The sequence below is a fragment of the Flintibacter muris genome (assembly GCF_943192995.1).
In the GTDB taxonomy this organism is placed as follows: Bacteria; Bacillota; Clostridia; order Oscillospirales; family Oscillospiraceae; genus Lawsonibacter; species Lawsonibacter muris.
Genome location: NZ_CALPCP010000019.1, coordinates 1 through 56,029 on the forward strand (window position 1 = coordinate 1; position 56,029 = coordinate 56,029).

Genomic DNA, 56,029 nt, shown 5'->3' on the forward strand with positions numbered 1-56,029 from the left:
TGACAAACTTGATGTTGTCTTTTTGGCCTTTGTCCATTTTGCGCTTATCGTTGATGCCCTTATGTGAACAGAGCCTAGGCTTTTTTTAACGAGTTTGATAATGCTTGTATAATGGCAAGTAACATAATAAAACCTCCGTCTAAAAAGAAAAAGCCGATAGCCGCTATATTTCAAGCGTGCTATCGGCTCTGCGTCTGTGCGTCTGGCTCTTTAATAACTGATATATTTAGGTGTTTTACATTGATTAGTGTTTCATGCTTGCATTTCGGGCAAAATTAGTGAATATTTCACGTTCTGAGAGCCATTGGTACGCTTTTGAGATCCATTTACATTTTGCCAAGCATGAGGATACTCAAATGGTGCTTCTGTATCAATGACAAGGGCTAACGCCTGCGCTAAAGCGCATCATTGACACAAAATCCCCATTTGAGTAAGGGCAGATAAGCAAAAGTAAGGGTGGATCTGTTCTGTGAACCATTGGAGCTATTCGAAAATATCGCTGGCTCCATTCGGGCATATGTATGGAGCTCTTGGCGTGAAATAATCAATTAGTGGAAATCGTTCAAGTACCGTATCTTCTCGTACTTTTAACCGTGTTTTATTACCACAGATGGGGCATAGTATCCAATTATCTAAATTCAATAACACCACCTCAATCCTCAACTGTAAATATTTCTTCGATTGAAACTCCAAAGACTTTCGCTATATTCCATGCGAGTACCAATGAGGGATTGTATTTTCCTTTTTCGAGATTGCCTATTGTTTCGCGACGAACTCCGACTTTAGAAGCAAGTTCTTCTTGTTTCATGTCAAAACGCACACGATATTCTTTTATCCTATTTTTAATCATTATCTGCCCCTTTTCGTTCTTTCCATTCCAAAATAATAAGTGCAAGAGTAAATGCAAAGATTGTAACTGCAAAACTCAATCCAAAGGACATAGGGACAGCTTTAGTTCCGTCGTAAACATAGGAACATACAAACATAAAAGGAACAAGAGAAATCATTTCTGACATAAATGCAAACGTAGCTGCTTTCTGGACATTAAGTCGAAAAAACTCATCGGGGATTACCCAAAAATATCGAATGTAATATGCAAATCCCAAAAATCCATATAACCCAGTATTCTCGGTACACCAACCTAAAATAGCTATTAGTGCCAAGAGAGATAAAAATCCTAAATAGTTGATTTTTTTCATAGTAGTTTTCCTCCTTTTTTTTGTGGTGTATTTCGCACTTTATGTTATAAATATACCACGTAAGAAGTTTCGTGTCAAGCGTTAATAAAGGTACTGGAAATAGAGGAAACATGAACAGGGGGGCGAATAGCTTATCCGTAACTAAACAACAAGTTAGAAAGCGTTATAATCTTTGCAGTTTGCAATTTTTTTCTTTCGCTTTTGTTTGGCATTTTAGAAACTTTTCCGTAGTAGGAGATAAGAAAAAATTTTTGAAAAAATTCTCTCAAAACTTCGGCAAAATTGCTCTGTGTGGTGTTGTAGGTATTGAGAGGAAAAGCAGTGGGTTTGGGAAACTTCCCAACAAGCAAAAATCGCCCGCTGTCGGCAGACAGAAAACGGACGATTTTACGGAAAGGGTACCTCTTTCCTATGCTTGCTCCGAAACTTATCACTTTAATAAACATAGAAAGGACGGGAAAGGAATGGAAAGGAAACGGAAAATCAAGGACGGGCATATCGTGGTGAAAAATCCGCTATATCAAGAAATGCCAAAACAGGAAGTAGCGATAAAATCCGGCAGGACGCTCTACCGCTTTACGGGAAGCTATGACGGGGAAAGGAGCCTGCCCCACAAGGTTCTGCGCCTTATGGGACAGGAAAAAGCAGAAAAAGATGTTGAAGAATAAACGGAAAGCCGCTATAATAGCTTCAAGCAATCCTGTATTGGCAGACTGCCCGCCGATGAAAGGAGCAGAAATTATGTTAAGGCAGTCTGACAAAATTACCGCCCTCTATTGCCGCTTATCACGCGATGACGAATTACAGGGCGACAGCAACAGCATTGTAAACCAAGAAAGCATTTGTCAAGGGGACTTTCACCCAAAAGATGAAAGTCCCCGATAAACTGGAAGTTAGTGTGCTTTTTTATAATAGGCGCGGAGAATAGGCTCCAGCTCCCGCCACTTGATCTCATACTCCTGGCGGTAGGTCTCTACGGTGCGGGAGGGGGTAATGAGCTGCTCCTTGCCCCGATACTTCATGGTGTAGGGCTTGAAGGCGCTGGAGTCCGGGTTCATGCCGTGCAGGCCGTCCAGAAGCTCTTTGCCCTCCTCCAGGTTGCGCAGGAGCGCGGATACGGTAGACAGGCCCTCCTCATTGGGCGGTATGAAGTCGTGGATGTCCGCCCCGTGCTTCAGCAGCTCGTCCAGCACCGCCTTGAGCATCTCTCGCAGTCGGCGCTGTTCCTCCCTGGCCGTTTCCACACGGTAGTCGGGATAGGAATCGTGAGCGAACTGGTCGTACTCCTCCAGGGCGTGCTGCCAGGCGGTGAGGCCGTAGGAGGTTTTCTGATTTGGGTCCATCCCCATGTCCAGCAGGCGGCGCAGTAGCAGAAAATACTGCTTGCTCCGCTCCGGACCGGGGCCCACGGTGTGCCTCGCCCGCATGAAGCACTGGCCCACGGCGTCATACCAGATGGGGGCGGAGAAATTGTTGCCGTAAGGGTTGACGGCATCCGCAAAGTTCACGTCCGCCCCCCGGTCCAGCAGCAGGTGGGCCACCTCCAGGTTGTCACTCTTGATGGCCACCATCAGAGGGGACTGACCATCGTCCTTTTTGGGCGGCGCTTTGGCAAGGCAGGAGATCAGGTCGGGCTTCTTGTCCAGAATGGCGGCGACTTCATCCACTTTCCCCTGCCGAATACAGACAAACAGCTTTTTCACAGCAAATCCTCCCCTCAAGTGTGACTATTCCGATTTGTCGAATTGACCTGCCCAAAGTATAGCACAAAGCCGGCCAGCGTTCAACCCTCATTGCAGGGCTTTCAGCAAAGTTGCAAGCAATGCAATCTTCCGTAAGATTGCGTATTTTGGCAGGAATCCCTTTCCGGTATTCCTGCCAAAATGCTTGTTGGTGACATATCCCCAAACCCCTGAGATCATCACCTGCGGTGATGGCTGCGCGTTCCGTTGGAACGCTGAAAAACAAAATCAGGAAGAAACTTATTGCCGTGACTTCTGCGTGTCCCTCTGCGGTTCCCGCCCGGTAGGAATATCCAGCAAATGCTCCACATTCGCCCGGACATTATGGAGCTCCTTCATATCAGCCCTGGCCTGCTTGTAAGAAGAATAGGCTTTCCGTTTCTGTTCCAGGAGCCCGGCGTATTCTTCCCGCAGAGATTTAACGGAGGGCAGCTTTGTGATCCCCAATCCGTCAAAGTGTTTCTTCGCCGCCTGGTGCAGCAGGATTTCCGTCTCATGCGCCGCACGGAATTTTTTGCTGTACCCGGCTTTCCGGTATTCCACATAGACTGTCCGTGTTTTGGCATAATTGACGATCTGTTTCTGCAGCTCCCCGTTGGCGGCCATCTGCGATTCCAGCTCCTTGATCTGTACCGACAGCGCATTAAAATTAGCAGTAGCAATATCTGATTTTTTCTGCAAATCCTCATAGTTCATATCGCCATGCTCTTTGAGCCAGATCACCGCCTGGGAGAGCTGTTTTAAGTTGAACACCTTCGCCCAGCGTTCATATCCCGGACCTTTGCCGGAACGGATTGCCGCCTCAATATCCACCAGAAGCCCGACTTTGGAAACCGGCCTTTGGGGAGAAATACGGCGCGGCTTTGCCGTCCGTGTGCCGGCAATCCGTTCTTTGATGGCCTGCTCGGTATAGTCGCCTTTCAGTGTGTCACACCGGGTATATCTATCATCAGGTGACAGGCGAAAACGAAGGTGCTTTCGCTCCCGGTTGACTTCAATCCCAGCCGCCTCCAGCTTTTTCAAAAGTTCTTCAAAGTCCTTCGGCTTTTCTTCCAGGGCTGCGTCGATTGCCTGTCGCAGCTGTTCCTGGTGGGAAGGCTGTTTCTGACTTCCCATCCATGTGCCGTAATGCTCCCGGCTGGGTTTCGGATTCTCCACAATGGAAAGCCCATGCTCCAGGCACAGCTTGTCATTCATGCGCCGGATCGCCCATGTAGAGCCCCAGAAGTTGCGGAATTTTTTCTGGCAGTCCAGCGTGGTAGAATTTATGATGATGTGGTTATGGACATGGTGTTTATCCACATGGGTACAGACAACAAAAGCATGGTTTCCCTTCGTCAGTTTCAATGCCAGCTCCCGGCCGATCTGGTTCGCTTCTTCCGGCGTGACCTCGCCGGGTTTGAACGCCTGCCGGAGATGGTAGGCAATCACATCATCCGCGCCCCGGTTTCTTCCGGTCAGGTTCGCATACTGGCGCTTGGATAAAAGGAACTCCGCATCAGCGGTCTGGGTGTCGCACTCATGGCCATAAATGAATTTCCCAAAATCGGTTTTCTGCGGATTCTTTACATAGTCAATGATGTCCGCTATGGCCGTGGAAATATCCCGGCCTTTCCCAACATGCAGCGGCATGAGCCGAGTGGTTGCCATATCTGTCACCCCCTTAATCCAATATTGGCCCTGTTACCGCTCCGGCTCCTTTTTTGCTTTCGTCCTGTCACTGTGCGCCTGCTGCCCGGCATTTTTATTCAGGCTGTCACGCACGGACGGTTTCTGCTCCTGGGCCGGCACACACTCCCGTCTGGCCTGGGAGAGAAACAGGTCGGTAAGTCCGGGATTGCAGCGGTCCACAACAAAGTAAACACTCCGGTCATATCCGAAACCGTCCTTATCCTCACAGACCGGAACCATCTGCGCCCATGCTTTGTTGTCCCGTGAAATGCGCCCGTCGTAATCTTTCTGCCGGACCGTGTTGGCAAGGACATAAAAAATCCGGCCATAATCAAACTGCTGTAATACCTGCTGCACACATGCCGGGCCTAAACGGTTATCCCGGTAGTTGTCCGCAATGGCCTGTTCGATTGCCTCCCTGCACGCAATGTTTGCTTTGTGGGAAGCGTGGTACTGATCCAGTTCCCCATGCTCATGCGCATAGGTGGCAGAATGAAAATAAATTGGCGTTGTATCTTTCAATGAAATCCCTCCAATCAAAAAGCTGCCGTAACAGACAGCCATAATTATAGAAAAAGGGCGGGGCTGCCAATGCGCCCCGCCGAAACTGTTTAACCAAATATAAAATCTTTCAGGGCGCCATTTACGCCGCCGATCATGCCGACCAGCCAGGCCGCCGCCATCGGCAGGCCGTATGGGCTGATAAGGAACGCGATCACCAGCCAGGACATTCCCGGCCAGAACCCGGCAGCGAAGAACAGCGCCAGCGCTGCCAGAAGAACAATCCCTGACAGAATCCCCAGCACAGCGCCGGAAATCACAACAAGAAATTTGCAGAACAAATAAAGAATCCCTGTAACTATTACAAAGGGAAGTGCCAGCAGTTTGCCAATCAGACGCATACGTGCGCCTCCTTTCCTAATCCCATGTCCGATTTTTCAGGACATCCAGGTATGCCCGAAGGGTATTTCAAAGAGAAGCATATTTACCCCTCCAGTAAAATTTTACCGTGCCGGCCTGCGGAAAGCAACGGCGGTTCTTCCTGTTTACGAAATGTTCGCAAATCCCCGCAGCAGCTTATCCATGCCGTCCCACAGGCTGTCCAGGCGGGTGCGCAGATCGTCCACGTCGGCAGAATAAACACTTCCGGTCTCATTGGCGCGTCTGGCATACTGGTTCAGGTTATTGGAGCAGATACGAAGGAGCCGTATCATTTCCTGGATGTCGCTCATATCCAGATGGATAATATAACCGTCAACCGCCATCTTGCGCAGATATGCGGACAGGTTGGTAATGCCGAGCTCCGCCATGCGTTCCCTTACCAGCTCCGCATCCTGCTCGGACATGACGAACTCTGTGCGGACGGATTTTTTATTATGCCCGCCCTTCATCGTTCCGGCTCCTTTTTCGGGGCAGGCGGTTTATGGGTGGGGGCGGTTGTCCGGGACTCTTTGAGCCTTCCGCGCAAGGTATTCTTTTTCAGGCCGTCAATATATTCTTTTATATTGCCATTTGTGGCATGGCAGGAGCGTTTGAGCCGTTCCCGTTTCAGGATTACGGCAAGCTCCCGCTCGTCCTTTGGCAGATCGGTCATCGACTTTGGGCTCCCATGTACCGGCATCAGCTCATTCATAAGCTGTCTCCGATCCTGATAAGGAAGCGTGATACTGGCTCCGTCCTCAAACACAACGGCCACTTTACCAATGGGGCAGGTCAGCAACTTTACCCGTTCCACATGAGCCCCATATTCAAGCGGGTATATATCGCCGACCACTTTTCCGTCTTGCACGTCTTTGATCGAGAGGGCATAGGCAAGAACCGGGTCTTTTGTCTGTTCATGGTAAAACTTCCACACATTATTTGCATGGCTGCCCTCCAGATAGACCTCCCATTCCCGCAGGGTATAGGTGCCGCACGGCCTCGACATCCAGAGAAGCCGCCGGTCCTCCGGTTCTCCCGATAGAGCCAGCTTTGGGATCAGCTCTTTATCCATATCAAAATCATCCTTGTAGTGTTGCGTGTGCAGCTCCATGATCTGCCCCAGGCTGTCCAGTATATCCACGCCCTCAAATCTTACCGCGCCCATCAGCGTTCCCTCTCTGCCATCAACGGCGCTGCCTGTTTTGCTTCATGCTCCGAACGTTCCGCCTTCAGCCGTTCCATCAGGGAAGGTTTCTCCGGCGTTTCCTCCAGCAGCGTCTCCGGGGCAAGCTCCCGGATTTCCTCGTAAGTCTGCCCGTCCGTCAGGTCGGGGCGCTCCGGCGGTTCGTTGTTGAGGCGTCCGTCCAGCATATTGTAATTGCCGGTCTGTCCTTCCTCGTAAAGCTCCGCATTACGCAGATAGCTCTCCGGCGCCTGGAAGGGCTGTCCGGCAAACATGATCTCCCTATGGGGCGTAAACTGTGAGAGCACGCCGTCCCGGAGCCTTGCAAATTCTTCATACTGGCCCAGGGTAAGGCCGCGCTCCAGCATTTCCGCCTGGGTATGCGCCCAGCCCTCCCCATAGAGAAAATAGTACATATCCGGCTGGTCGCAGACAAAGCACAGGGAGCCGTCCTGATTGTCATAATAAGACGCCTGCATATCCTGATAGTGGCAGCGTTCCTCACGTCCCAGGTACACCCGGTTATCTGCGCCCAGCATGGCGACCATGCCCGCATAGTTGCTGTGGACCGCAGAGCGGATTCCCACCAATGGGTCCGCCTCCGGCATGATCTGCCTGCCGGGAATCTCATTGCGCTTTTCCGCTGCGTCATTTCTCGGCGCCACTTCCTCATGGGCGCGGGCATCCAAATCCGGCTGTGCCGCACGTTTTTTAATTGCGCCCGGTTCCGGCTCTTTTTCCTCCACATAGTAGCGGACATTCGCCGTGGCATGGCGGCCGGCTTCGTCCGCATAATCCTGGGCGGCTTTTTCAGAATCAAATTCCAGAGGCTTTCCGTCCTCTTTGCACCAGCCCTCCGCACGTCCAAAAATGGAAGAGCCGCTGCGGACCGCCCACACGCCGTATACTTTTTCTTTTCCCATCCTGACCCTCCTTACCGTTCCTGCTGTTTCGGCGTTTTCTGCTTTTTGTCCGGTTCCGCCGTCTTTGTTTCTTTTATCTGCTGCCGGACCGAGGCCCTGTGCTCCGGCTCCCTTTCGGAATCCGTGATATTGACATACTCGCCGATGATGTTCAGCGCCTCATGGTAGCTGCCGGAAGCAAACACCCGGTCCGACATTTCTTTTGCCTGGTCCGCCATATCATTCCTGCGGAGGGTGCGGGCCGCAATCCCTACCAGGTTGAAAACATTCCCGTCCTGGCCGATCAACGCGCAGTCCGGTTTCTCCGGCTCCGGCGAAGGCTCACTGATAAAGCCGCCCAGACGGTTCGGTACAAAATCGGATAGCCAGGTACCCCCGAAATCCGCATGGGTCTGTAACCGCCAGATGGCAAGTTTCCCGATGTCCAGCTTTACATCCTCGAAAGGGTAGAGCAGGCAGGTAAGCTCCCCATACTGGAAAGCTGAAACGTCCTCAAATTTACTGCCGTCCTTCAAAATGCCCGCCTCGGTGAACATATCATTGATCCCGTCCACCCATTCCTTCAAATCCCCGCCGCAGCCCTGCAGGATCAGGCCGTCTTTGCCCTCCATGCCCCGCAGGTCATCAGTTGTGATCGTGTTGATATTCATAAAACCGCCTCCTATCGTTCCTGTTGATGGTTGGTTTTCTGCCGGGTGGCTTTGGCCTCCGGCTGTTTTTTTAGCTGCTTACGGACGGAAGGCTTTACTGCCGGCTGCCACATATCCGTTAAAATGGCAGAGGCCGGCTGTTCCCATTCCTTCCCGAATCCACGGATCACAGTCCCGTACATGATCCCGTTATCCGCAAACATTTTCAAAGTGTCAAAGGCCCGGTCAAATAATTCTATATTCCTTGCATCCACGCTGGGCGCAAAATGGATCACTCCTACAGGGTAATCCCCTCCGGTACCGACCCAGCCCCGGACAAATGCGTCATAACCCTTTGTAATGCCGGCAGCCGCAAGCTCACCGGCATGGCTGGAATCCAACAGACTTGTCACTGCATACTGCCGGCCTAAGACCAGCAGCCCTGTGTCCGGGTTATACATGAAGCGCCGGTTGTCAATCTGCTGTATGTCAATGGCCTGCGTCCATGTGTCGATCCGCATAATTTCCGGTATGACCGATATTTTTACTTTCTCGATAAACATCCCTCCCGATTTTTCTGTCTGTCCGCAACTTAGGGCTGTTTCAGGGCGCCGGAGTATTCTTATTCAGCCGCCCCTCAAACCGGGTTCTGTAATCCTTGAAAATCAAGCCTCTTTTTGGTTAAGTTGCGGACATATTACACCTGGTTCTGCCTGATCCGGCGCTTGCGTTCCCGCTCGGATTTCCGTCTGGCAAAGGCGCGGCAGGAATCCGAACAATATGCCTGGCTGGTGGTGGGAAGATACGCCCTGCCGCAGACCGGGCAGGTTTTCTGTTTCAGGGAAGTGTCCTCGCCCGTAAGGGCAGATTCCAGAGCCGGGTCCGTCGGCAGCACCGCCTCCCGAAAGTAGCGGCAGAAAGAGCCGGTCCACCATTTATGCAGCATATAACAGGGGCAGTCCAAAGGGCGGCAGAGCTTATCCTGGCTGTCATAATTGGCGCACAGCTCCGTCACCTGCCTTCGGACCGCCGCCCGTTCCTGCCTGGTTAATTCCCGTGAGGGCGGCCCGCTCATTTCCCCCTGCCTTTCTTCGCCGGGAATTCCAGCCTGAAATTTACATATTTTCCACCCGTGTCATCCAGCAGCACCACCGCGTCATATGTCTTTCCGGTCTTTCCGCTGTAAAGCCCGGACATGGAAACGCGGCCCTCTTTCAGAAGGGCCGCCGCAACAGGCTTTGTTATGGTTTTTTTCTTGCCGGAAAAGAACTTATTGTCTTTCCACAGCGCAAAGGAGCAGTCCCGGTTATCGCAGAAGAACCCTTTTTTGCCCTCATACACGGAAGTACCGCAGCGGGGGCAGGTACCGACAGCTTCACGCCCATTTCTTTTTGCGTCCGGGAACAGGCCCGAAAAACGTTCCTCCGGGGCATGGTGTTCCTTTACCAGCGCACGGCTCATATCCGCGATCTGCCCCATAAAAGTATCTGCGGCCAGCTCGCCGCGTTCCACCTGCTTTAACATGGATTCCCATTCCGCCGTCAGGACAGGAGATTTGATGTTATCCGGCAGCACCAGGATCAGGTTTCTGCCTTTCTCCGTGGGGATAAGCTGTTTCTTCCTGCGCTCCACAAAACCGGCAGATACCAGTTTCTCCAGTATGGCGGCACGGGTGGCCGGGGTGCCTAACCCCTTGCGCTCGGCGTCCTCCGGCATGTCCCCGGTACCGGCGGTCTCCATTGCCGCCAGAAGGGAATCCTCCGTATAGTGCTTCGGCGGGGATGTCTTGCCTTCCCGGACGCCAGCAGACACCTTTTCAAAGGTCTGGCCCTCCTGCAGCGGCGGCAGGGCAGCATCTTCACTTTCTTTTTCTTCCGTCTTAGACTGTTTCAGGCCCATGCGGTGAAGGCGTTCCACTTCCTTCCATCCTGTCTGCAGCACGGCTTTTCCCTTTGCCGTGAAGGAATGGCCCCGGCAGTCCAGAACCGCCGTTACCGCCTCAAACCGGTGGACCTGGGCCGTGGCAGAAAGGAGCCTTGCGGCGATCAGCGTCAGTACATCCCGCTCCCCGGAAGGAAGCTCCGATAAATCCGTCCGGGCAATCTCCACCGTAGGGATAATCGCGTGATGGTCGGTGACTTTGCTGCCATCCGTCACGCGGCCAATATCCGGTTCCCCGGCGCATCCCTTCCCAAAGGGCGTATTGCCCCGCAGCCAGAGGACCAGGGAAGCGGCGGTTGCCTGCATATCCTCCGTCAGATACTGGCTGTCCGTCCGGGGATAGGTCGCCAGTTTTTTCTCATAAAGCGACTGCACATAGTCAAGGGTCTGCTGAGCCGTATAACCATAAATGCGGTTACATTCCCGCTGTAAGGTTGTCAGATCGTACAGGCGGGGCGGCTGTACCGTCTTGGCCTGCTTTTCCACGGACAGCACCGAAGCGGCCTGCCCGTCACTTTCCATACGGATTTTTTCAGCCCCCGCCTTATCCGGCAGCTTTTCGCCGGAGGCAGTAAAGCCGCCGCAGGTGATTTCCGGCACATAAAAGGGTCTGCTTGTAAATGCCTGAATATCCGCCTCCCGCCGTACCAAAAGCGCCAGCGTTGGCGACATTACCCGCCCCACATTCAGCGTCGTGCCATACAGGACGGAGAAAAGCCGGGTGGCGTTAATGCCGATCAGCCAGTCAGCCCCGGCCCGGCAGACCGCCGCGTCATAGAGCTTATCGTAGTCGCTGCCAGGACGCAGGTGTTCAAAGCCGTCCCGGATTGCCGCATCCTCCATACTGGAAATCCAGAGGCGTTCCATTGGTTTGCTGCATCCGGCATATTGATAGACAAGGCGGAAGATCAGCTCGCCCTCACGTCCGGCGTCGGTACCACACACCACAGAATCCACCCGTTTGTCTTTCATCAGCCGGCACAGAAGGTCAAGCTGCTTTTTCTTATCCTTCGGCACTCCGTATTTCCATTCTTCCGGCAGGATCGGCAGATCGCCATAACGCCATCTGGCATACTGTTCCCCGTAAGCCTCCGGCTGCGCAAGCTCCAGAAGGTGCCCCACGCACCAGCTTACCAGATAGCCGCCGCCCTCCATGTAGCCGTCTTTTTTCTCATTTGCGCCCAGGACCGCCGCCAGCGATATGGCGACGGAGGGCTTTTCCGCAATTACTAACTTCAATTCCTGTAAACCTCCATTTCTTTGAAATAGAAAAGCCAGCATGGCAGCCGCCCTTTATAAGCCCGGTTCCTGCCGGGTTTTCTGACTTTCTCTGGGTTCCTTTGCCTCCTTTTCCCGGATCTTTGCTTTATTTGCGGAAAGCCGCTCCAAAAGCCCTTTTTCCTGTTTCCGCCCCAGGGTTTTCGCTGTCCGGTCATAATACTGCACCTTATCGGAGAGCAAATCCTCCGGCGCCACTTGGGAAGCATTCACTTCTTTTACCATATCCTCCAGTTCCTTTGCCTGCATATTCCCGTTATCCGGCACAATCAGGACTTCATGGATGGATGATGGAAGGACGTAAAAATCGGAACCGACCAGATCCCCGATTTTATCCAGTACGCCATCCCGCGCCAGGACCCCGGCGCCATCCAATCTGCTCTGGTTCGTCAGGACATACATAGGCACAGCGCCAGTTTCTATCGGTTCCGGTTGGTTAAACAGATTCGTAGGTTTAGCAGAAAACATAATCTCTGACATCACATCATCCATCGTATATAAGCAGACAGGGCTCCTGGCACTTTCTGCTGTAACTGCGTCATGGTGAAGCTGCTCCGGCGTAATCCCCCAAAGTCCCAGCATGTCATTTGTAATTATAGCCGAAGCTGTCCCTTCGCTGCCCTCCATGACCTGAATCCGGTAAGATGCCGCCAGTTCCCCACATGCAGTACAGGGTTTATCTTTCAGATATTCCTGATTCTTTTCCGGGTCGCACAGACGGATAGCAAGCAGCGGCCTGGCTGTTTCATAATCCTCCAATCCCTTCACGTCAATAGGAAGCTCCAAACTGCTCTCCATTTTTATCTGTGCGAGTTCTTTCATTATATCCTCCATCGGACGGCCTTTTCCAAACTGTTCCCCATAGTGCTCCAGATAAATGGTTGGCGTAACCGTTTCATCATCCCTTCGGATGATGAGCCCGGTAAGGGTCCGGTCATTCCCTTTTGTGACTTCTTTTAAGGAAATATCTGCATCCTGGTAGTCCGCCGGCAGATATTCCCGTATATGGTTTTTGATATATTCTGCAAATTCCTGGTTCATTCATTTCCCTCCCGTTTCCTGTTTTCTGGCCATTCATCTTCCTGCTTTCCGGCCTGTAAAAGACACATCAGCACGATGCCGGCAGACATTCCTCCGGTGAATGTAAGAAAGTGTGTAATCATGCTCCACATAAAAATCCTCCTAAAATTGGGTAAAGAAAAACGCCCACCGGAAAGTGAGCGTATCATCAAGTATCAGTTTTTTGTTATTTCATTTTCTTCTCGCTCCGGGTTGCCCTGGCAGGATAATCTCCCCAACCGGGATTTCCCGCAGCTCTTTCTTCATCTGGTGCGCAAACCGGATCGTCCTGACCGTGCCGCCTTTTTCCCTCCCGTCATACACGGCGATCACCCGGTCCGAATGTTCGGCCATGTAGCGGTTCCGGTGGGAATAGACGCTGGGGTGGTATTTTTCCTGCATGACAACAACATCCGCACAGGCCTCCAGCATTTCATAAGTCCGGCTCTTTTCCATCAGGCTGTCCAGGCGCTTTTGATAAGGGATAACCGCAACCAGCTCCAGCGCCGGATTTGTCTTTTTCTTTTCCAGTACGATCTCCGCGAAATACTGGTCCACACCATCCGCAAAGCCGCTCATAAAGCGGGTAAACCCGTCCGCAACGGCAGAATCGATTTCACGCCGCAGGGCCGTTTTTACACGGCCTATCTCTTTCTGCGGTAAATTCCTGTGCCCGGTGACAGAGCATGTCTTTCCTTCCATCTTCTTTTCCTCCATCCGATAGTTATTATTCTTTATTTCTCAAATTATAATAGATTTGTTTTAGCGTTTCAACGCAAATACCCTCTTTTATTTTGCGAATAAGGACAGGGCGTAAGGTACAATCTATTACGGAATAGGAGGTAATGGCAATGTATGAAAATTTCGTCCCGGAACGGCTGGCAAAGCTGCGGACTCAAAAAGGCGTGTCTGCACGCGATATGTCATTGTCATTGGGACAGGCAAATAACTACATTAACAACATTGAAAACAAAAAGTCCCTTCCCTCCATGCAGTCCTTCCTTTACATCTGTGAATATCTGGGCGTGACGCCCCAGGAATTTTTTGACGAGGGGAACCCGGCCCCGCAAGCCTTGCAGGAATTTATTGCAGAGGCAAAAAAACTGGATTCCAGGTCACTTTCTTATATCCTGGGGATTATGAAAGAACTCAATAACAGAAAATAAGCGGCCACGGTGCTGGCCGCTTTTTGCTGCCTTTCTTTTATTTTATCCTGCAATCCCCCCGATATGCCCAATCCCACTACCGGCGATAAGCCAAGAATCACTCCCGGAATGTCACTTTTTTATTTTCCTGTACTTCCAAATCCGCCTGCGCCGCGCTGCTCGCCAAGCTCTGTAACAAAATCCGCGATCACAACCGGAGTAATTACAAGCTGGCCCACGCGGGAGCCTTTGGAAAGCTCCTGGGTCTGGCTGCTTACATTGCTGATGATCGCGTGAATCTCCCCGCGGTAGCCGGAATCCACCGGCGGCAGCTCACAGACCAGCCCTTTTACTGCCATGCTGGTGCGTGGAAACACATAGCCCGCATATCCGTCCGGCACTTCAATCCCAAACCCAAGAGGGACCTTTGCGATCTCCCCCGGCTGTAACGTACAGTCATAGGGCATGTAAATATCCGCGCCGGCATCGTTCCCATGCGGACGGAAAGGGCGGCGGTCCTCCGGCACGCCAAAGTCGATCAGTTTGATCTTCATGCGCCGCCTCCTTCCAAAAGCGCCGGATAGTCCGTTTTCAGGATGTCTCCGGGCGTCATATCCGCTTTCAGCATGTTCCCGCAGGTCATTTTCCCCTCCAGGCATTTGTCCTGTTGGCAGAAGGGGCCTGTAAGATCAGGGGCAAACAGCGCTGGGCTTAAAGTATAAAGCTCCTGCCAGATTTTCAGGAGCACGATCCGGGTCTCGTCCGTATTGCGCCGGCATACCCGCTGGCCGATGATGTGTTTCCACTGATAGGGCGTGGCGCTGATAACCAGCACATTCCGAAGCCCCTGGGGCGTGGCATATCCCGCCGCATCATGGCCGATTCCCTCGGCGCACAGCTTTTCATAACAGTCCATGCCTTCGTGGCAGCTTTTTAAGTACAGTTCCCGGACCGCAGCCGTGGCGGTTATAATCTCATAAGGTATGGCAAAATCCGCCTGGCCTGCATAATTGCTGTACTGCAAAGACGCGCTCATAAACTTTACTTCGTTCTGGTGCCTGGTGATCTGTGAAAGGAACCGCCTGCTTGCCCCTACAACAGCAGCGGTGATCACTGCAAATTTCTGGACCGTCGGGTGGGGAAGGGCGCTGATGGCCGCCACAGTATCATCACTGAACGATTTTTCATAAAGGGCCATCAGATCGTCCATTGTGGCAATCCGGTGGCCCCTCTGGGTGAGCCGGGCAGCAAAGACCATGTTTTTCTCGGCCTCCCTGGCCGCCTGGCAGTTTAATATTTTTACTTCAATCCGTCTGATCGGTATGTCCCTCCTTTACAATGGCTTTCAGTAAGAACAGATAGTTGAGGCTGTCTGTGATCTTTTCCTCCCATGTGCTTATCCCGTAATCCGTATCATTGTCAAAGCACATGTCATACAGGGAAACGATATGCTTCGCCAGCATCCCGGCAAGGGCGCGCTCCGGCGTGGTGTGCTGCAAGGCTGCCGCCGCCTTAAAAGCCCCCAGCCGGTCCGTATCGTCCCCGGTATATTCCTTCGTTTTCTTTTGCAGTGTGTCGGCACAGAGCCGCACCTGCGCGTTAAATACGGCATTGACTTCCTGCTGTGTGATATGGCATCCCTCCTTTGAAAAATGGATTGTCCCGAATACTGTATAGAATCCGGGACAGTTTTACTAAAAGCAGAACAAAATACACATTATAGCTCTTATCCGCTGCATTTCAGGCGCTCGGCAGATAAATCCAGTCGTGCATCAGGCACACGCTGGGCTCGTCCTCCCTGGGGACCAGGTGGTAGGTACATTCCCCGTACACGGTCCGCTTGTCCTCGATCTCCATGCCATACGCCTTGTAGAAGCGGTATTCCAGGTTGGAAATGATACACCGCAGCGTCTGCAGCGCCTCCCGCTGTGAAGTCACGATCAGGTCCCGGTCAATGCTGCGCTTTAAGAACAGCAGGGATTTATAAAGCTGTACCTCCGTCCGGTAAGGGCGGTAATCCTCATGCTCCAGCCATCCGCTAAAGGCCACCGGCCCGCTCTGGACCACATCACGTTCCGGGTGGTAATACTCGTAGCAGTCCAGGTTTGCCGTATTCAGAAGATAGAGCATTTCCCGGACCTCATTCTCCGGCATATCATAGAACCGCAGAAGGGAGCGGTACAGATGGACGTAGCCGGGTATCGAAACAATGGTATTCACCATAGAAAAATCCTCCTAAATAGCAGGTGCGGGAGCAGAGCGCCCCCGCACTGGTTTCCAATATTCTTGTTAATCGTTTACAGCCGCCAGCTTTCCCATGACAATAAAGCGGCTCTTACTTCCGGGCGTACAGGTGGAAAGGGTCAGCACCTTGTCACTGGAAGTCACCGTAACATCGGTCTCAATGACAGACCGGTCCGCCATTTCAGAAAGCCATGTGGTGTAGGCCCCGTCATCCTTCCAGCTAAGCCTCCAGGGGGAGGTGTCGCTGCCGGATTCCGCCGGTTTCGCCTCAAATGCGGAGAAAACCTCCATCACATAACCGCCGTCAGGGGTGACAAGGTACATCTGCGGGTGCCCGTCATAATAGCTCTGTCCGCCATATTCATTCAGCGCGGCGAACATGGAGCCGTCCCGCATGTTGTGGCCGTAGATAATGGTATTGCGGTCTGAAAAATCCGCCTGATTCTCATAGTCTGCAAACAGGCAGCCCACCTTGTTATAGGTGCCGTCATACAGATGGCGCAGGTAATACTCGTTATTGTCTGTCTGCGTTACCGGATAGTTGATGGCCGTATCAGGAAGGTTGAGCCATCCGATGATGTCCGGCCCGTTTTCCCTGAGAGCCTCAAAATCAACAACAGGGAGGACCGTACTTGAATCCTCCCTGCCTGTTTCTTCCTCTGCCCCCGGTTCTTCCGGTTCCCCAGCCTGCTCCGGTACTTCCACATGTTTTGCCAGCCCGTTATAGGTTCCGGCACTCTCGGCATACTGGCTGAGGTCGCGGACGATCAGAAACCCGCTGCCAAGAGCCAGCAACCCGCAGAGGGAAATCACCGCAATGCCGGCAGCCTTTGTCCTGGCGGTATTTCTGCTGTGCTTTCCCTTTTTTAAATAGACCACGGCAAACAGCCCGCCGCCGATCACAGCCAGCGCCAGAAGCCCGCCATACAGGAAGATGAAATTATCATCCCCGGTCTGCGGTACCGCTTTGCCCGGATTGGACGGGACAGTCGGATTTGAAGGATTATCCGGGGTGGACGGTGTTTCCGGATTGTCCGGCGTTTCCGGTTTCTCCGGTTTTTCATTGAAGAACTGGACCGTTGCGGTTTCGTCCGCCTTGATCTCCACCGTGGCAGCGTCAGGAATGATATAGTCCCTGCTTGCCCGGTTGGAGATTTCCGTTACGGTATAAATGCCAACGCGCAGCCCTTTGACCTCGATCACGCCGGATTCCGGGGAGGTAAAGGTCTCACAGTAGGAGCCGTCCGCATTCTTGACCTCAAAAGCAAACCCATCCTTGCGCCCGTCGCTGGAATCCTTCGTGATTTTCAGGTTCCCGCGGTACGCCTCATTGGTAAAGCCGCGCCCGGCCTCGCCGTTTTCCACAACGGCCACCTGGCCGTCCTCGGTGATTTCAAAATAGTAGGCGTTTTCATCAATCTGGTAGCCCTCCGGCGCCTTGCTTTCTTTTACAAAATAGCCCTTTGCCAGAAGGCCCTCCGCCGTGTGGTAGCCCGCATCCGATTCTTTCAGTGTGCCAACCTTCGTATCTTCGGAATCAAATTCCTTATTGCCGTTGGCGTCCTCATACAGATCGAACACCGCGCCGGAGAGGAAACGCAGGAAGGTGTTGTTATCCTTGTCCTTTTTCTCCACAGAAGAAGGCTCGTCTACCGCTTCGGTTTTCATCACCTGCACGCTGCCCCGGATCAGGGTGTTTTCCACCTTAATCTCTATGCTCTGGCCGTCCACACCGATATAGATATGGTGCTGTTCGGGGCTTACCGTATAAAGCGCCGGAGAGGAAATTTCCTTTACGATCCAGTGGCCGTAAGGGATATTCTCAAAGGCAAAGCTGCCATCCTCGCCAGTAGTAACGGTAAGCAGCGCATTTTCCCCTGTAAATTCCTCGATATCGGGCTTAAACAATCCCATGACCGCGCCGGCCAGCTCCACATCCTCGCCGCCATCCGGGTTTTCGCCGGTTTTCACGCCGTCCACACGCCCGCGCAGCAGGTCATTGGGAACCGCCCCGCCCTCATTTACAAGAACCTGCACCAGCGCCGCCTCCTGGCCGGCATATTCAAAAACAACCGGATATTCCGTATCAGGGAGGATATAAGCGCTGTTTGTGGTGCGCTCCTTCACATAGTAGCTGCCAAAAGGCAGGTCGGAGGCAAAGGAAGCGCCATAGCCGCCCGCCTCATTCGGGTCAATGGAAACCACCTCCAGAAGCCCGCCTGCCGGGATCACGCTGCCGTCAAGGGCCGTCAGATCAGCGGAAGCATACAGCCCGAAAGAAATGTCTTTGTATTCCTCGTTCATGCCGAGTCCGAACAGCCCGTCCGTTTCCAGCGCTTTAGACAGGCTTACCGCCACCTTCTGGCGCTCGTCATAGAGGCCGGCCGCGGCCTGCGTCACTTCCACGGTTTCCCCCGCATAAGTAAGCTCCGCGTATTCCGGCTGGGTGTTTAAGACCATCCCCTCCGGCGCCTGGCGTTCCTCCAGACGGTAACGGCCCAGGTACAAAAGCCCGCTCTGTGCCGTTCCATCCTCCCCGGTGGTAAGGGTCTCCACGACGGCATCCTTTGCCGCCCTGAGCGTACCGTCGCCGGTATAAATATCTTCATCCGCGATCACGTCATAGACTGCGCCCGGAAGCCCCATGACCTCATACACCGGCTGGTACAGGCCGCCGTTCTCCTGGACGGAAGCGAATACCTCGCCGGTCTTGGTAATGGTAAGCTGCCCCTTCTGCGGCATATTGTGCTGTGTGACCGTGACAACCGACTCGCTGCCGTCAATGGTAAACGGCACCGGCTCACTGGAAAGCACATAACCGTAGGGCGCCGCCACCTCATACAATTCATAATCTCCGGTGTGCAGAGGCTCCGGCAGCATCAGCCAGCCTTCATCCGAAACATAGAAGGTATCAAGGGTTTCCGGGTTCGGGTAGTAGATTTCCTGGGTGACAAGTTCCCCGGTGGACAAATCCCTGATCTGGAAGCCGGTGCCCGTCATCGGGATAATATTGCCGGTCTCCGCGTCGCATTTCTCCACACGCAGCCTTGCGGTAATGGTACGGTTATTCAGGATATAGCTGTAAGTCTGTCCGTTAGAGGAAACAAAGACCGTAAAATCCGGGATAAATGCCTTCCCTTCCTCGCCGGAAACCTGGTGCACCGTGTAATGTCCGTAGGGGAGCATTTTGGAGGAAGCGAAGCCGTCCCCGTCCGTGGTGAGCAGGTCACGCTCGCTTTCCTTCGCTGCGTCATAGCTGCCAGCCGCTTTCAGATAGACCTCAAAAACTGCGCCGGCCTCCGGGCGCTCAATGACGCCCTCATTGGGCTCGTCCGTATTTTCATCCCCGGACACATCCGGGTCCAGGTCGTCCGTATGCTTCACAAGCTGGATGTTTCCGTAAATGACCGTTTCCGTGACCTGGTTCTCGGTGGTGTTCAGCTCCACTTCATAAAGCGTGGGGGAGGCGCCCACCTCATAGACCGTATCGTTTAAGAGGTAGCCGGTGCTCGGCTCAATCTCCCGCACGGTCCAGTTATCGCCGCAGACATAGTACCGGGTCATAAAGCTGCCGTCCGGCCCGGTAGTGTAGGTGTCTACCAGCTCGCCGTTGTTATAAATCCCGTAAACTGCCCCTGCAAGGGTGGCGTCGCCCTGGGCGGCGCCGGTATCTGCGTCACTCTTTACCACATGGACACGGAATTTTTTCAGGATATTGCTGAAATGCACCGTGGCGGTCTGGCCGCTTTCAATGGTGGCATACTGCGCGGAAGGGGTCACATAGCGGTCCACCGGCAGCTCCTTCACCAGATAGGTGCCGGGCAGCAGCTTTTCCTTGATCTGCCCGTTTTCCCCGGTAGTGACGGTTTCATCCACCTTGTTCCCCAGGATGTCCGTGCCGGAGATTTGGAAAGGAATCCCGGACACAATGCCGTCCTCGCTGGTCTTGACAATCTTTGCGGTGCCGTAGGTCTCGGTCTTGATCTTTACAAAGAAGGAGACCGGGTCGCTGGCGCCGGTCATCATGGTCTGGTAGCCCGGCCTCCCCCAGATCAGCATGTCGTTAGCAACCGGAATATCCTTTCGGAATTCAAAGGCGACAGGGTCCATGATCATGTTCTTGCTGGTGAACGTGTACTTGTTCCCGCTCCTTGTGGCGGAAACGCCGCTGCCTTTCAGGGTCTCCAGATCGATTTTCAGGTTATTGGTGTCCGTGACGGTCAGGGTATAGACTTTTTTCTCCGTGTCCCATTTCAGCTCCAGTTCCGGGGCTTCACTTTTCTTCGTGGAAGTAAAGGAAAGGACCGTGGAATGGGAGGCGACCTGTGAAAGAATCCAGTTGTAGGCCTTTTCCGCAGGACGTCCGGCAATCACGCTGAAATACTGGTCTGCATTTGCCTGGCCGTTCCCATGCCGGCTGTAAGGGTCGCTGCGGAGCTGCTGCTGGTATTCCCAGAGGATGATCTGCGTCGCCATTTTATAATCGTCCTCGTTAATGCCGGACACAGGGAGGGAAGCGCCGGGTTTCCAGCCGTAGATTGTCGTGAGGGTAATCCCCCGCCTTGCCTCGGAAGGGAGCAGGTTCAGGTAATTGCTGTTGGTGCCGCTTTCCGACGTATAGGTATTGTCGGAAGTGTTATAGGCAATACCGCTTTCCACGCAATAGACATGGTGGCTCACCCCGCCCGAATCTGTCAGCATGTAATGCCGGTAGGCGCTGCCGCCAGAGCTGGTGCGCACATCCATCGTCCCGTCAGAATTGTAAACAAGGTAGGTGTAAGGCGCCGGCGCATAATAATGCCGCCCGTCAGAACCGACGTACTGGTCTCCGAGCCAGGAGCTTGCCTTCTGGCCCACGGAGGCGGCGGACGCCTGGGAAGGGAACACCCCGCAGAGGCATACTGCGCAGAGCAGGAGCGCCAGGAGCCTTTTCAGGCCGTGCTTTTTCATATTTACCATAGAAATCCTCGCTTTCTTGTATTGGATTGGAATATAAAAGGACAGCTTTACTCGCTGTCCTCCTGTTCATCGTTGATCCTGTCCTCAAAATCGTCCTCGGAGAGATATTCCGTCCCGCCGTAAGCCTCGTCCGGGTCAAAGCCTTCGCCGTATCCGTCATCCTCGAAATCCTCGTCATCCTCCGCCTGCTGTTTCGGACGGACGATCTTCACATAATAGCCAACGCCTCCTGCTGCAAGCAGGGCAATGATAATAAAAATGATCGTGCCGGCGCTGCCCTTGTCTTTTTTTGGCTGCTCGGCCTGCGCGGGTTCCTCCGTTTCCGCAGGTTTTTCCTTCCCGGCACAGCCTTTCAGGTCATTCTTGCAGACCGGGCAGGCGGTATCAACTTCCCCGGCTGCGCATTTCTCCGTACAGGTGCAGACATCCTCTGCCGGGATCGCACTCATGGTGTCCTCGCTCTTTTCCGCCAGCGCCATCAGGTCAGCCTCGGTAACGCCGTTCAGGAAGTAGACGTTGTTGCCGTCCCGCTTTCCGTCAATAATCAGATAGAACACATTCCCGTCCTCGGAGGTGATGGTGTAAAACTGTTTATCCCCATCTTCCCCGGTGGCCGTATCTAACACCGTGCCGGTGCCCTCCGGGGTAAATGCGCCGTCCGGGATAGCGGAAGCGGATTCCGTTTCCTCCTGGGAATCGGGGCTGCCGCCGTTTGTGCCGGAGGCTGTATTACCGCCGCCATTGGCGCCCGTATTCGTACCTGTATTAGAACCGTTCCCGGAATTGCTGTTCCCGGCATTGCTGTTTGTGCTGCCAGGGGAAGCAGCCTGGGCCTGCACAGGTTTTGCCGCCGTGCCGCCCTGGTTCTGCTGTGTTGCAGCCGCAGGTTTTTCCGTGGGCGCCGGTTCCTCATAATAGGGATTCTCAAACTTCACGGTCTTTGAGCGGTTCCCGGCATAGTCCTGGGCGTACACGCTTACCTGCTTTTCCGTGCCGGCATAATCCTTTAAGGCAACGGAAGCCGCCCCATTGGTTAGGGAATTGATACGGTTCCCGTCCACAAAGACCGCCTCCACGCCGGAATTATCGTCGCTGCTTTCTATTTTCAGCGTGTTGCCGTCCAGGGAAGCCGTAAGTTCGGGCGGCGTGGTATCTTTGTCCCCGGCTGCATAAGCCGTCAGGGGCAAAGATATGGCGCTTATGACAAGCATAAGCGCCAGTAGCAGAGAGATTTTTTTAGTCCTCATTCTTATCCTCCTGTTTCTGCAGCGGGCCATCCCCGGACGGGGCGGACTGCTGCGATTTCAGAAATTCGGCCAGCTGCTGGGGTGTCAGATGGAAGCTGCGGGCAATCGCCACATAATCGGTATTCTCCAGCTCCGTTTTCTGCTTTTCCAGGTCGCGGAGCTTGGCCTGCATCTCCGCAATCTTTGTTTTTGTCTTGTCGATCTCTTTCTCCAGTTTCTCAATCTTAGGGTTCAATTTATTACCTCCAATCTGTCTTTTTGCAAAACAGTTTGATAATAATAAGCTCCATAATTACAATTAAGTTTGATAATTTACTCCAAAACTTAATATCACGAAGCCATGTTGCAGAAAAACAAAGAAGCAAAATAAGAACCATGCTCCTTTAAGTGCCACGAAATCTCCGTTTTTATCAACTTTAATTGTCATTTTCTTTGAGTTTTATCAATCATAATTGTTAATTCCTTTGTGAAGCCGTTTTTATCAAACAAAGTTGTAAATTATCAATCTTTATTGCAAAATTATCAAACTTAATTGTCACTGGACACCAATCTGTCAGGGCAGACGCCCGAATGTATAAAAATGCTGCTGCCAGTAGCTTGTGTTGATATTTGCGTAGGAGATCGGGTCCCCGCAGTGGATCATCATCCCGTTGCCCACATAGATTCCCACATGGCTTGCGCCGCTGGTATTGTAGGTGCCCTGGAAGAATATCAGGTCGCCGGGCCTTGCATCCGCGCTTGATACAGGCGTGCACACGCCTAAAAGCCCGTCTGCGGTAAGCCGTCCGAAGTTCCAGCCCACGCCGCAATGGTTGACTACCCAGGAAACATAGCCGGAACAGTCAAAGGAAGTGGAAGGGCTTGCGCCTCCCCATACATACGGATAGCCTAAATACTTTTCGGCCTCCGCGAGCATGGCGGCAAATTTTTCATCTGCAAGGGCCTCCGGCGGGACGTCATAGTCAAAATAGTTCCCTCCGCCGCCTGCGCCTGCCTCCGGTAAATGCCGCTCGCTGGTATCGCCGGTATCGGCAAAATACAACGGGTTCATATACTGGCCGTCAACCAGCACCTCCAGGTGCAGGTGCGGCCCGGTGGAATTTCCGGTGCTGCCGACCTTCGCGATCACATCCCCGGCCTTTACCTCCTGTCCGGCAGATACAAAAATCTGTGAACAGTGGCCGTATTTGGTGGTAAGGGAGCGCCCCTCATAAGCCTCGCCCTCAATGGCAACGCACAGGCCGTATCCGCCGGCTTCACCGGCCAGCGTGACCGTGCCGTCATGCCCGGCTAAAATCTCCGTGCCCTGGGGCATCCCGATGTCAACGCCGGTATGGTAGTTCTTTCCCCCGCTGATCGGGTGTACCCGGTAGCCGTAGTAGCTGGTGACATAGGGCAGCCAGTTCGTGCCAAATACATTTTTCACATACTGCCGGTTGCCTTTGGTCTGCAACAGAATCTCGCAGATTTCCTTCTGGTCTGGGTTCATGCGTGAGACAACCAGGTTTTCAAGCGGCGTAGAAGTAAGCGTTACATTCAGGATGTGCCACTCATAAGGCACTTCTTCCTCTGTTTCCTCGCCGGTCTCCGGGTCAACGCTGGTTTCTGTCCGGTAGCGGGTTTCCGTTTCTTCTGAAAAAGACAGGGAATACTGCCCGTTAAACAGCTCCCGGAGGACACCCTCGATCTGCGCATAGGTAAAATTCTGATAGGCAGAAGTGAGGTACCCCATTAAGACATAGGGATCATGCTCAATGGGGCCGATATTATAGCGGTACTCGTCATAGCCGGGCCGGTCCGATTCCACACGGTTAATCTGCATCTGCAGGTCCGTTTCCCACTCGGTATAAGCAAGCTCCGCATTGTTGATGTCCGCATCGTCCGCCAGATAGGTAGAGGCTGCAAGGCTGCCCAGCCCTCCGGCCCCCAGGTTGGAAAAGGAAGAAATCAGGGACGCGATCAGGAAAAATACCAAAAGGAGCAGGAGCACGATCCCGCATATGACCGGGTGGCGCCTGACGGCATGGACCACGCCGGCAGCGATCTTTTCCGTGGTAACGGCGGTGTCCTTTGCACGCTTTCCCGCTTTTTTCGCTTCTCTGGCTGCTTTGGCATACTGGCGTTTTATCTTTTGTTTCTGCCACATCCGGGCAAGAAGGTTTTTCTTCAGTTCCGGGCTGTCATGCAGGGTCTGCCGGTAGGCAAGCCGGGCATTGGCCCTGGCTGATCTCTGCTGTAATTTTGCCACCCTGCGGTACGGCGCCGTCTTATGCCTGTGATATGCCATACGCAGCCCCGATTCGCTTACAAGCTCGGTGCGGTGGGCCGCTTTAATGCCGACATTTTCATTCTCTGCCTGGTAAATCTTTTTATGGGCGTAACCCACCGCCATATTTGCGCCGGCCTTTACCGGGCGCATCGGAACGGGACCCTTGACATGGGCCCGCTGGGATTTCACCTCCTTTTCAAATTTCAGGCGCTTTTTGGCCTTGCCCGTATCGGGATCAGAAGATGTTTCCATCCGCAACTTACGGCGGGCAGGAAGGCGGTTTTCCGCCTGTTCCAGTTTTTCCGCTGTCCGTTCTGCCTTCCGTCGGGCTTTCGTGAGCTTCTTATCCGCTGTTTCCGGTGGGAGTTCGTCAGCGGTAAATTCCAGCTTGGAAGGCCGTTTTGGTTCTCCTTCGGCTGCCTCCGGCGGTTTCTCCTGAGGTTCCCCGGCTTTTGCCGCCTCCTGAAAGCGCTGTTGGTATTTATTACCATGCTGCCGTGTCCGGTTCCAGTGTCCTGCCTGGCCGGATTTTTCTTCCCCTTTCTGTGCCCCGGCTCCTTCCTGAAATAGTTTCCCATACCGGGAATCCGTACCTTTCGGACCGTGTTCTGCAAAAGCTGTCTGTCCGGGATTTTCCTGGCCGGAATCCGCCTGCCTGGGTTCTTCCTGCCTGAAATTCTGGTAAGCGGCATTGCGCCTCCCTGGGCTCTCCTGGCTGGAATCCGCCCGCCTGGGTTCTTCCTGCCTGAAATTCTGGTAAGCGACATTGCGCCTCCCTGGGCTCTCCTGGCTGAAATCTGCTTGTCTGGGTTCTTCCTGCTTGAAATTCTGGTAAGCGGCATTGCGCCTCCCTGGGCTCCCCTGGCTGAAATCCTCCTGCCTGGAATCCCTGTAAGCAGCATTGCCCTGTCCTTGGCTGCCCCGCCTGGTTTCTGGCACATATGGTTCTGATCCAGTTGGTTCCTGTCCGGGAAAAACCTGGGTAGGGGAATCCTGTGCTGCCGTATCACTGTTTTCGCAACCGGCAAATATATCTGATCCATAAGTTTCCGTCTGCACCGGCGCCGCCTGCCTGCGGTTCCTTGAAGTGCCGGAAGAAGGGGCGTCCCTTGCCCGGCGCAGGTCATAATCCGGCTCTCCCTGCCGGGCCGCCATGCGGTCCTCCCCGTGGGAATCCCGCGCCGGCATCCGGGCATCTTTCTGTTTCCTCTGAAAATTCCTGTCACGCGCCATTGCCCTCACCTCCAATCGCTTTCAGGGTATTTTTGTTTCCTCATGCCTTCGTCCCCGCCACTTCATCAGGCCGTGTTGTAAGTACGCTGTACAGCAGGGTATCCTTCGGAAAATGATCGACAAAGGGGATAATCACATTCCCGAAGAACAGAAGCCCCTCGCCGGGGCCGGAATGGGTCACATAGGAAAGCTGGTGCGGGGAAATCCCCAGCTGCTTCGCCAGAATCTGCCGGTCCCCCTGGGCCTGGTTCAGCATGTAGATAAAATCCGAGTTCTCAAAGATATTCTCGATCTCACGGGAGGCCAGCAGGTCCTTCACGTTCTGCGTCAGGCCGCTCGGTATGCCGCCCCATTTCCTGAACCGTTTCCAGATTTCCACGCTGAAACTTCCGGTCTGGCCTTTCAGAAGGAGATGGAATTCGTCAACATAGAACCAGGTCGTCTTATGCTTGGAGCGGTTGGCCGTGACACGGTTCCACACGGCGTCCTGCATAATCAAAAGGCCGATCTCTTTCAGGGCCTTGCCCAGAGACTTTAACTGGAAGCAGAGTACCCGGTGGTTGTTCATATCAATGTTGGACCTGTGATTGAATACATTCAGGGAGCCGTTCACGTAGATTTCCAGCGCCGTGGCGATATTCTGCGCCTCCGGCTCGGACTGTTTCAAAAGCAGCCCGTACAGGTCTCCCAGGACCGGCATATTCTCCGGGCGCGGGTCCTGCAGGTAATCCCGGTACACCAGCCTTGTGCAGCGGTCAATGATGGTCCTCTCAATCGGGGAAAGCCCCTCCTTGCCGCCGATCACCAGGTCGCACAGGGACAGGATAAAATCGCTTTTCAGCGTGATGGGGTTTTCATCATCCGAATAGTCCAGGTTAATGTCCATCGGATTGATATAGTTGGTGGAAGTCGGGGAAATGTCAATGACCTGCCCCTGGGAGCCGAACTGCTGTACTAAAGGCCCGTACTCATTTTCCGGGTCTGCAATGATGATGTCATCCTCCGTTAAAAGGAACACATTGACGATCTCACGCTTTGCCGAGAAAGACTTGCCGCTGCCCGGCGTGCCTAAGAACAGGCCGTTGGGGTTCTTTAAGTTCTTGCGGTTCGCCATGATCAGGTTGTTGCTTAAAGCGTTCAGGCCATAATAAAGCGCCTCGCCCTCCTGGAACAGCTCGCAGGTCGTGAACGGCACGAAAATGGCGGTGCTGCTGGTCGTAAGCCCACGCTCAATCTCAATCTGGTTCAACCCTAAGGCAAGAGAGGACATAAGGCCTTGTTCCTGCTGGAAGTCCAGACGTTTCAGGGCACAGTTATATTTCTGCGCAATACCGGAAGCAGAAAGGATGTCATTGAACAGCTTCTGCCGTTTGTGAGCGATATTCTCCACCAGCACCGTCACAAGAAACATGCGCTCATTCCGGCTCTGCAAATCCTGTAAAAGATTCTTTGCTTCTTCGCCGTAGGTGGCAAGGTCCGTAGGTATGATGTCCATGTCATACCCGGCGCGGACCGCTTTTTTCTGTTCCTCAATGGTCATTTTCTGCAAATCGGACATCTTGCGCTTGATGTTCTTGATCGCCTGGGCCTGGTCGATAGACTGGATATGCAGGTTTACTGTCACGGCATCGTCCAGGTCAAGCAGCTCCGCAAGCAGCCGGTCCGTCAGCTCCGGCGCTAAAATCTGCAAAAAGGACGCCGCCCCGGAATGGTCGGCTACCCGGAAGGTCTTTCCGTCATTCGAGAAGGACAGGCCGGAGGGCGCAATAAAATCTTTTGTGGACAGCCCGGTTTTCGGCAGGTCCGCCCAGGTAAAATGAAACTTTTCCTGCCCGTCTGGGTGGAGCTGGCTGTGAAGGAGCTCCAGGCGTTCCAGCCCGTCTAATGGCTTTGCCTGGGCTCCCAGGGCCTTGAAATTCGCCAGCACGTCGGCCTCGATCCGCTCCAGGCGCATCTTCGCGGTGCGAAGGTCGTCAGCCTCAATGCCAAAAGTGATATATTTCCGCTTGGTAAGACCGTTGTTGCCTTTTTGGAGCTGACCTTTCAGCATATCCCCATACTCCCTGCGGATTCCGTCATATTCGTCGCCACGGATGGGGATGTCAATACTGCGGGCGAAATCCTGCATGTTGGCCCGCTGGTTGACAAAGGTAAGCTGCACACGGATCGAAGCGTCAAAATAATTGAGGAAATCACAGTAGCCCTCAAAAATCTGCGCCTTGTCATCCGCCTGTGCGAGCTGGTAGTTAATGTCAAAAAACTGCACCGTCTTGGTGTAGAGCTTATCCGTCAGCCGGCAGATCCCATCCCGGTACATTTCCTTATAGGGAATGCTCTGCTGGACCGTCTGCGGGGCGTCCGATTTAAGCCCACTGAAAAAGCCGCCTTTCCTGGACGGCTTTATGCGGGAAGCATTACGCCCGCCTGTTTTTGCGTCTGCCCTGGCCTTTTTTGCCTGCCTGATGTTTCTTTGCAGGCGCTTTTCCTGGGCCTCCTGCTGTCTGGTTTTTGGCAATCCTCATAACCTCCTTCTCTGACATGGATTTATACAAATTTTCCGTCCGGTATGGCCGTTTCTTCGGCCAGAGCTTATAGCGGAGCCTGTTTTTCAGAAGTTTCTCCGCCGGCTGCCCATCCCGCTCATACATGGCGAAAAAGAAAAAGGGCATCATAAGCCCGATCATCATTAGCACCGCCGCCGAGTTACCGACAGCGCCGCGGGTAAGGAAGTATACCGGCAGCCCGACCAATGCGGCCAGGCTGAAACAGATAAGCTGGCGCTTCGTCAGGTTGAACGCCAGCTTGGTCTTGACTTTCGTTAAGTCTTTGGGTACGGGTACATAAGGCATGTAAATTCACCTCCATTCATGCTGTATCTCACTGGTTTTGTTCCTGCATCGTGACCGTGGATTCCACCTCATTGCCCCACACATCCCAGCCGGGGGTCTGCTGCCTTGCAAAAAGCTCTATCCTGGGCTGGTCGCCCATGAGCTTCACAATCTTATCCCGTACCTCGTCCGGCTTCTTGCTGTGCTGCTCAATATGGGAGATTACAAACTGGTGGATTCCCGCGCACTGGCGTTTCGGGCGCCCGCGTGTCGCCAGAAGGCATACCTCCGCATTAGAGCGGGTCCAGAACCCCATCCCGTAAAACCAGGAATCTGCTTTCCGGTTCTGTTTGAGCCAGAGGAAAGCCAGCGTCTTATATTTGAACCCCCATGCTTCGATCACCCGGAACGCCTCATTAAGCTGTGGGAAGGTGGCCCATAGGAAAAGCGCACTGTCTTTGGCCGCAAGGTCTGCAACCGGCAGCGCGCATATTTCTTCCATGCTCATGGTGGGGTAGTGCTTTTCGGCCACCCCATTTCCGCGTTTCATATCATAGCGCCAGGGCGGGTCCGCGTACACGATGCCATATTTTCCGGCCTCCGCCATTACCGGGCCTGCTCATTCTTGGCCGGGGCGGATTTTGCCGGGGGCGTCTTAACCTTGCCGGCATTTTCTTTCAGGGCGCCGGCCAGGGAAGGCTTCTCCGCCGCTCCCTTTGTCGCTTCAAGGGTGGCCTGCAGGTTTTCAATCGCCTGGCCGTACCCTCCGATCAGGGCGTCATTAAGCTGCCTGCGGAAATCCGCCGTCACCGGCCAGCAGACATCCCTCCATTTTCCCTGCTTATCCTGGGTGGAGGGCATATTGACGTACAGGCCGTTCTCGCCGGAGCAGATACGGAAGCCGTCGATCTTGAAACAGTCCCCAATCGTCACATTGGCGAAAGCCAGAAGGTTCCCCATCGGGGCAATCGGGCGTACCGTTACATCCAGCTTCAAGCCCTCGCCCGCCTGGGCCTCCGGCTGCATGGTTTCATGGTTGGTCTTACTCATATAAAAAAATCCTCCTTCTTGTTAAAATAGGTCGGTTACACACTAATGCGAGTTAAAAATACTTTTGGATAGCGAGCCTGTCTTAAACAGGGCAAAGGCCAGCAGGACCGTATAGCCTGCCGTGCCCCAGATCGCGCCGTGGATGTCGCCGGAAGAAGGGATTGACTGGACCAGCGCCGCATAGATCGCGACGCAGACCATAATCAAAAACCCCTGGAAACCCAAAGCAAACAGGGAACGCAGGTAATTCGTCCCCATCTGCCCCCATTCACGGTTTGCCATTGTGGAAAACGGTATGGGTGCCAGGCTGACCGTGAGATATATTTCAATCATGCGGCCATACACAATGACAAAGATCACGATGGACAACACCCACATGCACAGGTTGATAATGTTGGTCTCCAGCCACAGGCCGATCAGTTCCCACATCCCCATTGCTTCAAGCTGCGTCTCCAGGTCGGCCAGCGCAGCGGTAACATCCATGCTCCCGTTTATCACGCCGGAACTTTGATTCACCACATGCTGGGCGACGTCAAACACCGCCATGACGATGGTAAAGCAGTTGGTGAGCAGGTATGTGGCAACAAAGGTTTTGAAAATCCACTTGAAGATGTTGAACGTATCAAAATCGTGCATGTTGTTCTTTTCGAGGATCATCTGGATCAATTCATAGACAAGAACAAAAGTCAGGATGATTCCCGCAATGGGAATGACGACGGTTTCAGAAAGATTCTGGATCATGCTGAACACGCCGCCATTCCACCCCTGCGGTGTCTGGCCTACCTGTGAGGCCACATCCGAGACCTGGCTGTTGACGGACTCAAAGATACTGGTGTATTGTCCTGTGATCGCTTCAATCAAGCCCTCTTTAATCCAGTCTGTTATCCATTCAAACAGACTGCCCATCGGCTATTAACCGAACAGGCCGGAGAGCAGCGGGATCAGCGTGGCACCCACCAGCGCAATACCTCCGCCAGCCATAAGCTGTTTCATCCGTTTTTGTTCACACCGGGTCGCTGCCCCGGCGCGGCCCCACTTCATAAAGAAGCGGACACCCCATGCTTTCACATGGGCGCAGACTATATCTTCACCCGCATGGAGCGGGGCAGGCTGCTTCGGGCCGCTCGGCCCTACTCCTGCAAAGGATAGTCGTTGAACCTTCCCCTGTTCGGGGCTTGGCTGCTGATCGCCCATTGTCCCGGCGTTTAGGTTCGCACCCTGCGCCATCCGTGCGTTTTTTTCTGCTTTCGCCACCGTCACATCCGGGCATGTTTCATCCCCATGTTTTGGTACGCACGGCTTTAGGGGTTTCCAGCAATTCAGCCTGTTGCCGTATGGACTTCCACCATACGCTGCACGGCAATTACTTGTCCGTGGAGGGCGTAGCTTACCCCTGCGACTTGGCTCCGGGATTGTCATTGCCGTAACCTTCCAGAAGGTTGATGACGCCCCATGCACCGAGGCCGGCGCCCAGAGCAATCACCAGAATTTTCAAAGTATCAATCGCACTTGCAAAAAAAGCCATATAAAAGTCCTCCTTTAATTTGAATAATCTTGATTTTGTGGTATGGCCGTATCTGGCCGGAAACGAAAAAACGCCCCAGTGCTTTAAGAAAATCTGCATAAAGCACTGGGGCGGCATAGTCCAGGATCATCCTGGAAAGGTATACAGTTGTCAGGGAGGGGCGCGAATCCTCAATAGAACCTCCTTTCCGGTGAAAAGAAAAAGCCCACCAAAGCCAGAGACTTTAACAGGCAGCTACATCATTATACAGCCGGCGCCTCCAAATCCTCCGCCGTGACCTCATAATTGCGGTACAGCTCCCCAGGGCTGACGGGCAGCCTGGTTGAGAGGAATTTTTCAATGTCAAAAGCATTTTTAGGGGCATAATCAGACAGGTATTTATAGTTCGGGTGTTTCGTAATATCATATTTGCGGGAGAGGAAGGGCCGGACGCCCCTGATCTGCAGGAGGCATTTCCCTCCGTCCATCACGGCCAGTTCGTCCATCGACATCAAATCCTTTCCCAATTTCTGAAAATTCTGTCCGTGGGATTCCTGGCTGCCTTTGGTGACGCTGGTGTTATACATATCGATGGTCTCTTTTCCCAGCAGGGAATTCCAGCTTTTCAGCGTGGTTTCCTCCTTGCCTCCCAGGAAAAGGGAAGCGTCACAATTCCCGATGATGGTGTCCATGTTGTCCTTATAAAGCGCCTTTAACTGGCTCTGCGCCTGCAGGACCAAACAGGCCGAAATCTCCCTGGAACGGATCGTCGCCATCAGCTTTTCCAGGTTCGGAATCTGCCCGATATTGGCGGCCTCGTCGATCAGGCACCGCACATGTACCGGCAGCCTGCCGCCATACTTGTCATCGGCACGCTCGCACAGCAGATTGAACAGCTGCGTATAGGCCATGCTGACAAGGAAATTGAACGTCGCATCCGTATCGCTGATGATAAAGAACAGCGCCGTTTTCCTGTCCCCGACCAGGTCAAGCTCCAGCTCGTCATACATGGTGATCTCCCGGACCTCCTTAATATCGAATGGCGCCAGTCTGGCGCCGCAGCTAATAAGTATGCTTTTCGCTGTCTTGCCCGCCGCTAATTTATATTTCTTATACTGGCGGAGGGCGAAGTGGTCCGGGTCTTTCTGCTCCAGCGCATCAAAGAGAAGGTCAACGGCATTTTTGAAACTTTCGTCATCCTCCCGGACCTCCATAGCGTTTATCATTTCTACCAGGGTGGAAAAATTCTGCTCGTTTGTCGGGGCCTCATAATAGATATAGCCGATCAGCGCCGTATACAGCAGGGTCTCGGCCTTGACCCAAAAATCGTCGCCGGATTTCCCTTCCCCTTTGGTGTTTGCAATCAGCACCGTTACCAGTTTCAGAATGTCCTTCTCATTGTGGATGTAGGCAAAAGGGTTATAGTGCATACTTTTTGAAAAGTTGATCGTATTGAATACCTTGATCTTATAAGGCTCATACACGGTTTTCCCATTCTTTCCCCTGACCGGTTTTCCGTCCTTGTCCAGTTTCGGAGTACCGCGGCTTAACAGCTTTCCCACTTCGATTAAGACCGTGCCTTTCGGATCGGTGACGACATACGAACTATGGAGCTGCATGAGGTTGGGTTTTATAAAAAATCTCGTCTTGCCGGAGCCGGAACCGCCGACTACCAGCACATTTTTATTGCGGGCATGGGCCGGGTTCTTCGGCCTGCCGGACATCATAAGTCCCTCGGTCTGCGTCAGGATAATGTTGTTTTCCGGTTTCGGGTCCATGAAAGGGGCAATGTCTGTTTTGTTCCCCCAACGGGCAGAGCCGTACTCCACATCTTTGCGGTACCTTTTTGCATTTTTTCCTTTCACATATACCGCCAGCCGCACGATAGCCGCCCCGCATAATCCCGCCAGCCAGTCCAGTGCCGCACCCGGCCACATGCTTTGAAATGCCAGCGAGAAACCTTCGGACAATCCTAACAATTTCTGTGAGGCGTCCGTTCCGGGGGCAAGGCGCACCGCCTCGCCCAGCTTCGCAAATACCAGAAGGAACAAAAGATAGGGCAGGTGGAGGATCACCTGCTTTTTTAAGGCATCCGTGTCTATCTTCATCGTTCCGGCCCTCCGTGTTCCTTGTTCTTTACCCGGTCACGGCCAAGAGCCTGCGCCAGCTCCTTGAATTTATGAAGCTGGGAGAGCAGCGACGGCCTGGCGCTCCGGGCAAGGTCTTTCTGGGTATATTCCTTAAAAGCTGCCGTCAGCGCGTCCGCCTGGTTCGCTTTGAAATAGACCGTCCATTTAGGCGGGTCAGTCCCCAGCTCTTTTTCAATATGGTATCGGACCTGGTGCTTCCTGGCGTACCGCTCAAAGGAGCGGATTCTGCCGGAGACTTCAATGGTGTTGGCTCCGGGGTCCTTACAGGTCAGCCGTTTCATGCTGTTCCTGCCGACTTTCGGGGTCGTGCGTTCCTGCTCCATCTTCTGGAGCACGGCGGCAATGGCAGAACGCAGCACCCGCCCGGACAGCTTCGCCGCCTGGATGGAGACCGATACGGTCCGCTGTTCCAAATCTTCCTGCATAAGCATCCTCCTTCCTGATAGAATCTGTAATTATAAATAGGAAATACCTGCTTAACGGGCGTCCCCGATCACCTGTTGGCGTGGGGCGTGCTCAAAGGCTTTTGCCGCCTGGTCCACCTGGATTTTCGCATGTTTCAAAAGCGTCTTAATGATGGTCGCCGGGTGGCTCTGTTCCTCTAAATGCGTCACCATATCCTTACAGCCCTCCGGGAGATATTCAGCCATATCCTTACAGGCATCGTCCAGGTCACCCATGAAGCCCCAGCAGCTATCTGACAGCTCGCCGTTTTTGTAAAGCTCAAAGCCGTAGCACTCGCCCCGCAGGTAGGAATCATAAGCGGCCACTTCGCTGCGCATCAGATCCTCCGCCTTTTTCCGAATGGCGCCGGTCATTTTTTCGTTGCCAAACTCCTTTAGAGCATCCTCTTTGGAAACATAAATCCATCCGACCTGCCCGCTGTCCCAGGGGTCATTGAAACTCGTGGTCTGCATGGCAAGGCCGCTGTGGTCCATCAGATAGAGGGGCAGCGTAATGTATTTTTCGGAGATCACCTTCAGCATGGCGTCATCAACCGCCCGTTCCTCCGTCTTTGGTCCGTGCCGGAACCGGCTGCTCACAATGTTTACCATGTGTTCATAGCGTTTCAGCCCCGCTTCATCATGCCCCACGGTATCTAAATACATCTCCCGCAGGAAATCGTCTTTATCCATGTAATTGTGGCTGTCGCCCAGCGCATAGCGGGAATGGAAGCAGGCCATTGTCCCAAAATGCTCGTCTACCTCACGGGGAGAGATTAAAATGTCGTCCGGCTGCACCATCAGCGCATACGGACCGTCAACCGCCATCAGCATAAGCCATCAACTCCTTTCCTGTTCCCTGGGCTTTTTATCCGGCGCTTTCGGCTCTGCCTGCGCCGCCTGTTTCCTCGCACTGTCAAGCTGTTCCCGCACGGAAACATCCCGCTTTGCCTCCGGCGTCCCTGCGCCGAAAAAATCCGGCAGCTCCTTAAAGCCGATACTGTCCACGTACCAGGCGGCATCCGCGCCATTCCCATGCAGGACTACCACATCAGAAACGGAAAGGGAATGGCCCTTAAAATCATCCGGGTGGTCGATATTGAACCGCCGGTAAATATCCTCCAGCGTTTCGCCCGGTTCCCGCTGCATGGCATAGACCATCCGGTAATTGTCCCGGTCCACGGAGAGCCCCCTGCTTTCCAGCCAGTCCAGGGACATAAAACGCAGGTTGTCTGTATTGTCCGATAAGTCAAGCTGGTAAATGGAATAAGCGCTGATTCCATACTCTTTTTCATAGGAAGAAATACGCTCCAGAAGCGGCGCCGTTTCTCCCTCCATGTGTTCCTCATGTTCAAATGCCGCCAGCCTCATGCGGATTTTCCCGGTATCTCCTGAAAGCAGCTCGTCCGCCATGCACTCTTTTTCCGCATGGGAATCCGGGTACAGGCCTGCATAGGCCCCGCTGTTCTGCCTGAAAAATTCATCCAGGTCGAAAGCCAGGTCCGTGGATTCGTCAAGCCTTATATCATCCCCGCCCGGTTCCTCCATGGCAGGGGCCGGCTGCTGCTTTTCCTCCGGCGGGAGGGGCTGCTTCACCGCAACGATCTCACCCGCCAGCCGGTAAAATTTCTCCGGGTATTTGAACTGTTCCTTATACTGCTCCATGAAATAATCGGGAAGGTCGGCAAAACTTTCCTCGCCGAGACCGGCTATGAAAAAGGTGCCTGCCATGATCTCGATCATCTCGCCGTCCTGGTTGTAGATCGCCCGGTTCAGGGGCAGCCCGTTTATTTTCCCTTCATCATTGCAGACAATCGCGACAGGCTCCGCATAAGGGTAGTAGCCCTCTATGCCTCCCCCGACTGCCTCCTGCATGGATTTGAGGCTCCCGTCCAGCTCGGCCTCATAAGGCGCTTTCCCCGGCTCTATCATCAACACTTTCAAATCTGCATATCCTCCTTCCTTTTAGTTGGCGCCTTCGCCTCTGCCGCAGCCTTTTCCTGCACCCTCGCCGCAGACAGCTTTCCCAGCACGGAAGGTTTCTCCAGCTTTTCAGGCATAGAAATGCCGCCCTCCGAAACATCGGCGGCGGTATGGTCTGTTTTTACCGGCTCCTGGCCCTCCACTGTATATCCGGGGAGAAGCACGCCATTGACCGTAAAACAGTTTTCATGCTCTTTCGGAATGGGCGGTGAAATCTCCGCGAACAGATGGGAATAGGCTTTCTTTCTCCCCTCCAGATACTTCTCGGCGGCGGCTTTGTCCGTGTAGCGTTTCTTATCCTGCCCTGCAAGGTGGATGTTGTAGCCTTTCCTGGGTGAATTGATATACAGGTCCCATGTTACATACCAGGCAGTCGGAACATCCTGTTTTGCCTCCCTGTTATATGTTGTCTGTTCCCTGATCTGGCAGAACATCTTATAAACCCGGTTGCTGATCTCCATCCAGTCCTTGTTGTTGGAAAAGGGCTGCCAACTGTTCCCGGTATGCTTTACCTCCGGGGTGCGTAAGTATGCCAGCGCCCGGTCAAGCCGCTGCGTGGCCGCCGCCTGCTGTTCCCATTGCTTCGCTGCCGCCACCACGATGTCATAGGCTTTCTTTTCTCCCTCAATGCTGTCCTGGCGCATGGCCTGTACCGTTTCTGCCCCCTGCGCAATCAACGCTGAAATATCTGTGTTCTCGCATGATACCGTGTGTTCCACCTGCAGCTTGTAGCCTTCCGACAGGTCCCCGGAGCGGTGCACCCGGTAATCTTTGTTTTCCTCCAATCCTTCCACCTCCTTAAATCTCCGGCGCATGGCTCTTTTTCGGTGCCGCCTGTGCCGGGGTAGTTTTTTCTGCCGGTTTCACCGCTGCAAGCTGCGCCATGACCGAAGGCCGGTCCGACGTAAATATGGAAATCTGTTCATTCTCCGCCAGCGGCTGCGCCGGAAGGGGCAGCGTTTCGTCCGAATGGGTCAGTATCTGCTCCCGTTTCAGGTCTGCCACGATCTCGTCAAATACCGCATTGATGGCTTTCCGTTCCGCACCCTCCGGGAAGGCTTTCAGGACTGCCATTTCCCCGCTTTTATCTGTCGCGAAAGTAACGGCACAATCCGCATGTCCCGCCAGATAATCAGAGCTGTAAGGCAGCTTATCCTTGATGTAACAGGCAAAGGCCCTGGCGGTCATCTCCGTGTTGCTGTCCCAATAGCCGCCGTCCTTTTCGCACTCCTTACCCATGCGCACGGAATTCCGGTAAAAATCGGTTTCCACCCGCCCGATCTGCGGCGCCTCCTGTGCCTGCATCCCGGACAGCATGTGCTCGAATATTTCCAGCCGTTCCCGCTCACTTTTGGGGATCACCCGCCCGGTGACAGACTTCTTGAAAGCGCTGATCTGCTCCACGGAACCGGCCTCGCCGGATAGAAACGACTCTTTAAGAACCGCGTAGGTTTTCATCTGTTCCTCATTGCCATGCCGTTTTAGGGAACCGAGCACCGCCGAATCCAGCCAGCCTGTCGCATTTTTCCGGGTTCGTTCTGTCTGCGCTTTGGTGCGGGCCGCGGCCTGCTCCGGCGTCTCCGGCTTATATTTCATGGTATCAATCAGCTTCTGGAACGGCGCATAGAGGCGGGGCTGTTCCGAGAGCATCCCATTCGCGCCCATCTTTGTACCCAGGTAATCGTCAAACCCGTGCCACCATTCATGGGCTAAAGAGCCGGCCCCGTGCATCTTCGTAAGGTTGATGACCTTCCGCAGCGGTTCATAATGGGCCGCCGCGTTGCCGCTGCCCCTGGCGCCGAAAGCGATGGCAAGCGTTCCCTGATAGGCAATATCTTTATCACTGATCTGCAAGGCCGACGCCAGATCCTTCAGCGCCTCAAATCCCATGTTGAGGGAAGCCTGCCGGTCATTCTGGTTCATCCAGTTCCCAAATTCACCGCCGCGGAACCCGAAGGCATCAAGGTAGTGCTGCCCGGTGATCTCCATGCCGTTTCTGTAATCCGGCCCGGTGCGCCGCACATGGGAGAGCTGGGGAGGCACAAACCGCGTCTTTCCGCTTTTGCTGCGCCCTTTTGCCAACGCCTGCACCCATTTCAGGGCGGCCTCCCGCGATTCAAAGTTTGTCTGCAAGATGGAATAGCCCTTCGTCACATAATAGGTGTCAGGTTTCCAGTCATTATTTTTGGAATAAGTATTCTTCCCGTCGTTGAAATGGATCGCATAGCCCTTCGGCACCTTCTGGTCTTTGGAAACGCCAAACTGTTCCTTCTGCGCTTTCTGTGTGAAGTTCCGCTCAAAATGCGCGGCAGAGTGAACCATCAGGGCATTGGACAGCTTGTTTGTAATGGCCGGGTTCTCCCGGCCCTTTTCCGTCGCCTGGTAATGGATGCCGCTGCCCCAGCCCTGCACCTGTTCCAGATATCCGTTTTCCACAAAGAAACGGTCATAGGCCTTCATTGCGTCCTCCACGGTGCGCACCTCCGAGACCGCGCTTTGCAGCTCCCGTACCGTCTGGATATATTCTTTTTGTCTTGCAAGGCGCTTTTCCGGCGTGTCGTCCCTGCGGTAATACTGCGGGGAGGCATTCAGCCCGTCCCTCGCCTTTTTGATAAAATAGACCACGCCAAGGGGAATCCCGTCATCAAGCATGGCCGTATAATCCGGTTTCTTCCAGATATTATCTTTTTTTACGAATTTCTCGGCTTCACGCTCATTCATGGCGTCCAGATCGTTCACATAGAGCCCCCGGTCCTTCCATAAATCTTTTTTTGCGCCGCCGATCTTTTCCCCAAAATCTTCATGCTGTATGTTGTCAGCCAATCATTATCACCTCCAGTCTGTCATAAAAAATCACCGCTCCGGGGAAGGGCGGCGTTCCTGTAATTTATCATGCTGCGGGCGTATTCCCATGATCCGGTCCGTCTCCCTGCGGACCAGCCGGTCAAGCGCACCCAAATCCTCCGGGGTAACGGCAAACTCCCGGTAATTCTCATACCAGAGCCCCGTGACCGCCGCAATCGGCAGTAGCTTTTCCGGCCCTCCGGGAAAAAGGCGGTAGACCGGACCGCCGTCAAGGAGCATCTGCTTCGCTGTCCCCAGGGGTATGCGGTACATATCTGTGTCCGGGTTCTGCGCCTCCTCCATATACTCCACATTCAGCCGTTCCTCCAAATCCTGGGGCATATAGGAAAATGCCTGCTCCTTCCACTGGCTGAACCGGTTAGAATAGCGGTACTGCCATTCCGTCACCTGCTCCGGCGCATAGAGGTAGCGCCAGGTTTTCAGGGCGTCCTTTTCGCACAGCTCCATTGACTCCCATTTTTCAATAGCTACCTCCGCCTTCGTGCCGTCCCGGTATTCCATGCTGACGCCGTAAGGGTAGAGGGTATTCCTTTCTATATCCTGCCGCAGCGTGTCAAGGCCCATCATCAGGACATCCCCATACAGCCGTCCGTCCTCTTTGCGCTCCGTGTGGAACAGGAAGGCCCTTGCGCCGGGATATTCCGTCATGGCAGCTGTCCGGTAAAGCTCCGCCGAAGGGCAGTAGGCAAGCAGCGCGTCCGAAAGCCACATGTGATTCTTCCCCATGACGGCAATGGAATCCGCCCCGGTATTCGTGGCAAGCGTGCGCAGGTTATATTCGCTGTCCCGCAGGAAATCCCCGGCCAGGATATGGAGCTCATAGGCAAATACGCCTAAATCCGTATCGCGGACTAAGTGAATCTGCGGAAGTGGTTCCTGTTTCAAGTTCATTTCCTCCCTTCGTTCTGTTTTTATCACCGGCTGCCCCTGTCATGGGACGCCTCCGGCTGGTGCTTTGCCGGCGCTGCCTTCGCCGCCTGCTCCCGCATGGCCTCCAGGACGGAGGGCCGGCGCTGTGCCTGCCGTTCCAGCCCTTCCAGGGCGGCGATTGCCTTTTCAGCCTGTTTCTTCATGGCGCCCATGCACGCACGGCTGGCACGGTAGGGAGCCTTGACATAGCGGGCAATCTCCCCGCCGGCCTTTGCCTGCTGCACCGGTTCCTTTCCCATCAGCGCCAGGCACATATTTTTTAGGTGCTTTCCTGCCTCATGGTACTCGGAAACGAAAGCATCGATCCTCTCCATTGCCCGGTTACTGGCCTGCTGGTGGTTTTCCGCCCCCTGACGTACCGCCTCTAACGCCGGTTTCAGGTGCAGGAAATTGGCGAGCCCGTTCAATGCAATCGTACCGCGTTCCTTGAAATCCTCCAGGATATGCCTGCATCCCTCAACAATCTTTCCCTTTAGCTCTGATAATTTCTGTTGCATGGAGGCAATATTGCCCTCCAGCGTCTTGCAGGTCTTTTGTAAGGAAGCTTTCAGGGAGCGGTCCTGCATTTTCTGCAGGTCCTCCCGCATGGCCTCCAACTCGCCGACCGCTATGGAAAGGCGGTTCTCCATCCCTGTGACAGATTCGATCAGTTTTGCGAAGTCCACATAGGCGGGGGAATCATTTTCCTTTAAGAACGCAAGCAGCGCCTTAACCTGCTCATTTTCCGCAATCGGCGTTCCCGTGCCGGAATCCGTATGTGTCCTTTCCTCCGCCATTTACAAATCTCTCCCCTCTGCCGGCGGCTGCCCTCCGGCAATCTTGCCGACAATCTCCGGACCGGTCTCGTAAATCTGCATGAGCCGCCTGGCCGTTCCGCTTGGCTGAGCGGCGCCGCTGGTCCAGAGCCGGACCGTGGAAGGGGCGACATTCATCAGGAGCGCAAAGCCTTTCTCGTTCATATCCAGTTTTTCCATCAGCGCCTTAACCATGTCAGGGCCGTAGTCCGGGCACCGGGCGGCTTCGGCGATCATCTGTAAAGCCGTGTTCTCTGTGTTCATCATTTCTTGAAATCCTCCTTGTCAAATCGAAACAGCCGCCTGTTTCCGGCGGCATTGCTGTTGATGTTCTTTCATCTGCGTTGTAACATGGAGCAGCATTTCGTTGTAGTCCTTTCCCATGCGGGGCGGGTTGACGCCCACCCGGATATGCCGGAACCGCTGATCTTCATGGAGCATTGCCTTGATCCTCCTGGCATTTTTAAGGCCGCCAAGGTCATTGTCCATGTAGAGGCTGACGCGCCGGATTTCCGGGTGGCGTTTCAAAAATGCAATCAGCGCCACATGGGAAGTGCCGCCCAGGGACAGCCGGTAGCCGTCCCATTTCCAGCCTTCTAACTCCTGCAGCGTGGCATGGGAGAGGGCGTCAATGGGCGCCTCAAATACCGCCACATGCCGGCTGCCCGGATTCCGGGGTGGATAGCAGAAGCTGTATTCCTTGTCGCTGCCGTAGACATCTTTCCTAAGGCTGCCGGCAATGCTCCGCATACAGGCAAACTTTGCTTTGCCGGCTTCATCCTTTCCCACAAACACACAGACCGGCTCGCCATGATGCCGCGCCTCATAGAACAGCCCGTCCCGGAAACACCGGCTGATCACATCCGGGCTGATCCCGCGCCGTTGCAGATAAGAAACGGCAGAAGTGGCGCACCGTCTGGCCCAGGGGAGGGAAAATGCTTTCTTCTCCGGTTCCTTATGCACACGCCCTGCCGCTGCCGTGCTCCGATAGGCCGGCGTCTGCTGGATTTCCCCGCCGACCAGCGTATGGACCGCATCCACCAGCCCGTAGCCCCGTATCTGGATCAGGTAATCCAGGGCGTTGATACTCCGGCCCCGGCTGTTCCAGTACCAGTACCTTTTCCCGGTCACATAGACCAGGCTGTCATGCTCCTTGTGGCGGTAATTCGGGCCGTCCCGTTTCAGCACCCCAGGCTCATGGAACTGCAGGTAGGCAAACAGGTCCGCCTCACGCGCCGCCCGAATCTGCTCCTTTGTTACGCCGGGCATGACACCGGCACAGGGATTCTTTTCATCGTGCCCCGCCTCCTTTCTGTGATGAAAAAAGACGCCAGAAGGCGCCTAACAGCCGTACAGGTCATGGTTGACCTCGGCGCGGTAATAGCTGTCCATTGTTGCCGGGGCATTATAGAGCGCCGCCAGCAGGTATGCCTTGATGTTCCCGACTTTCGTGGTGTTCCTGTCAATGCAGTCAAAGACATACTCCAGGTGGCCGGAATTGATTTTCAGGAAGCGGCCCTTTACCACCTCCCTGGGAAAATCATCCCCGGCGATACGGATATATGGACGTTTGGATAAAACCACTTCAAGCATAAGCTCCACCGTCTCGTCTAAGCGTTCTTTCCCATACCGGGAAACCATACAGCCATACTCAATATTTTCTTTCAGGATTTCACGGTAAGCGTCTGCCAGCTCTATCCGATCCATCCCATCCGAACGGCCTGCCGCCTCCGGCCCTGACGGATAGATTGATGGATGGGTCCTTGATATATCCGTTTTTGATTTTTTAGTTTTTAATGGATTAGTATTTAATTGTGCGGGATTTCCCTGTCCAGGTTCCCCCTGTTCAGGTTTTGCCTGTCCTGGATTTGCCTGTCTTGGATTTTCCCGTTTAGGTGAATCCCCCTGTTTTTCAGCATTTACAGGCTTTTCATGGATCGTATACTCGATGTCTCCGAGCTGCCCGTTCTCATAGCGGAGGCGCTGCCTGGTGAGGTACCCGTGCCGCTCCAGCTCTTTCAGGGCGGTAGTGATTGAATCCACGCCGTCCTTGCAGATATGGGCGAGCCCCTTTGTGGTATAGTCCCAATCTTCCGGCAGCGACAGCATGAGCGAGAGGAGCCCCTTTGCCTTTAAGGACAGTTCCGTATTGCGCAGATGGTGGTTGCACATGATCGTGAAGTCCTTTGTTTTTTCTACCCGGAATACAGCCATTTCAAAGCCTCCTTTCTCCGGTTATCCTGTTACAAGACGCGGTCCCTGCGGTCATAGTGGAGATGCCCGTCTGAGACCTTCGCATGGTTTTTCAGTTTGACTTCGCCCCGTTCCTGGCTGTCTAAGAATTTCTGATAGCCGGCATCCGTAAGGAACAGGCGCATCTTATCGCCCTTATCGCCGACAGGAGAATTATAAGACAGCACGTTGAAGATGATCATGTGCCGTACCTCTGGGGCAAAGCGTTCCAGAGCCATGATGTCATGCCCTTTCAATTTTTCCGCGCCGGATCGCTGCCTGGCCTCCGCAATCTTTTCCCCAATCGTCCGGGGCGGGTAGGGCAGGAGGTAATTCTTCTGGATATCCCGCACGATGTCCATGCACTCGTCATCCGTCAGGACGCGCAGCTTTGCCATCAGACTTTCCGCTGCCTTCCGCTGTTCAGGGTTCTTTGTGTACCGGGCAGCCATGTGGAGCTCGTTCAGGACTTTGTATTGATAGTCTCCCTCAACCTGAAACAGCAGCCGTTTTTCCATTTCGTTTAATTCCATGTGGATCTCCTTTCTTTTGAAAATGGGTATAAAAAAAGGGCGCCCACCTATAAAAGTGAAACGCCCACGGCAACCAGCGGTCAGGCAATACACCGGACCGCTGGCACTATTAAATTTTGTCGTTAATGAAACAGCCTCCTTTTTTCGATATTTTTCTCGTCAGATTTCAACTTGGAAAAGGAATTGAATAAATGACGGCAAACGCGTGGACCCCTTGAAAATAAAGGCTTTTTCCGTTTGTCGTTATTATACCGTAACGGCACACCTTCGCCACCATGTCCCTGGAGAACGGGATGGACGTAAAGACCCTGTCCGCCATCATTGGCCACGTCTCGTCGGCCACCACGCTGAACATCTACACCCACGTCACCGACGAGATGCAGAGGAATGCGGCCCGGAACATTGACCAGGGCATCGCCGGGGCGGAAGTGAAGGAAGAACCGGAACGTGAGGAATCCGCCCCGCCTGTGACCTTCACACCTTATCAGCCTGCCCACCGCAGGCCGGGGACGGGCTGCATCAGCCAAATCAATGACCACCTGTGGGAGGGCCGCTACTCGCCCAAGTGGATCGACGGCAAAAAACACGCCCGCAACATCTACGCCCACACCCGCGAGGAATGCGAGGCGAAACTGGCGGCGCTGATCGTCCAGATGAAGCGGGAGCTGGCGGAGCTGAAAGCAGCGCAGGCGGCAGGGGCACCCTTCAGACATTGAGCCGCCAAATACAAAGATAGGACAGTGAACCGAAAACGATTCGCTGTCCTCCCATAAAAGGAGCTTATGCAGACAATTCTAACAGAGCACAGAGAGATTTTGATTCTGTCATTATAATTTTATTTTCCTATTTTCTCTTCTGAAATTATGGTGTATACTAAGAGGCAGAAGGGGGTGCTGGTATGCCTCAAAGCTTAACGGATATACAGATGGTGCTTGCGCCTGTTTTCGCCGCTTATGGCATCTCGCGCGCCGTCCTGTTTGGTTCTGTAGCTAAAGGAACTTCCACAGAGAAGAGCGACCTGGACTTATTGGTGGACAGCAAATTACAGGGACTGAAGTTTGTGGGCTTTATGGAGGCCGTCCGTCAAGCGGTGGGAATGCCTGTGGACATTTTTGACGTGCGGCATATTGAGAAGGACTCAAAAATCGACCGTGAGATTTGTTCTACTGGGGTAACAATTTATGAGAAATGAAGTCATCCTCCAAAAGCTGTATAGTTATTCCGAAAAGCTGATGAACTATTGCCAGGGCTATACCTATGGGAGCTTTTCTGAGGATACAAAGCTGGCGGAGGCCTGTGTGTTTAATCTCAGTCAGATGGGAGAATTGTGCCGGATTGTGGATGCTGCTTTTGCAGAGTGTCATCCTGAAATACCCTGGCGTGAAATGAACGGCCTTCGAAATCGCATCGTCCACGATTATGAGGGAGTAAACCTTCGACTTGTGTGGGAGATTATCAGTGGAGATATTCCGGGTCTGAGGAACATCTTGAAGGAATTGCTGTAAGATGTGAAAGCAAGCAATTTGCCAGACCGCATATCTCTTTTTTTGACTGGAGGAATGAGGTCTTGCAGGAACAGCGGTTTACAAAACGGGATTGGGCCCTTTTCCGCAGTAAAATTGGCAGCTGGCAGGAAGTCTACATGGGCAGGCTATGCGATGAATACATAGAACTGCTGAGCGGCGATGGTGATCCGTCAGAAAAATTCTGGCAGCTTGATAAGCGGATAAGGAGTGACAAAAGAAATCCAGGCGTCCAGCTGGAGATGACCCGAACAAACTTTATCTACAACATCATTGCGCTTATCAATAATGACGTAATCAGCATAGAGGATCTGGAAGATTTCAGCGATGAACTGAAGGGAACTGTAAACGCCTTTCTTGAGCGGCAGAACTGGAACTACTCGGACGAAGACTGACATCAGGCAGGTAGCGCACAAGCCAACGGAACAAGGGGCGACGGGCTGAAAACAATCTGCCGCCCGAAAATTTTTTGAAGCCCGTCTGTGGTATTTCTGTGGTCAAAAGAAAAATCACCCCAGTTTTCACTGAGGTGATTTCTTATTTGGTGGACTCGAAGGGGATCGAACCCTCGACCTCTGCGATGCGAACGCAGCGCTCTCCCAGCTGAGCTACGAGCCCAAATCGACACTTTTTATACTAAAAAAGTTGGAGAATTTGGATTTCTAAAATATTCGATTTTCAGGGGAAAAGTCCAACGGATTGGACTGAAAAACGGGGCCACAAACCTGGGTCGGATGTGTCTCGCTATGGATGCGAACGCAGCGCTCTCCCAGCTGAGCTACGAGCCCAAATCAGCACTTTTCATGCGAAAAAAGTTGCGAATTTTGGATTTCTCAAATATTCAATTTTCAGGGGGAAGTCCAACAAATCGAACAGGAAAACGGGGAACAGAAAACCGGATCGGATGTGTCTCACTATGGATGCGAACCGTGCGCTCTCCCAGCTGAGCTACAGGCCCAAATCGGCACTTTTCATGCGAAAAAAGTTGCGAATTTTGGATTTCTCAAATATTCGATTTTCAGGGGAAAGTCCAACAAATCGGACAGGAAAACGGGGAACAGAAAATCGGGTCGGATGTGTCTCACTATGGATGCGAACGCAGCGCTCTCCCAGCTGAGCTACGAGCCCAAATCGGCGCTTTTTATACGAAAAAAGTTGCAGAATTTGGATTTCTAAAATATTCGATTTTCAGGGGAAAAGTCCAACGGATTGACTGAAAAACGGGGCCACAAACCTGGGTCGGATGTGTCTCGCTATGGATGCGAACGCAGCGCTCTCCCAGCTGAGCTACGAGCCCAAATCGACACTTTTTATACGAAAAAAGTTGCGAATTTTGGATTTTTGAAATATTCGATTTTCAGGGGAAAGTCCAGCAAATCGGACAGGAAAACGGGAAACAGAAAATCGGGTCGGATGTGTCTCACTATGGATGCGAACGCAGCGCTCTCCCAGCTGAGCTACGAGCCCAAATCGGCACTTTTCATGCGAAAAAAGTTGCGAATTTTGGATTTCTGGAATATTCGATTTTCAGGGGGAAGTCCAACAAATCGGACAGGAAAACGGGGAACAGAAAATCGGGTCGGATGTGTCTCACTATGGATGCGAACCGTGCGCTCTCCCAGCTGAGCTACAGGCCCAAATCGGCACTTTTTACGCGAAAAAAGTTGCGAATTTTGGATTTCTCAAATATTCGATTTTCAGGGGAAAGTCCAACAAATCGGACAAGAAAACGAGAAACGAAAAATCGGGTCGGATGTGTCTCACTATGGATGCGAACGCTGCGCTCTCCCAGCTGAGCTAATCGCCCGTATGGGTGGCACCTGAGTTACGTGCCACATTTTGTAGAATTAACTTTTTTGTGATGTGAACCGAATGGCAACCATCCGAGTTACGCCCCTGAAATGTGGGGCATATAACTGGCCCGCTTGCACTCCCAACTGCGCTAATCGCCCAAATATTCTTTTTGCTGGCCAACGCATAACTAACTTCTATGATTATATCAGATTTTTTGAAAATGTAAAGAGTATTTTTTATTTTCCTCAAAATGCTGAAGTAGTAGATTAAATGCAGAAAAGGATTTTCGTCCTTTTTCTGCATTATTTTTTACCAAATCGGGCACGGAAACGGTGAAAAGGGGTAATTCAAGATGAAAATGCTGACGCTGGAGGACAGAAAAGAACTTGAACGGATGTGGAGTGAGGACGCCGCGCCGGTCAAGGTGGCCGTTGCACTGGAAATTAGCCTGTGTACGGTGTACGCAGAATTGAAGCGGGGACAGACGACCGACGGCGAAGGTGAAGTGGTCCTCGATAAGAACTTCCGGCCTGCGTACAGCGCCGAGCGGGGCCAGACCGTGTACCAGCGGAACTTGCGGAACCGTGGACGCCGCCCCAAAAGGGTCGTTGAACAGAAGGAGGCAAAGCAAGCATGACCAACTTTGAGAAAATCGCGGAAACGCCGGAGGCGCTGGGCGAATTTCTGGCCGCGCTTTCTGTTGCAACCGGGCCGTGGGACAAGGATTTCTACAAGGCGTTCTGCGAGGGCTGCGACAAGAGCGATTGCAGGGCCTGCCCGCATGAGGAGGAGCGGAACAATCCGCTGTGGTGGCTGATGATGGGCGCGAAGCAGGGCGAAGTACTGGGGCTGTCCATCAACATCAAGGCGGCGTTCCCTGTCCTGTGGGGCCGGGAGTATTACACCGTGGCTGAGAAGATAAAGGATATGCTCACCATTGAAGAAGCGTCAAAATATTTCCGCATTGGGGAAAACGAACTGAGGAAACTTGCAGAGAAAAATTCCACGTCGGGCTAGGTGATCTTGAACGGCAACCGTATTCAGATCAAGAGGAAACAGTTGGAAAAGGTCATTGACACACTGGACGCGATTTAGCGAAAAAGATAGTGAAAAAGAGCCTTGAATATGCTACAATAAATGCAGGCTTAGGATTTCCGAACTCTGCGGATTGACTGAACCCGACCTTGATTTTGAAAACAGGATAATCAATGTAGACCACCAGCTTTTACGGAGCGCGGAAACAGGCTGCCCGAAAACAAATGTGAATTATGCTACCATGTTTCGGGGGCTTACAAAGAAATGCAACAAGAGCCACGAGGAAACCTTACCCAAAGTAATGACACCCCACCCCCTGCGCCATACGTTCTGCACCAACTTAGCCAATGCCGGCATGAACCCCAAAGCGTTACAGTACATCATGGGACACTCCAATATCACTATGACGCTGAACTACTACGCACACGCATCTTTCGCTTCCGCAAGGGCTGAAATGGAAAGGCTGATTGCAGCATAGCCACAGACGGATTTACTACTTCTTTTACTACCATTGAGAGGAAAAACCTAAAGTATATAAGACTTCTCCCCATATCTAAAATGCCGGGAAAGCCCGGAAATACGGGCTATACCGACATATAAGAACTTCTAAAGAGATAATTTAAATTCACCCATAATTTTAAGGTTTATTTAATGAAAGCTAAACGGTCCTTCAACCCGGCGGTGTTACACTATAGCAAACTTCAAAATTGCTGACACCGAAGCTGCAGGGGCGGCCTGTGACCGCCCTCAGAAACAAATGGGCCTGCCTGTAACAGACGGGCGGCCAAAGGCCGCCCCTACGTGTGGCAGCAAATCTGATGATTGCTATCATCAACATAGAAGAAGCATAGCCCTATGGAAAGGAGCCGTCATAATGGAGATTACACTGGAGCTGGTAGAGCGCCTGAAAGAGAAGGCCAGCGTCAGCTACGCCCAGGCCAAGGAGGCCCTGGAGTACAGCGGCGGCAATCTGCTGGACGCACTGATCTATCTGGAGGAGAAGGGAGCTATTCCCCGGGAGGAGAGCGCCTACTACTCCACCAAGAGCGAAGTCCCCCCTCCCCCGCCACAGGCGGAGCCTCTGCCGGCGGAGCTGCCCGCCGGTGGAAAGAAAAAGAAGGCCTCCAAGCCCCCACGGGCAAAAAAAGAGAGCGGACGGAACTTTTTTACCACTCTGCGCCGCTGGCTCATTGACAACGAACTGGAAATCTGGCGCCATGGCCAGCCTATTACGGCTCTGCCTGTGCTGATTTTGCTGCTTCTGCTGTGCTGTGCCCCGTGGGTTACGATTCCGGTGCTTCTGCTGGGACTTTTTACCGGTTTCCGCTACCAGTTTTCCGGTCCGGACCTGGAGCAGGACAGCCTGAACGGCGTGATCGGCGGCCTGGCTGACACCGCTGCCGGCCTGGGCCGTCAGGTAATGGATGAGCTGCGGGCTCAGCATGACAAACATACCAAAGACAAGGAGTGAATCCCATGGCAGAGCGCATTCTTCTGGTAGAAGATGAAGAAAAGCTAGCCCGGATGGTGGAGATGGAGCTGAAATATGAGGGCTATGGGGTGGAAAAGGCCGCTGATGGCCGCAGGGGCCTGGAGCTGGCTCTGGGCGGCGGCTTCGACCTGGTCCTGCTGGACATCATGCTGCCCCAGCTGTCCGGGATGGAGGTGCTGCGCCGCCTGCGGCGGGAGAGCCAGATCCCTGTGATTATGTTAACCGCAAGGGACAGCGTAATGGACAAGGTGGCCGGACTGGACTCGGGGGCCGACGACTACATCACAAAGCCCTTTGCCATTGAGGAGCTGCTGGCCCGCATTCGGGCCGCCCTGCGCAATAAAAACGGCCAGGGAGAGGAGAACGTGCCCCTGGCGGTGGGGCCGCTGGTTATGGACGTGGAAAAGCACCAGGTCACCGTACGGGGCCGGAATGTGGAGCTGACCAAAAAGGAGTTTGACCTGCTGCGCTGTCTGCTGGAGAACAAGGACCGGGTGCTCACCCGAGAGACCCTGCTGGACGCAGTGTGGGGCTTTGATTTTGTGGGCGAGACCAACTCGGTGGACGTGTACATCCGCTTTCTCCGGAGCAAGCTGGACGACACCTTTGGACTCAAGCTCATCCACACCGTTCGGGGTGTGGGCTACGTCATCAAGGAGGAATCATGATGGTGATTGTATACCGTTCCAACACCGGCTTTACCAAAGAGTACGCCGAAATGCTGGGCAAGGCGGAAAAAATGAAGGTCTGCCCCCTTGCCGAAGCTCAGGGCAAGGTGGGACCTGGGGAGTCCGTCTTCTTCATGGGCCCCCTCATGGCGGGCCACATCTCCGGAATTGACCAGGCAATGAAAAAATTTGCCGTCAAGGGGGTGTGCGGCGTGGGCATGTCCCCCGCCTCCCAGCGGACCATGGACTCCATGGCCCGGGCCAACTACGTGGCCGGTGCCCCGCTGTTCTACCTTCAGGGCGGCTGGGCCCCTAAAAAGGTGGGCTGGCTGAAACGGCGGATGGTAAATATGGTCACCAAATCCACCCGGGAGGCCCTCCGGAGCAAGGGCAGCCGCCGCTCCCCCGAAGAGGAGGCCCAGTATCAAATGCTGGTCAAGGGCGGCAGCTTTGTGGCCTTTGAAAATCTGGAGGAGATCCGGGCGTGGTTGAGGGGCGCATAAAAGTCTCCCTTCGCAAAGGGAGGGGGACCGCCGCCGCAGGCGGTGGTGGAGGGTTTTCCAATCAGCGGTAAGCCTTGGTCCTTCGAAGAAAACCCTCAGTCACGGCTTCGCCGTGACAGCCCCCTTTGCGAAGGGGGCCTTTTTAGAGGAGGTAACCTGTCTATGCCCCGCAAACGTCACCGTTTTCAAACTCCGCCCCCGGCGGATCCCATTGCCGCCGCCCGGGATTCCTCCCTGGCCCTGCGGCTGAATGTGGGCTTTTTTCTGCGTCAGCTGGGTATCTTTGCTGCAATGGATTTGCTGCTGGTGGTGCTGGCCGTCTTTGGCATGTCCCTTTATGCGGAAAACCGGTGTGCCGAAGTGGTGGACATGGTCAACGTCCGGGGGGTGCCCTCCGAGGACGCCCTGGCCTGGATGGAGGCCAGCGACTACACCATCACCCCTCTGGACCGGGACCCCGAGGGGCTGGACTATACCGTAACCACCTGGCTGCCCACCTGCCGGCGGGAGACTGTAGACGGCCTGCGCACCTGGAACTTCAGCAGCTTTTATACGGTGGAAATGCACAACAACGGCCAGCCTTACGCCGTCACGGTGGATACCTCCGGCATCTTCACCGGCCTGTACTGGGCAGGGGTGGTGATTCTGGTCTGCCAGGGGCTGTCCCTGATTACCAACCTGTTCCGCAGCGGCCGCTCTATCCGCAAGGTACTGCGGCCCATTCAGGACCTGGCCGCCACGGCGGCCCGGCTCAACTCCATGACCCACATGTCCCGGCGGGAAATTGAGAGCCTGGCGGGGGAGCTGGACAAGATCGATGCCGCCCACCTGGACAGCCGTATCGACCTGCCTCCCACCCAGAAGGAGCTGCGCTCCCTGGCCCAGTCCATCAACGAGATGATGGACCGGGTGAACCAGGCCTACAGTGCCCAGATGCGCTTTGTCTCCGACGCCAGCCACGAGCTGCGCACCCCCATCGCTGTGATCCAGGGCTACGCCGCCCTGCTGGACCGGTGGGGCAAAACTGACCCAGAGGCTTTACAGGAGTCGATCGACGCCATCCGGGGGGAGGCCGCCTCTATGGAGCGGCTGGTGGAGCAGCTGCTCTTCCTGGCCCGGGGGGATAACGACTCCCAGCCGGTGAAAATGGAGCCGCTGGACCTCACCGACCTGGCCGGCGAGGTGCTGCGGGAGGAGGAGATGATCCACCCCGAGCGCATCTTCCTCCCCCGCTGGGGGGAGGACCCTGTCAGCATATATGCTGACCCCGGTCTGATGAAGCAGGTGCTGCGCATTCTGATGGACAACAGCCTGAAATACAGCCCCCCCGAGGGCCGGGTATATCTGCGGGTGTCCAGAAGCGGGGAGAATGTCCGGGTCACCGTCCAGGACGAGGGGATGGGCATCCCCCCGGAGGGAATTCCCCTTATCTTTGACCGGTTCTACCGCACCGATCTCTCCCGGGACAGGAAGACCGGCGGCACCGGCCTGGGGCTGTCTATCGCCAAGTGGATTGTGGAGCGCCACGGCGGCTGGTTTGAGGTGGTATCCCGCCCTGATGTGGGTACCCGCATCACCGTTGTTTTGCCTGCGCTCCGGGAGGAGGAAAAAGCGTCATGAAGCTGCGTTTTGCCGGAGAGGCAGATGTCCCCGCCCTGCGGGCCATCTATGAGCACTTCATCCCCACCAATATCACATTTGAGTATGTTCTGCCCAGCGGGGAGGAGTTTTCCCGGCGGATGGCCTCCGTTTTGGAGATGTATCCCTATTTGGCCGCCGTGGAAGGGGACACCGTTCTGGGCTACGCCTACGCCCACCGTATCGCGGAGCGGGCGGCTTATGGCTGGGGGGCGGAGCTGTCCATTTACCTCCGCCCCGGCGAGGAGGGAAGGGGGCTGGGCGCCCGGCTGTACCGGGCGCTGATGGAGCTGCTGCGGCTCCAGGGTGTACGGACGGCCTACGGCCTGGTGGCAAGCCCTAACCCCGCCAGCGAGGGGCTTCATTCCGCCCTGGGGTTCCGCCTGATGGGGGTACAGCGAAACGCGGGCTATAAAAACGGCCAGTGGATCGATTTGCTCTGGTTTGAAAAGGCCCTGGCCCCCTATGATCCGGAGCCAGGGCCGCTGGTCCCTGTGGGGGAACTGCCCCCAGAACAGGTCCAGGCTGTACTGGAATGTGGTTGACTTGGCCTTTACTGGCCGAAAATTTCTGCGGCCTGCCTCATATTCTCAATAATGGGGACTGAGAAGGGACACCGCTTTTCGCATGCGCCGCAGGCCACGCACTCCCTGGCGTGATGGGGGAGGACCGCGTAGTGCTCCCGCACCGTCTCAGGCAGCTGTCCCTGAGCCCTGGCCAGGTTGAGGAACTTGGTCACGTTTGCCACGTCGATACCCCGGGGACAGGGGGCGCAGTGGCCGCAGTACATGCAGTGGCCCTCCCAGCTGATTTTGGGCATGGCGGCAAAGGCGGCGGCGTAGTCCTTTTCGCTGTCGGGGGCATTCTCATAGGCGGCGCACTGGACAAGCTCCTCCACCGTCCGGGCTCCGGCCATGACACAGGCCACCCCGGGCCGGGTGAGGGCGTAGTGCAGACACTGGAAGGGAGTGAGCGCCACCCCGGCAGGGGAGTACTGGCTCAGCAGATCGCCGCCGCCAAAGGCCTTCATCACCGTGATACCCACCCCCCGGCGCTGGCAGCTCTCATACAGGGCCTGGCGCTGGGGGTCCATGTTTACCAGGGGCTTTTCATAGGCCGACTCCGCCCACAGCTGCTCCACATCCTCGTTGGCGGGCTGGAGGTCGTAACAGGGGTTGACGCTGAACATGAGCACATCAATAAGCCCGCTGTCCACCGCCGCCTGGCCCACCTCCGGGTTGTGGCTGGACAGGCCGATACAGCCGATCTTCCCTGCCTCTTTCAGCTCCTGGGCGTAGGCCATGATGGGACCGTTCACAATCTCCTCCCAGTCGGACAGGGCGTCGGAGTAGTGAATCATACCAATCTCAATCAAATCGGTGTTCAGCAGGCGGAGCATCTCCTCAAAGCCGGCCTTTACTTTACTGATGTCCCGGGTGCGCAGATACTGTCCCTTCTCCCAGACGGAGCACAGATGGGATTGCAGGACAAATTTGTCCCGCCGGCCCTCCATAGCACGGCCCAGATTGGCCCGGATCTCCGGGTTGGGGGTGTACAGGTCAATGCAGTTGACCCCCAGCACCTCCATTTTGTCCACAAATTCCTTCACCTGTTCATAGCTCTTGTCCACCAGACCCTCACAGCCCATGGCGATTTCGCTGACCTTCAGGCCGGTACGGCCCAATGTACGGTAATTCATGACCATCCTCCTAGATTTTAGTGGAACCATCTTATCACTTGAAGCCGGGTTTAAGTCAAGAGGGAGTTTCCCGATCTGTTGACGGTCAGAGCTGATGGTGCTATCATTATAGCGAGCTTCAAAATTGCGGCCAGCGGGCCGCCAAAGACGGCAGCCCCTGCAAATCATCTGTAGGGGCCGGCCCGTTTGTCTTGAACGTCCATTCAGTTCCAATGGATTAGGCGGTTTTCCAATAGACTGCTCTTTGTTATCTCCAAATTTTCATTTGTCGTTTTGAATATATCATGTGGAACGATGCGTTTTAATCTTTAAGTTCGTGAAGTCGTCTGCGCTCTCCCCCATCAGCACAAAAGGGCCGTCCATAGGGACGGCCCTTAATCCTATAATACCTTGGACAAAAACAGCTGAGTCCGGGGGTTCTGGGGGTGGTCGAAGAACTCCTTGGGGGCGTTCTGCTCCAGAATGTGGCCGCCGTCCATAAACAGCACCCGGCTGCCCACCTCACGGGCAAAGCCCATCTCGTGGGTGACCACCACCATGGTCATGCCGTCCCGGGCCAGCTCCTTCATCACGTCCAGCACCTCGCCCACCATTTCAGGGTCCAGGGCAGAGGTGGGCTCATCAAAGAGCATGACCTTGGGCTTCATAGCCAGGGCCCGGACAATGGCGATCCGCTGTTTCTGTCCGCCGGACAGCTGGTTGGGGTAGGCGTCCGCTTTGTCGGCCAGATCCACCCGCTGGAGCAGCTGGGACGCCGCCTTGTCGGCCTCCTCCTGCTTCATCAGCCCGGTGCGCACCGGGGCCAGGGTGATGTTCTTCCGGATGGTCATGTTGGGGAACAGGTTGAAGTGCTGAAACACCATGCCCATCTGCTGGCGGATCTTGTCGATCTTCACCTTGGGGTCGGTGATGACGGTGCCCTCAAAGGTGATGGTCCCCTTGGTGGGGGTCTCCAGAAGATTGAGGCAGCGCAGGAAGGTGGATTTGCCCGAACCGGAGGGACCAATCACCACCACCTTCTCCCCGGGGCTGATATGCTCGGAGATGTTGTCCAGCACCAGGTGGTCGCCGAAGGACTTGGACAGATTTTTAACGTCGATCACTTTCGCGCAGCCTCCTTTCCAGCCTCCCCTGGGCCCAGGTGAAGACGATCACAATGGCTAAGTACATCACGGCGATACCGATCAGAGGCGGCATGTAGTCGAAGGTCCGGCCGCCAATGCGGGAGGCGTGGTAGGTCAGCTCGGCCGCGCCAATGGCGCTGACCAGGGAGGTATCCTTAAACAGGGTGATGAATTCGTTGCCCAGGGAGGGGAGAATGTTCTTGAAGGCCTGGGGGATGACGATAAAGCGCATGGTGTCAAAGTAATTCAAGCCCAGGGAGCGCCCCGCCTCCGACTGACCAATGTCCACGCTCATCAGGCCGCCCCGGATGATCTCCGCCACATAGGCCCCTGAGTTGATGCCCAGGCCGATAAAGCCCACCATCACCTTATTCCGGCTGGTGGAGAAGATGACAAAGCTCCAGATGAGCAGTTGTACCATCATGGGGGTGCCCCGAATGACGGTGGTGTAGATGTTGCAGAAGACGTTGGCGATACCAAGCAGGAAATTCCGCCGTCCTGGGCGCTGCTGGTCGTGGGCGGTGCGGACTACGGCAATAACCAGCCCCAGACAGGTACCCAGAATCAGGGCGATCACAGTCATCTCCAAGGTGACGCCCAGACCCTGGAGGTAGAGCTTCCAGCGGTCTGCCTCCAGGAACGCGGTGTGGAACCGGTCGAGCGTACGATAGAACCATTGAAGCATAGCGAGGGCCTCCTTTCTTCCGATAGGGAAGAAGGGCGGCCCAAAAAGCCGCCCTTCCCTGGGTGTTTAGTCAGCGGTAATATACTTGTCCACGATCTGCTGGAAGGTGCCGTCGGCCTTCAGCTCAGCCACGGCCTGGTTGACTGCCTCACGCAGAGCGTCGTTGCCCTTGGCAAAGCCAATGGCGTAGTCCTCCACGACCCACTCGCCCTCCAGGATCTTCAATCCCTCAGTGGCGGCGACAAAGGACTTGGCGGGTTCGTTGTCGATAATAACCGCGTCAATCTGCCCGTTGGCCAGGGCCATGACAGCCAGGGAGCCGGTGTCGTAGGCGGTAACGTGGTCGGCACCGTAGCCGCCGTTTTCCGGGGTGTCGGAGGCGAAAATGTAGCCGGTGGTATCCGCCTGGCAGCCGATCATCTCGGCATTTTCCAGGTCGTCAATGGACTGGATGGGGGAATCCTCCTTCACAATGACCACCTGCACGCCGGTGGCGTAGCTGTCGGAGAAGTCCATAACCTCCAGGCGCTCGTCGGTGATGGTGATGCCCGCCATGGCAATGTCACTCTGTCCGGTCTGGACAGCGGTGAGGGCGGCGTTAAAGCCCATGTCGTCAATGACCAGCTCCAGGCCCAGCTTGTCGGCAATGGCGGCAGCCACCTCCACGTCAATGCCCTCAAAGCCGGTGCCGTTAAAGCCGCCGCCGTCGGCGGTCATCTCATAGGGAGGGAAGCCGGCCTCGGTGGACATGATCAGCTTGCCGGGCTGCACGGTGGTGAAGCCTCCGGAGGGGGTGGCGGAACTGGCGTCGCCGCCGTTCTGGGTGCTGGAAGAGGCAGGGGGATTGCTGGAAGCGGCGGGGGTGGAATTGGCGCTGTTATTCCCGCCGCCGCAGGCGGCCAGAGACAGGGAC

General features: G+C 54.3%; 60 protein-coding genes, 1 tRNA gene and 4 pseudogenes (1 of these 65 cut by a window edge). 14 read left to right on the plus strand and 51 right to left on the minus strand.

Annotation, left to right across the window (positions count from 1 at the left end):
* Positions 1–179: 179 nt before the first annotated feature.
* From NFS22_RS14080 to NFS22_RS14095, 4 genes and pseudogenes are all read right to left on the minus strand, one after another.
* Positions 180–275, minus strand: a pseudogene (locus tag NFS22_RS14080) (cysteine-rich KTR domain-containing protein); the annotation flags it as partial.
* Between the two features lie 208 nt (positions 276–483).
* Positions 484–651: a cysteine-rich KTR domain-containing protein gene (locus NFS22_RS24095; protein ID WP_420908869.1), complete on the minus strand. Its 168-nt coding sequence runs from the start codon at positions 649–651 to the stop codon at positions 484–486.
* A gap of 1 nt (position 652) precedes the next feature.
* Positions 653–850, minus strand: a complete 198-nt coding sequence (locus NFS22_RS14090; protein WP_016218514.1) for a helix-turn-helix transcriptional regulator — start codon at positions 848–850, stop codon at positions 653–655.
* Entirely contained in the window at positions 843–1,199 is a 357-nt protein-coding gene (locus NFS22_RS14095) for a DUF3796 domain-containing protein (protein ID WP_217957277.1), read from the minus strand. Before NFS22_RS14095 ends, NFS22_RS14090 begins: the two co-directional genes overlap by 8 nt.
* 110 nt (positions 1,200–1,309) lie before the next feature.
* Here NFS22_RS14095 and NFS22_RS14100 point away from each other — a divergent pair, with 110 nt between their 5' ends.
* Complete coding sequence (locus NFS22_RS14100; RefSeq protein WP_237076248.1) at positions 1,310–1,867, plus strand: hypothetical protein; 558 nt, start codon at positions 1,310–1,312, stop codon at positions 1,865–1,867.
* A 225-nt stretch (positions 1,868–2,092) separates the two neighbouring features.
* On the opposite strand, the gene NFS22_RS14105 is transcribed toward NFS22_RS14100, so the two are convergent.
* The 14 genes from NFS22_RS14105 to NFS22_RS14170 all read right to left on the minus strand — a co-directional run bounded on the left by NFS22_RS14105 (position 2,093) and on the right by NFS22_RS14170 (position 13,248).
* Positions 2,093–2,902, minus strand: coding sequence for an ankyrin repeat domain-containing protein (locus NFS22_RS14105; RefSeq protein ID WP_016289135.1), 810 nt, complete (start codon positions 2,900–2,902; stop codon positions 2,093–2,095).
* Between the two features lie 279 nt (positions 2,903–3,181).
* Positions 3,182–4,591, minus strand: a complete 1,410-nt coding sequence (locus NFS22_RS14110; protein ID WP_132226436.1) for a relaxase/mobilization nuclease domain-containing protein — start codon at positions 4,589–4,591, stop codon at positions 3,182–3,184.
* Positions 4,592–4,624: 33 nt separating this feature from the next.
* Complete coding sequence (locus NFS22_RS14115) at positions 4,625–5,134, minus strand: DUF3849 domain-containing protein (RefSeq protein WP_132226437.1); 510 nt, start codon at positions 5,132–5,134, stop codon at positions 4,625–4,627.
* An 89-nt stretch (positions 5,135–5,223) separates the two neighbouring features.
* Entirely contained in the window at positions 5,224–5,514 is a 291-nt protein-coding gene (locus NFS22_RS14120; RefSeq protein ID WP_132226438.1) for a CD1845 family protein, read from the minus strand.
* Positions 5,515–5,658: 144 nt separating this feature from the next.
* Positions 5,659–6,003: a plasmid mobilization protein gene (locus NFS22_RS14125; RefSeq protein ID WP_016219341.1), complete on the minus strand. Its 345-nt coding sequence runs from the start codon at positions 6,001–6,003 to the stop codon at positions 5,659–5,661.
* Positions 6,000–6,698 (minus strand): hypothetical protein, encoded by a 699-nt coding sequence (locus NFS22_RS14130; RefSeq protein ID WP_004056018.1) that lies wholly within the window; start codon positions 6,696–6,698, stop codon positions 6,000–6,002. The genes NFS22_RS14125 and NFS22_RS14130 overlap by 4 nt, the downstream gene beginning before the upstream one ends.
* Positions 6,698–7,639, minus strand: a complete 942-nt coding sequence (locus tag NFS22_RS14135; RefSeq protein ID WP_132226440.1) for a DUF4316 domain-containing protein — start codon at positions 7,637–7,639, stop codon at positions 6,698–6,700. Before NFS22_RS14135 ends, NFS22_RS14130 begins: the two co-directional genes overlap by 1 nt.
* A gap of 11 nt (positions 7,640–7,650) precedes the next feature.
* Positions 7,651–8,289 carry a hypothetical protein gene (locus NFS22_RS14140; protein ID WP_004083346.1) on the minus strand — a complete coding sequence of 213 codons (639 nt, stop codon included), beginning with the start codon at positions 8,287–8,289 and terminating at the stop codon, positions 7,651–7,653.
* An 11-nt stretch (positions 8,290–8,300) separates the two neighbouring features.
* The gene (locus NFS22_RS14145; RefSeq protein ID WP_251318382.1) at positions 8,301–8,831 is read right to left on the minus strand and encodes a hypothetical protein; all 531 of its coding nucleotides are present in this window, start codon (positions 8,829–8,831) and stop codon (positions 8,301–8,303) included.
* A 134-nt stretch (positions 8,832–8,965) separates the two neighbouring features.
* The gene (locus NFS22_RS14150) at positions 8,966–9,343 is read right to left on the minus strand and encodes a cysteine-rich VLP protein (RefSeq protein WP_132226442.1); all 378 of its coding nucleotides are present in this window, start codon (positions 9,341–9,343) and stop codon (positions 8,966–8,968) included.
* Positions 9,340–11,490, minus strand: a complete 2,151-nt coding sequence (locus NFS22_RS14155) for a DNA topoisomerase 3 (RefSeq protein ID WP_207905333.1) — start codon at positions 11,488–11,490, stop codon at positions 9,340–9,342. The genes NFS22_RS14150 and NFS22_RS14155 overlap by 4 nt, the downstream gene beginning before the upstream one ends.
* 12 nt (positions 11,491–11,502) lie before the next feature.
* Positions 11,503–12,528 carry a DUF5688 family protein gene (locus tag NFS22_RS14160; protein WP_132226444.1) on the minus strand — a complete coding sequence of 342 codons (1,026 nt, stop codon included), beginning with the start codon at positions 12,526–12,528 and terminating at the stop codon, positions 11,503–11,505.
* Complete coding sequence (locus NFS22_RS14165) at positions 12,525–12,659, minus strand: DUF3789 domain-containing protein (RefSeq protein ID WP_132226445.1); 135 nt, start codon at positions 12,657–12,659, stop codon at positions 12,525–12,527. The genes NFS22_RS14160 and NFS22_RS14165 overlap by 4 nt, the downstream gene beginning before the upstream one ends.
* A 79-nt stretch (positions 12,660–12,738) precedes the next feature.
* Complete coding sequence (locus tag NFS22_RS14170; RefSeq protein WP_251318383.1) at positions 12,739–13,248, minus strand: SLOG family protein; 510 nt, start codon at positions 13,246–13,248, stop codon at positions 12,739–12,741.
* A 149-nt stretch (positions 13,249–13,397) separates the two neighbouring features.
* Between NFS22_RS14170 and NFS22_RS14175 the strand changes: the two genes are divergently transcribed.
* On the plus strand, positions 13,398–13,712 hold the full coding sequence (locus NFS22_RS14175; protein WP_132226461.1) for a helix-turn-helix domain-containing protein: 315 nt from the start codon (positions 13,398–13,400) through the stop codon (positions 13,710–13,712).
* 119 nt (positions 13,713–13,831) lie between these two features.
* Here NFS22_RS14175 and NFS22_RS14180 read toward each other — a convergent pair whose 3' ends face one another.
* The 28 genes and pseudogenes from NFS22_RS14180 to NFS22_RS14315 all read right to left on the minus strand — a co-directional run bounded on the left by NFS22_RS14180 (position 13,832) and on the right by NFS22_RS14315 (position 42,955).
* On the minus strand, positions 13,832–14,245 hold the full coding sequence (locus NFS22_RS14180) for a dUTP diphosphatase (RefSeq protein WP_251318384.1): 414 nt from the start codon (positions 14,243–14,245) through the stop codon (positions 13,832–13,834).
* The gene (locus NFS22_RS14185; protein ID WP_396627790.1) at positions 14,242–15,015 is read right to left on the minus strand and encodes an FAD-dependent thymidylate synthase; all 774 of its coding nucleotides are present in this window, start codon (positions 15,013–15,015) and stop codon (positions 14,242–14,244) included. The genes NFS22_RS14180 and NFS22_RS14185 overlap by 4 nt, the downstream gene beginning before the upstream one ends.
* Positions 14,996–15,283 carry a hypothetical protein gene (locus NFS22_RS14190; protein WP_004056045.1) on the minus strand — a complete coding sequence of 96 codons (288 nt, stop codon included), beginning with the start codon at positions 15,281–15,283 and terminating at the stop codon, positions 14,996–14,998. The genes NFS22_RS14185 and NFS22_RS14190 overlap by 20 nt, the downstream gene beginning before the upstream one ends.
* Before the next feature lie 148 nt (positions 15,284–15,431).
* On the minus strand, positions 15,432–15,914 hold the full coding sequence (locus NFS22_RS14195; protein WP_132226448.1) for a hypothetical protein: 483 nt from the start codon (positions 15,912–15,914) through the stop codon (positions 15,432–15,434).
* A gap of 66 nt (positions 15,915–15,980) precedes the next feature.
* A complete protein-coding gene (gene srtB, locus NFS22_RS14200; RefSeq protein WP_251318385.1) occupies positions 15,981–20,894 on the minus strand; it encodes a class B sortase in 4,914 nt (1,637 codons plus the stop codon).
* Positions 20,895–20,941: 47 nt separating this feature from the next.
* The gene (locus tag NFS22_RS14205; RefSeq protein ID WP_251318386.1) at positions 20,942–22,141 is read right to left on the minus strand and encodes a DUF4366 domain-containing protein; all 1,200 of its coding nucleotides are present in this window, start codon (positions 22,139–22,141) and stop codon (positions 20,942–20,944) included.
* The gene (locus NFS22_RS14210) at positions 22,131–22,376 is read right to left on the minus strand and encodes a DUF4315 family protein (RefSeq protein WP_004056054.1); all 246 of its coding nucleotides are present in this window, start codon (positions 22,374–22,376) and stop codon (positions 22,131–22,133) included. The genes NFS22_RS14205 and NFS22_RS14210 overlap by 11 nt, the downstream gene beginning before the upstream one ends.
* Before the next feature lie 318 nt (positions 22,377–22,694).
* On the minus strand, positions 22,695–24,662 hold the full coding sequence (locus NFS22_RS14215) for a CD1108 family mobile element protein (RefSeq protein ID WP_251318387.1): 1,968 nt from the start codon (positions 24,660–24,662) through the stop codon (positions 22,695–22,697).
* The gene (locus NFS22_RS14220) at positions 24,614–25,453 is read right to left on the minus strand and encodes a hypothetical protein (RefSeq protein WP_251318388.1); all 840 of its coding nucleotides are present in this window, start codon (positions 25,451–25,453) and stop codon (positions 24,614–24,616) included. Before NFS22_RS14220 ends, NFS22_RS14215 begins: the two co-directional genes overlap by 49 nt.
* A gap of 230 nt (positions 25,454–25,683) precedes the next feature.
* Positions 25,684–28,047: a VirB4-like conjugal transfer ATPase, CD1110 family gene (locus tag NFS22_RS14225; RefSeq protein WP_478293085.1), complete on the minus strand. Its 2,364-nt coding sequence runs from the start codon at positions 28,045–28,047 to the stop codon at positions 25,684–25,686.
* Between the two features lie 10 nt (positions 28,048–28,057).
* Positions 28,058–28,492 carry a PrgI family protein gene (locus NFS22_RS14230; RefSeq protein ID WP_004083310.1) on the minus strand — a complete coding sequence of 145 codons (435 nt, stop codon included), beginning with the start codon at positions 28,490–28,492 and terminating at the stop codon, positions 28,058–28,060.
* 28 nt (positions 28,493–28,520) lie between these two features.
* Complete coding sequence (locus tag NFS22_RS14235) at positions 28,521–29,078, minus strand: MT-A70 family methyltransferase (protein ID WP_004083309.1); 558 nt, start codon at positions 29,076–29,078, stop codon at positions 28,521–28,523.
* Positions 29,078–29,521, minus strand: a complete 444-nt coding sequence (locus NFS22_RS14240; RefSeq protein WP_004083308.1) for a SpoVG family protein — start codon at positions 29,519–29,521, stop codon at positions 29,078–29,080. The genes NFS22_RS14235 and NFS22_RS14240 overlap by 1 nt, the downstream gene beginning before the upstream one ends.
* A 42-nt stretch (positions 29,522–29,563) precedes the next feature.
* Complete coding sequence (locus NFS22_RS14245; RefSeq protein WP_016289159.1) at positions 29,564–30,427, minus strand: VirB6/TrbL-like conjugal transfer protein, CD1112 family; 864 nt, start codon at positions 30,425–30,427, stop codon at positions 29,564–29,566.
* Positions 30,428–30,433: 6 nt separating this feature from the next.
* Positions 30,434–30,940, minus strand: a complete 507-nt coding sequence (locus NFS22_RS23865; RefSeq protein ID WP_338147977.1) for a Maff2 family mobile element protein — start codon at positions 30,938–30,940, stop codon at positions 30,434–30,436.
* Positions 30,912–31,046, minus strand: a pseudogene (locus NFS22_RS14255) (Maff2 family mobile element protein); the annotation flags it as partial. The gene NFS22_RS23865 and the pseudogene NFS22_RS14255, both read right to left, overlap by 29 nt.
* Positions 31,047–31,288: 242 nt before the next feature.
* Positions 31,289–33,133: a VirD4-like conjugal transfer protein, CD1115 family gene (locus NFS22_RS14260; RefSeq protein WP_251318390.1), complete on the minus strand. Its 1,845-nt coding sequence runs from the start codon at positions 33,131–33,133 to the stop codon at positions 31,289–31,291.
* On the minus strand, positions 33,130–33,600 hold the full coding sequence (locus NFS22_RS14265) for a PcfB family protein (RefSeq protein WP_004056082.1): 471 nt from the start codon (positions 33,598–33,600) through the stop codon (positions 33,130–33,132). Before NFS22_RS14265 ends, NFS22_RS14260 begins: the two co-directional genes overlap by 4 nt.
* Positions 33,601–33,651: 51 nt before the next feature.
* Positions 33,652–34,452, minus strand: a complete 801-nt coding sequence (locus NFS22_RS14270; RefSeq protein WP_251318391.1) for a hypothetical protein — start codon at positions 34,450–34,452, stop codon at positions 33,652–33,654.
* A gap of 6 nt (positions 34,453–34,458) precedes the next feature.
* Positions 34,459–35,556, minus strand: coding sequence for a DUF3846 domain-containing protein (locus tag NFS22_RS14275; protein ID WP_251318419.1), 1,098 nt, complete (start codon positions 35,554–35,556; stop codon positions 34,459–34,461).
* Between the two features lie 2 nt (positions 35,557–35,558).
* Positions 35,559–36,395: a hypothetical protein gene (locus tag NFS22_RS14280; RefSeq protein ID WP_338147978.1), complete on the minus strand. Its 837-nt coding sequence runs from the start codon at positions 36,393–36,395 to the stop codon at positions 35,559–35,561.
* A 4-nt stretch (positions 36,396–36,399) separates the two neighbouring features.
* The gene (locus tag NFS22_RS14285; protein ID WP_251318393.1) at positions 36,400–38,424 is read right to left on the minus strand and encodes an LPD1 domain-containing protein; all 2,025 of its coding nucleotides are present in this window, start codon (positions 38,422–38,424) and stop codon (positions 36,400–36,402) included.
* A gap of 30 nt (positions 38,425–38,454) precedes the next feature.
* Complete coding sequence (locus NFS22_RS14290) at positions 38,455–39,351, minus strand: hypothetical protein (RefSeq protein ID WP_016316656.1); 897 nt, start codon at positions 39,349–39,351, stop codon at positions 38,455–38,457.
* 29 nt (positions 39,352–39,380) lie between these two features.
* Entirely contained in the window at positions 39,381–40,172 is a 792-nt protein-coding gene (locus NFS22_RS14295) for a DUF6674 family protein (protein ID WP_132226458.1), read from the minus strand.
* Entirely contained in the window at positions 40,173–40,457 is a 285-nt protein-coding gene (locus tag NFS22_RS14300; protein ID WP_132226459.1) for a helix-turn-helix domain-containing protein, read from the minus strand. It lies immediately after the preceding gene.
* An 18-nt stretch (positions 40,458–40,475) separates the two neighbouring features.
* Entirely contained in the window at positions 40,476–41,459 is a 984-nt protein-coding gene (locus NFS22_RS14305; RefSeq protein WP_251318394.1) for a toprim domain-containing protein, read from the minus strand.
* A 72-nt stretch (positions 41,460–41,531) separates the two neighbouring features.
* Complete coding sequence (locus NFS22_RS14310) at positions 41,532–42,404, minus strand: DUF6017 domain-containing protein (RefSeq protein WP_016220416.1); 873 nt, start codon at positions 42,402–42,404, stop codon at positions 41,532–41,534.
* Between the two features lie 29 nt (positions 42,405–42,433).
* Positions 42,434–42,955, minus strand: a complete 522-nt coding sequence (locus tag NFS22_RS14315) for a DUF5720 family protein (protein ID WP_016220415.1) — start codon at positions 42,953–42,955, stop codon at positions 42,434–42,436.
* Between the two features lie 257 nt (positions 42,956–43,212).
* Here NFS22_RS14315 and NFS22_RS14320 point away from each other — a divergent pair.
* The 4 genes and pseudogenes from NFS22_RS14320 to NFS22_RS14335 all read left to right on the plus strand — a co-directional run.
* Positions 43,213–43,671 (plus strand): annotated as a pseudogene (locus NFS22_RS14320) (tyrosine-type recombinase/integrase); the annotation flags it as partial.
* A 182-nt stretch (positions 43,672–43,853) separates the two neighbouring features.
* Positions 43,854–44,147 (plus strand): nucleotidyltransferase family protein, encoded by a 294-nt coding sequence (locus NFS22_RS14325; RefSeq protein ID WP_251318395.1) that lies wholly within the window; start codon positions 43,854–43,856, stop codon positions 44,145–44,147.
* The gene (locus tag NFS22_RS14330; RefSeq protein WP_251318396.1) at positions 44,137–44,460 is read left to right on the plus strand and encodes a HepT-like ribonuclease domain-containing protein; all 324 of its coding nucleotides are present in this window, start codon (positions 44,137–44,139) and stop codon (positions 44,458–44,460) included. Before NFS22_RS14325 ends, NFS22_RS14330 begins: the two co-directional genes overlap by 11 nt.
* Positions 44,461–44,522: 62 nt before the next feature.
* Positions 44,523–44,873: a hypothetical protein gene (locus tag NFS22_RS14335; protein WP_251318397.1), complete on the plus strand. Its 351-nt coding sequence runs from the start codon at positions 44,523–44,525 to the stop codon at positions 44,871–44,873.
* A gap of 147 nt (positions 44,874–45,020) precedes the next feature.
* On the opposite strand, the gene NFS22_RS14340 is transcribed toward NFS22_RS14335, so the two are convergent.
* Positions 45,021–45,096, minus strand: a tRNA-Ala gene (locus tag NFS22_RS14340).
* 1,528 nt (positions 45,097–46,624) lie between these two features.
* On the opposite strand from NFS22_RS14340, the gene NFS22_RS14345 reads away from it, so the two are divergent.
* The 8 genes and pseudogenes from NFS22_RS14345 (at position 46,625) to NFS22_RS14380 (ending at position 52,153) form a co-directional block, all read left to right on the plus strand.
* Positions 46,625–46,909 carry a hypothetical protein gene (locus tag NFS22_RS14345; RefSeq protein ID WP_251318398.1) on the plus strand — a complete coding sequence of 95 codons (285 nt, stop codon included), beginning with the start codon at positions 46,625–46,627 and terminating at the stop codon, positions 46,907–46,909.
* Positions 46,906–47,289, plus strand: a complete 384-nt coding sequence (locus NFS22_RS24265) for a B-box zinc finger protein (RefSeq protein ID WP_478293081.1) — start codon at positions 46,906–46,908, stop codon at positions 47,287–47,289. The genes NFS22_RS14345 and NFS22_RS24265 overlap by 4 nt, the downstream gene beginning before the upstream one ends.
* A 127-nt stretch (positions 47,290–47,416) precedes the next feature.
* Positions 47,417–47,785: pseudogene (locus tag NFS22_RS14355) on the plus strand (site-specific integrase); the annotation flags it as partial.
* A gap of 396 nt (positions 47,786–48,181) precedes the next feature.
* Positions 48,182–48,778, plus strand: a complete 597-nt coding sequence (locus NFS22_RS14360; RefSeq protein ID WP_251318399.1) for a UBA domain-containing protein — start codon at positions 48,182–48,184, stop codon at positions 48,776–48,778.
* Between the two features lie 5 nt (positions 48,779–48,783).
* A complete protein-coding gene (locus NFS22_RS14365) occupies positions 48,784–49,467 on the plus strand; it encodes a response regulator transcription factor (protein ID WP_251318400.1) in 684 nt (227 codons plus the stop codon).
* Complete coding sequence (locus NFS22_RS14370) at positions 49,464–49,970, plus strand: hypothetical protein (RefSeq protein WP_251318401.1); 507 nt, start codon at positions 49,464–49,466, stop codon at positions 49,968–49,970. Before NFS22_RS14365 ends, NFS22_RS14370 begins: the two co-directional genes overlap by 4 nt.
* Before the next feature lie 162 nt (positions 49,971–50,132).
* Entirely contained in the window at positions 50,133–51,590 is a 1,458-nt protein-coding gene (locus NFS22_RS14375) for a sensor histidine kinase (RefSeq protein WP_251318402.1), read from the plus strand.
* The gene (locus tag NFS22_RS14380) at positions 51,587–52,153 is read left to right on the plus strand and encodes a GNAT family N-acetyltransferase (RefSeq protein WP_251318403.1); all 567 of its coding nucleotides are present in this window, start codon (positions 51,587–51,589) and stop codon (positions 52,151–52,153) included. The genes NFS22_RS14375 and NFS22_RS14380 overlap by 4 nt, the downstream gene beginning before the upstream one ends.
* An 8-nt stretch (positions 52,154–52,161) precedes the next feature.
* On the opposite strand, the gene NFS22_RS14385 is transcribed toward NFS22_RS14380, so the two are convergent.
* The 4 genes from NFS22_RS14385 to NFS22_RS14400 form a co-directional block, all read right to left on the minus strand.
* Positions 52,162–53,307 carry an aldo/keto reductase gene (locus tag NFS22_RS14385; protein WP_251318404.1) on the minus strand — a complete coding sequence of 382 codons (1,146 nt, stop codon included), beginning with the start codon at positions 53,305–53,307 and terminating at the stop codon, positions 52,162–52,164.
* Positions 53,308–53,687: 380 nt separating this feature from the next.
* Positions 53,688–54,410: an amino acid ABC transporter ATP-binding protein gene (locus NFS22_RS14390; RefSeq protein WP_251318405.1), complete on the minus strand. Its 723-nt coding sequence runs from the start codon at positions 54,408–54,410 to the stop codon at positions 53,688–53,690.
* Positions 54,397–55,116 (minus strand): amino acid ABC transporter permease, encoded by a 720-nt coding sequence (locus NFS22_RS14395; RefSeq protein ID WP_251318406.1) that lies wholly within the window; start codon positions 55,114–55,116, stop codon positions 54,397–54,399. Before NFS22_RS14395 ends, NFS22_RS14390 begins: the two co-directional genes overlap by 14 nt.
* Before the next feature lie 66 nt (positions 55,117–55,182).
* Positions 55,183–56,029 carry the 3' portion of a transporter substrate-binding domain-containing protein gene (locus NFS22_RS14400; protein WP_251318407.1) on the minus strand. The gene runs 38 nt beyond the window's last position, so 847 of the gene's 885 nt are visible here — the last part of the coding sequence; its start codon lies off the right edge, out of view; it ends in the stop codon at positions 55,183–55,185.

Bases quoted from the DNA above. Each gene is read 5' to 3' on its own strand.
- NFS22_RS14090 (WP_016218514.1), bottom strand. From the start codon at position 850: ATGATTAAAAATAGGATAAAAGAATATCGTGTGCGTTTTGACATGAAA.
- NFS22_RS14095 (WP_217957277.1), bottom strand. From the start codon at position 1,199: ATGAAAAAAATCAACTATTTAGGATTTTTATCTCTCTTGGCACTAATA.
- NFS22_RS14100 (WP_237076248.1), top strand. From the start codon at position 1,310: ATGAACAGGGGGGCGAATAGCTTATCCGTAACTAAACAACAAGTTAGA.
- NFS22_RS14110 (WP_132226436.1), bottom strand. From the start codon at position 4,591: ATGGCAACCACTCGGCTCATGCCGCTGCATGTTGGGAAAGGCCGGGAT.
- NFS22_RS14120 (WP_132226438.1), bottom strand. From the start codon at position 5,514: ATGCGTCTGATTGGCAAACTGCTGGCACTTCCCTTTGTAATAGTTACA.
- NFS22_RS14125 (WP_016219341.1), bottom strand. From the start codon at position 6,003: ATGAAGGGCGGGCATAATAAAAAATCCGTCCGCACAGAGTTCGTCATG.
- NFS22_RS14130 (WP_004056018.1), bottom strand. From the start codon at position 6,698: ATGGGCGCGGTAAGATTTGAGGGCGTGGATATACTGGACAGCCTGGGG.
- NFS22_RS14135 (WP_132226440.1), bottom strand. From the start codon at position 7,639: ATGGGAAAAGAAAAAGTATACGGCGTGTGGGCGGTCCGCAGCGGCTCT.
- NFS22_RS14140 (WP_004083346.1), bottom strand. From the start codon at position 8,289: ATGAATATCAACACGATCACAACTGATGACCTGCGGGGCATGGAGGGC.
- NFS22_RS14145 (WP_251318382.1), bottom strand. From the start codon at position 8,831: ATGTTTATCGAGAAAGTAAAAATATCGGTCATACCGGAAATTATGCGG.
- NFS22_RS14150 (WP_132226442.1), bottom strand. From the start codon at position 9,343: ATGAGCGGGCCGCCCTCACGGGAATTAACCAGGCAGGAACGGGCGGCG.
- NFS22_RS14155 (WP_207905333.1), bottom strand. From the start codon at position 11,490: ATGCTGGCTTTTCTATTTCAAAGAAATGGAGGTTTACAGGAATTGAAG.
- NFS22_RS14160 (WP_132226444.1), bottom strand. From the start codon at position 12,528: ATGAACCAGGAATTTGCAGAATATATCAAAAACCATATACGGGAATAT.
- NFS22_RS14165 (WP_132226445.1), bottom strand. From the start codon at position 12,659: ATGTGGAGCATGATTACACACTTTCTTACATTCACCGGAGGAATGTCT.
- NFS22_RS14170 (WP_251318383.1), bottom strand. From the start codon at position 13,248: ATGGAAGGAAAGACATGCTCTGTCACCGGGCACAGGAATTTACCGCAG.
- NFS22_RS14175 (WP_132226461.1), top strand. From the start codon at position 13,398: ATGTATGAAAATTTCGTCCCGGAACGGCTGGCAAAGCTGCGGACTCAA.
- NFS22_RS14180 (WP_251318384.1), bottom strand. From the start codon at position 14,245: ATGAAGATCAAACTGATCGACTTTGGCGTGCCGGAGGACCGCCGCCCT.
- NFS22_RS14195 (WP_132226448.1), bottom strand. From the start codon at position 15,914: ATGGTGAATACCATTGTTTCGATACCCGGCTACGTCCATCTGTACCGC.
- srtB (WP_251318385.1), bottom strand. From the start codon at position 20,894: ATGGTAAATATGAAAAAGCACGGCCTGAAAAGGCTCCTGGCGCTCCTG.
- NFS22_RS14205 (WP_251318386.1), bottom strand. From the start codon at position 22,141: ATGAGGACTAAAAAAATCTCTCTGCTACTGGCGCTTATGCTTGTCATA.
- NFS22_RS14215 (WP_251318387.1), bottom strand. From the start codon at position 24,662: ATGGAAACATCTTCTGATCCCGATACGGGCAAGGCCAAAAAGCGCCTG.
- NFS22_RS14220 (WP_251318388.1), bottom strand. From the start codon at position 25,453: ATGGATCAGATATATTTGCCGGTTGCGAAAACAGTGATACGGCAGCAC.
- NFS22_RS14230 (WP_004083310.1), bottom strand. From the start codon at position 28,492: ATGCCTTATGTACCCGTACCCAAAGACTTAACGAAAGTCAAGACCAAG.
- NFS22_RS14235 (WP_004083309.1), bottom strand. From the start codon at position 29,078: ATGGCGGAGGCCGGAAAATATGGCATCGTGTACGCGGACCCGCCCTGG.
- NFS22_RS14240 (WP_004083308.1), bottom strand. From the start codon at position 29,521: ATGAGTAAGACCAACCATGAAACCATGCAGCCGGAGGCCCAGGCGGGC.
- NFS22_RS14245 (WP_016289159.1), bottom strand. From the start codon at position 30,427: ATGGGCAGTCTGTTTGAATGGATAACAGACTGGATTAAAGAGGGCTTG.
- NFS22_RS23865 (WP_338147977.1), bottom strand. From the start codon at position 30,940: ATGACAATCCCGGAGCCAAGTCGCAGGGGTAAGCTACGCCCTCCACGG.
- NFS22_RS14260 (WP_251318390.1), bottom strand. From the start codon at position 33,133: ATGAAGATAGACACGGATGCCTTAAAAAAGCAGGTGATCCTCCACCTG.
- NFS22_RS14265 (WP_004056082.1), bottom strand. From the start codon at position 33,600: ATGCAGGAAGATTTGGAACAGCGGACCGTATCGGTCTCCATCCAGGCG.
- NFS22_RS14270 (WP_251318391.1), bottom strand. From the start codon at position 34,452: ATGCTGATGGCGGTTGACGGTCCGTATGCGCTGATGGTGCAGCCGGAC.
- NFS22_RS14295 (WP_132226458.1), bottom strand. From the start codon at position 40,172: ATGGCGGAGGAAAGGACACATACGGATTCCGGCACGGGAACGCCGATT.
- NFS22_RS14300 (WP_132226459.1), bottom strand. From the start codon at position 40,457: ATGATGAACACAGAGAACACGGCTTTACAGATGATCGCCGAAGCCGCC.
- NFS22_RS14305 (WP_251318394.1), bottom strand. From the start codon at position 41,459: ATGCCCGGCGTAACAAAGGAGCAGATTCGGGCGGCGCGTGAGGCGGAC.
- NFS22_RS14310 (WP_016220416.1), bottom strand. From the start codon at position 42,404: ATGGCTGTATTCCGGGTAGAAAAAACAAAGGACTTCACGATCATGTGC.
- NFS22_RS14315 (WP_016220415.1), bottom strand. From the start codon at position 42,955: ATGGAATTAAACGAAATGGAAAAACGGCTGCTGTTTCAGGTTGAGGGA.
- NFS22_RS14325 (WP_251318395.1), top strand. From the start codon at position 43,854: ATGCCTCAAAGCTTAACGGATATACAGATGGTGCTTGCGCCTGTTTTC.
- NFS22_RS14330 (WP_251318396.1), top strand. From the start codon at position 44,137: ATGAGAAATGAAGTCATCCTCCAAAAGCTGTATAGTTATTCCGAAAAG.
- NFS22_RS14345 (WP_251318398.1), top strand. From the start codon at position 46,625: ATGAAAATGCTGACGCTGGAGGACAGAAAAGAACTTGAACGGATGTGG.
- NFS22_RS24265 (WP_478293081.1), top strand. From the start codon at position 46,906: ATGACCAACTTTGAGAAAATCGCGGAAACGCCGGAGGCGCTGGGCGAA.
- NFS22_RS14360 (WP_251318399.1), top strand. From the start codon at position 48,182: ATGGAGATTACACTGGAGCTGGTAGAGCGCCTGAAAGAGAAGGCCAGC.
- NFS22_RS14365 (WP_251318400.1), top strand. From the start codon at position 48,784: ATGGCAGAGCGCATTCTTCTGGTAGAAGATGAAGAAAAGCTAGCCCGG.
- NFS22_RS14370 (WP_251318401.1), top strand. From the start codon at position 49,464: ATGATGGTGATTGTATACCGTTCCAACACCGGCTTTACCAAAGAGTAC.
- NFS22_RS14375 (WP_251318402.1), top strand. From the start codon at position 50,133: ATGCCCCGCAAACGTCACCGTTTTCAAACTCCGCCCCCGGCGGATCCC.
- NFS22_RS14380 (WP_251318403.1), top strand. From the start codon at position 51,587: ATGAAGCTGCGTTTTGCCGGAGAGGCAGATGTCCCCGCCCTGCGGGCC.
- NFS22_RS14385 (WP_251318404.1), bottom strand. From the start codon at position 53,307: ATGAATTACCGTACATTGGGCCGTACCGGCCTGAAGGTCAGCGAAATC.
- NFS22_RS14395 (WP_251318406.1), bottom strand. From the start codon at position 55,116: ATGCTTCAATGGTTCTATCGTACGCTCGACCGGTTCCACACCGCGTTC.